The sequence below is a fragment of the Roseixanthobacter pseudopolyaromaticivorans genome (assembly GCF_043195145.2).
Lineage (GTDB): Bacteria > Pseudomonadota > Alphaproteobacteria > Rhizobiales > Xanthobacteraceae > NCEH01.
In genome coordinates this window covers 171,950-222,500 of sequence record NZ_CM195539.1, presented here as the reverse complement: position 1 = coordinate 222,500, position 50,551 = coordinate 171,950, and the positions used below count along the sequence as shown (strand labels likewise).

Annotated in this window: 43 protein-coding genes (2 of these 43 cut by a window edge); 32 read left to right on the top strand and 11 right to left on the bottom strand. The window is 67.4% G+C overall.

Annotated elements, in window-relative coordinates:
- From V5F68_RS00980 to V5F68_RS00970, 3 genes are all read left to right on the top strand, one after another.
- Positions 1-1,704 carry the 3' portion of a peptidoglycan DD-metalloendopeptidase family protein gene (locus V5F68_RS00980; protein ID WP_394016421.1) on the top strand. The gene continues 300 nt to the left of window position 1, outside the view, so only the last 1,704 of its 2,004 coding nucleotides appear in the window; the start codon falls outside the window, past its left edge; it ends in the stop codon at positions 1,702-1,704.
- A 95-nt stretch (positions 1,705-1,799) separates the two neighbouring features.
- Complete coding sequence (locus tag V5F68_RS00975) at positions 1,800-2,720, top strand: hypothetical protein (protein ID WP_394016422.1); 921 nt, start codon at positions 1,800-1,802, stop codon at positions 2,718-2,720.
- Between the two features lie 89 nt (positions 2,721-2,809).
- Positions 2,810-4,180 (top strand): IS1182 family transposase, encoded by a 1,371-nt coding sequence (locus tag V5F68_RS00970; RefSeq protein ID WP_394016434.1) that lies wholly within the window; start codon positions 2,810-2,812, stop codon positions 4,178-4,180.
- A gap of 152 nt (positions 4,181-4,332) precedes the next feature.
- Here the strand turns inward: V5F68_RS00970 and clpB are convergent, their stop codons facing one another.
- Positions 4,333-6,969, bottom strand: a complete 2,637-nt coding sequence (clpB, locus tag V5F68_RS00965; protein WP_394012611.1) for an ATP-dependent chaperone ClpB — start codon at positions 6,967-6,969, stop codon at positions 4,333-4,335.
- A gap of 312 nt (positions 6,970-7,281) precedes the next feature.
- Between clpB and V5F68_RS00960 the strand changes: the two genes are divergently transcribed.
- From V5F68_RS00960 to V5F68_RS00940, 5 genes are all read left to right on the top strand, one after another.
- The gene (locus V5F68_RS00960; protein ID WP_394012612.1) at positions 7,282-8,079 is read left to right on the top strand and encodes an MOSC domain-containing protein; all 798 of its coding nucleotides are present in this window, start codon (positions 7,282-7,284) and stop codon (positions 8,077-8,079) included.
- Positions 8,076-9,395 (top strand): cobyrinic acid a,c-diamide synthase CobB, encoded by a 1,320-nt coding sequence (locus V5F68_RS00955; protein WP_394012613.1) that lies wholly within the window; start codon positions 8,076-8,078, stop codon positions 9,393-9,395. Before V5F68_RS00960 ends, V5F68_RS00955 begins: the two co-directional genes overlap by 4 nt.
- A gap of 138 nt (positions 9,396-9,533) precedes the next feature.
- A complete protein-coding gene (locus V5F68_RS00950) occupies positions 9,534-9,755 on the top strand; it encodes a hypothetical protein (RefSeq protein WP_348847460.1) in 222 nt (73 codons plus the stop codon).
- A 156-nt stretch (positions 9,756-9,911) separates the two neighbouring features.
- Positions 9,912-11,339 (top strand): NAD-dependent succinate-semialdehyde dehydrogenase, encoded by a 1,428-nt coding sequence (locus V5F68_RS00945; protein ID WP_394013037.1) that lies wholly within the window; start codon positions 9,912-9,914, stop codon positions 11,337-11,339.
- A gap of 128 nt (positions 11,340-11,467) precedes the next feature.
- Entirely contained in the window at positions 11,468-12,412 is a 945-nt protein-coding gene (locus V5F68_RS00940; RefSeq protein WP_394012615.1) for a hypothetical protein, read from the top strand.
- A gap of 73 nt (positions 12,413-12,485) precedes the next feature.
- Here V5F68_RS00940 and V5F68_RS00935 read toward each other — a convergent pair whose 3' ends face one another.
- Entirely contained in the window at positions 12,486-14,267 is a 1,782-nt protein-coding gene (locus V5F68_RS00935; protein ID WP_394012616.1) for an alpha-amylase family protein, read from the bottom strand.
- A 294-nt stretch (positions 14,268-14,561) separates the two neighbouring features.
- Between V5F68_RS00935 and ffh the strand changes: the two genes are divergently transcribed.
- The 6 genes from ffh (at position 14,562) to V5F68_RS00905 (ending at position 19,535) form a co-directional block, all read left to right on the top strand.
- On the top strand, positions 14,562-16,097 hold the full coding sequence (gene ffh, locus V5F68_RS00930; protein WP_394012617.1) for a signal recognition particle protein: 1,536 nt from the start codon (positions 14,562-14,564) through the stop codon (positions 16,095-16,097).
- 108 nt (positions 16,098-16,205) lie between these two features.
- A complete protein-coding gene (rpsP, locus tag V5F68_RS00925; RefSeq protein WP_394012618.1) occupies positions 16,206-16,589 on the top strand; it encodes a 30S ribosomal protein S16 in 384 nt (127 codons plus the stop codon).
- A gap of 118 nt (positions 16,590-16,707) precedes the next feature.
- Entirely contained in the window at positions 16,708-17,250 is a 543-nt protein-coding gene (gene rimM / locus V5F68_RS00920) for a ribosome maturation factor RimM (RefSeq protein ID WP_394012619.1), read from the top strand.
- A gap of 45 nt (positions 17,251-17,295) precedes the next feature.
- The gene (gene trmD / locus V5F68_RS00915) at positions 17,296-17,997 is read left to right on the top strand and encodes a tRNA (guanosine(37)-N1)-methyltransferase TrmD (RefSeq protein WP_394012620.1); all 702 of its coding nucleotides are present in this window, start codon (positions 17,296-17,298) and stop codon (positions 17,995-17,997) included.
- A 177-nt stretch (positions 17,998-18,174) separates the two neighbouring features.
- Positions 18,175-18,576 (top strand): 50S ribosomal protein L19, encoded by a 402-nt coding sequence (rplS, locus tag V5F68_RS00910; protein WP_348847469.1) that lies wholly within the window; start codon positions 18,175-18,177, stop codon positions 18,574-18,576.
- A gap of 131 nt (positions 18,577-18,707) precedes the next feature.
- The gene (locus V5F68_RS00905; RefSeq protein ID WP_394012621.1) at positions 18,708-19,535 is read left to right on the top strand and encodes an alpha/beta hydrolase; all 828 of its coding nucleotides are present in this window, start codon (positions 18,708-18,710) and stop codon (positions 19,533-19,535) included.
- A gap of 7 nt (positions 19,536-19,542) precedes the next feature.
- Here V5F68_RS00905 and V5F68_RS00900 read toward each other — a convergent pair whose 3' ends face one another.
- Complete coding sequence (locus V5F68_RS00900) at positions 19,543-20,412, bottom strand: hypothetical protein (protein ID WP_509274626.1); 870 nt, start codon at positions 20,410-20,412, stop codon at positions 19,543-19,545.
- A 101-nt stretch (positions 20,413-20,513) separates the two neighbouring features.
- On the bottom strand, positions 20,514-22,115 hold the full coding sequence (locus V5F68_RS00895; protein WP_394012623.1) for a hypothetical protein: 1,602 nt from the start codon (positions 22,113-22,115) through the stop codon (positions 20,514-20,516).
- A 134-nt stretch (positions 22,116-22,249) separates the two neighbouring features.
- Between V5F68_RS00895 and V5F68_RS00890 the strand changes: the two genes are divergently transcribed.
- The 12 genes from V5F68_RS00890 to V5F68_RS00835 all read left to right on the top strand — a co-directional run bounded on the left by V5F68_RS00890 (position 22,250) and on the right by V5F68_RS00835 (position 39,465).
- Positions 22,250-23,269 carry a hypothetical protein gene (locus tag V5F68_RS00890; protein ID WP_394012624.1) on the top strand — a complete coding sequence of 340 codons (1,020 nt, stop codon included), beginning with the start codon at positions 22,250-22,252 and terminating at the stop codon, positions 23,267-23,269.
- A 78-nt stretch (positions 23,270-23,347) separates the two neighbouring features.
- Entirely contained in the window at positions 23,348-26,323 is a 2,976-nt protein-coding gene (locus tag V5F68_RS00885) for a hypothetical protein (protein ID WP_394012625.1), read from the top strand.
- Positions 26,324-26,389: 66 nt separating this feature from the next.
- Complete coding sequence (locus V5F68_RS00880) at positions 26,390-26,980, top strand: ANTAR domain-containing response regulator (RefSeq protein ID WP_394012626.1); 591 nt, start codon at positions 26,390-26,392, stop codon at positions 26,978-26,980.
- The gene (locus V5F68_RS00875; protein ID WP_394012627.1) at positions 26,977-28,131 is read left to right on the top strand and encodes a CmpA/NrtA family ABC transporter substrate-binding protein; all 1,155 of its coding nucleotides are present in this window, start codon (positions 26,977-26,979) and stop codon (positions 28,129-28,131) included. The genes V5F68_RS00880 and V5F68_RS00875 overlap by 4 nt, the downstream gene beginning before the upstream one ends.
- A gap of 339 nt (positions 28,132-28,470) precedes the next feature.
- Entirely contained in the window at positions 28,471-29,829 is a 1,359-nt protein-coding gene (locus V5F68_RS00870; RefSeq protein ID WP_394012628.1) for a CmpA/NrtA family ABC transporter substrate-binding protein, read from the top strand.
- Between the two features lie 195 nt (positions 29,830-30,024).
- Complete coding sequence (gene ntrB / locus V5F68_RS00865; RefSeq protein WP_394012629.1) at positions 30,025-30,915, top strand: nitrate ABC transporter permease; 891 nt, start codon at positions 30,025-30,027, stop codon at positions 30,913-30,915.
- An 11-nt stretch (positions 30,916-30,926) separates the two neighbouring features.
- Positions 30,927-31,721 carry an ABC transporter ATP-binding protein gene (locus tag V5F68_RS00860; protein ID WP_394012630.1) on the top strand — a complete coding sequence of 265 codons (795 nt, stop codon included), beginning with the start codon at positions 30,927-30,929 and terminating at the stop codon, positions 31,719-31,721.
- Between the two features lie 15 nt (positions 31,722-31,736).
- Positions 31,737-32,168 carry a globin family protein gene (locus V5F68_RS00855; protein ID WP_394012631.1) on the top strand — a complete coding sequence of 144 codons (432 nt, stop codon included), beginning with the start codon at positions 31,737-31,739 and terminating at the stop codon, positions 32,166-32,168.
- A gap of 5 nt (positions 32,169-32,173) precedes the next feature.
- Positions 32,174-33,385: an NAD(P)/FAD-dependent oxidoreductase gene (locus tag V5F68_RS00850; protein WP_394012632.1), complete on the top strand. Its 1,212-nt coding sequence runs from the start codon at positions 32,174-32,176 to the stop codon at positions 33,383-33,385.
- Positions 33,386-33,396: 11 nt separating this feature from the next.
- The gene (locus V5F68_RS00845) at positions 33,397-35,157 is read left to right on the top strand and encodes a NirA family protein (protein WP_394012633.1); all 1,761 of its coding nucleotides are present in this window, start codon (positions 33,397-33,399) and stop codon (positions 35,155-35,157) included.
- Positions 35,154-36,761, top strand: a complete 1,608-nt coding sequence (locus V5F68_RS00840; RefSeq protein WP_394012634.1) for a sulfite reductase subunit alpha — start codon at positions 35,154-35,156, stop codon at positions 36,759-36,761. Before V5F68_RS00845 ends, V5F68_RS00840 begins: the two co-directional genes overlap by 4 nt.
- Before the next feature lie 13 nt (positions 36,762-36,774).
- Positions 36,775-39,465 carry a nitrate reductase gene (locus V5F68_RS00835; protein WP_394012635.1) on the top strand — a complete coding sequence of 897 codons (2,691 nt, stop codon included), beginning with the start codon at positions 36,775-36,777 and terminating at the stop codon, positions 39,463-39,465.
- A gap of 76 nt (positions 39,466-39,541) precedes the next feature.
- On the opposite strand, the gene ppa is transcribed toward V5F68_RS00835, so the two are convergent.
- Both ppa and V5F68_RS00825 read right to left on the bottom strand, forming a co-directional pair.
- The gene (gene ppa / locus V5F68_RS00830) at positions 39,542-40,090 is read right to left on the bottom strand and encodes an inorganic diphosphatase (protein WP_394012636.1); all 549 of its coding nucleotides are present in this window, start codon (positions 40,088-40,090) and stop codon (positions 39,542-39,544) included.
- A 51-nt stretch (positions 40,091-40,141) separates the two neighbouring features.
- Positions 40,142-40,651 carry a GNAT family N-acetyltransferase gene (locus tag V5F68_RS00825; protein ID WP_348847490.1) on the bottom strand — a complete coding sequence of 170 codons (510 nt, stop codon included), beginning with the start codon at positions 40,649-40,651 and terminating at the stop codon, positions 40,142-40,144.
- A 357-nt stretch (positions 40,652-41,008) separates the two neighbouring features.
- Here V5F68_RS00825 and V5F68_RS00820 point away from each other — a divergent pair, with 357 nt between their 5' ends.
- From V5F68_RS00820 to V5F68_RS00810, 3 genes are all read left to right on the top strand, one after another.
- Positions 41,009-41,323, top strand: coding sequence for a hypothetical protein (locus V5F68_RS00820; RefSeq protein WP_394012637.1), 315 nt, complete (start codon positions 41,009-41,011; stop codon positions 41,321-41,323).
- A gap of 207 nt (positions 41,324-41,530) precedes the next feature.
- Positions 41,531-42,187 carry a peptide-methionine (S)-S-oxide reductase MsrA gene (msrA, locus tag V5F68_RS00815; RefSeq protein ID WP_394012638.1) on the top strand — a complete coding sequence of 219 codons (657 nt, stop codon included), beginning with the start codon at positions 41,531-41,533 and terminating at the stop codon, positions 42,185-42,187.
- Between the two features lie 111 nt (positions 42,188-42,298).
- A complete protein-coding gene (locus tag V5F68_RS00810; protein ID WP_348847493.1) occupies positions 42,299-42,985 on the top strand; it encodes a fumarylacetoacetate hydrolase family protein in 687 nt (228 codons plus the stop codon).
- A gap of 195 nt (positions 42,986-43,180) precedes the next feature.
- Here V5F68_RS00810 and V5F68_RS00805 read toward each other — a convergent pair whose 3' ends face one another.
- Positions 43,181-43,939, bottom strand: a complete 759-nt coding sequence (locus tag V5F68_RS00805) for a hypothetical protein (protein ID WP_394012639.1) — start codon at positions 43,937-43,939, stop codon at positions 43,181-43,183.
- A gap of 70 nt (positions 43,940-44,009) precedes the next feature.
- Here V5F68_RS00805 and V5F68_RS00800 point away from each other — a divergent pair, with 70 nt between their 5' ends.
- Together V5F68_RS00800 and V5F68_RS00795 are read left to right on the top strand one after the other, a co-directional pair.
- On the top strand, positions 44,010-44,432 hold the full coding sequence (locus V5F68_RS00800) for a hypothetical protein (protein WP_394012640.1): 423 nt from the start codon (positions 44,010-44,012) through the stop codon (positions 44,430-44,432).
- A 177-nt stretch (positions 44,433-44,609) separates the two neighbouring features.
- Positions 44,610-45,758 (top strand): zinc-binding metallopeptidase family protein, encoded by a 1,149-nt coding sequence (locus V5F68_RS00795; RefSeq protein ID WP_394012641.1) that lies wholly within the window; start codon positions 44,610-44,612, stop codon positions 45,756-45,758.
- A gap of 149 nt (positions 45,759-45,907) precedes the next feature.
- On the opposite strand, the gene V5F68_RS00790 is transcribed toward V5F68_RS00795, so the two are convergent.
- Positions 45,908-46,300 (bottom strand): hypothetical protein, encoded by a 393-nt coding sequence (locus tag V5F68_RS00790; RefSeq protein ID WP_394012642.1) that lies wholly within the window; start codon positions 46,298-46,300, stop codon positions 45,908-45,910.
- Between the two features lie 215 nt (positions 46,301-46,515).
- On the opposite strand from V5F68_RS00790, the gene V5F68_RS00785 reads away from it, so the two are divergent.
- A complete protein-coding gene (locus tag V5F68_RS00785; RefSeq protein ID WP_394012643.1) occupies positions 46,516-47,457 on the top strand; it encodes a 2-hydroxyacid dehydrogenase in 942 nt (313 codons plus the stop codon).
- Between the two features lie 76 nt (positions 47,458-47,533).
- Here the strand turns inward: V5F68_RS00785 and fghA are convergent, their stop codons facing one another.
- From fghA to mgtA, 3 genes are all read right to left on the bottom strand, one after another.
- Positions 47,534-48,370, bottom strand: a complete 837-nt coding sequence (gene fghA / locus V5F68_RS00780; RefSeq protein WP_394012644.1) for an S-formylglutathione hydrolase — start codon at positions 48,368-48,370, stop codon at positions 47,534-47,536.
- A complete protein-coding gene (locus V5F68_RS00775; RefSeq protein WP_394012645.1) occupies positions 48,370-49,482 on the bottom strand; it encodes an S-(hydroxymethyl)glutathione dehydrogenase/class III alcohol dehydrogenase in 1,113 nt (370 codons plus the stop codon). The genes fghA and V5F68_RS00775 overlap by 1 nt, the downstream gene beginning before the upstream one ends.
- A 116-nt stretch (positions 49,483-49,598) precedes the next feature.
- A protein-coding gene (mgtA, locus tag V5F68_RS00770) for a magnesium-translocating P-type ATPase (protein ID WP_394012646.1) crosses the window boundary here: on the bottom strand, positions 49,599-50,551 show its final stretch. Its footprint extends 1,552 nt past the window's final position; the window shows 953 of its 2,505 coding nt (coding positions 1,553-2,505); the start codon falls outside the window, past its right edge — the gene reads right to left on this strand; it ends in the stop codon at positions 49,599-49,601.

Here is a 50,551-nt window from a genome sequence, read left to right as displayed (position 1 = left end):
GATCGCATGTCGCTGCTGGCGGAAGCCTCCACCGCACGCCAGACGTTCCGCCTGTCGGTCACCACGAAGGTGGGCGACAAGGAGATCATCAAGGTTCGGCCCTTCACCCGCGTGACGGCCAACCTCGCCATGTCGACGACCAGCGTCTCCACGAACATTCCGCGCTTCAATCCTGCGCAGATCGTCTCGCAGTCCGTGGACAAGGAAGAGGCCGCACCGCAGGCCGAACCCACGGGAGAAGTCACCGTCGTTATGCGCGACCTCTCCAATGCGCCGCCCAACCTCAAATATGGCGCAGCGGTTGCGATGGAGGACGTTCTGGTAAAGGTGCGCGAGGTGGCGGAGCTCGCCCGCGCGCAACCGGTGCTTGCCGCAAGCCTACCGCCCGCCTTCACAGGCCTCGGCGGAAAGCCCGGCGCCCCCGGAGCATCCGCGCCCTATCTCGCCTATGCGACCGACGGCAATTATCCCACCGCAGCCGGCATCGCCCCGAAGGTGGACATACCGGAGAACGTCAGCTTCCTGGGCAAGACCTCCGACGAGACCTCGGGCGGCAACGCATGGTCTGATCAGACGGTGCTGGTGAAGAAGGGTGACACCATCGTCTCGATCCTCGTCGACAATGGCGTCAGCCAGGATGAGGCACGCCAAGCCGCCGCCGTATTCGGCCGTGGCCGGGACGGCACGGTGAAGGACGGGCTCCGCCTGCGGCTGCTCACCCAAGAAGGCACCGACAAGAAGACCCATCCGCTGCGCATCTCCCTCTTCAGCGACGCCGGCCACGAGGGCACGGTGGCGAAGGCGGACAACGACAAGTTCGTGCAGGTGGCCGAGCCGACCGAAACCGACGTGGGCGGCATTTCCGAAGACGTGGACGACGATGACGACGGTCCCGGCATCCGCCTCTATGACAGCCTCTATGAAACGGCGCTGCGCAATGAAGTGCCGCGCAATATCATCGCCGATCTGGTGCGCGTCTATTCCTTCGACGTGGACTTCCAGCGCCGGGTGAAGCCAGGCGACAATTTCGAGGTGCTCTACACCGAGGATGGCGGCGACGAGGAAGTGCTGTTCGCCGCGCTCAGCACCAATGGCGAGACGCGCCGCTATTACCGTTTCCAGACCTCTGACGACGGGCTGGTCGATTATTACGACGAGGACGGCAAGAGCGCGAAGAAGTTCCTGGTGCGCAAACCCATGGCTGGCGGCATCATGCGCTCGCCGTTCGGATATCGCCGCCATCCCATTCTCGGTTATTCCAAGCTGCATACGGGGGTCGATTGGGCGGACGCGGTGGGCACGCCCATCTATGCGGCCGGCAACGGCACGATCATCTACGCCAATTGGAAATCCGGCTACGGGCGCCACACGGAAATCCAGCACGCCAACGGCTATGTCACCACCTATTCCCACCAATCCGGCTTCGCGAAGGGCATTCGCGAAGGGGTGCAGGTGCGCCAAGGCCAGGTGATCGGCTATCTCGGCTCGTCCGGCCTCTCCACCGGCCCGCACCTGCATTATGAGGTGAAGATCAACGGCTCGTTCGTGGATCCCATGCGCGTGAAGCTGCCGCGCGGGCGGGCGCTCGACGGGCGGTTCCTGGCCGAGTTCCGCAAGGAGCGCGAGCGCATCGAGCTGCTGCTCAGCCATGCCCCGGTGCCGCCGAAGGTGGCCTCTGCCGCGAGCACCAGCCGTTCCAAATAAGCCGGTAACACGGAGCGCCCTCGCCCTCCTGTGTTCCCGTCCGGCATCTTCGGATAAGCTCGCGGTCTGCCCAGGCGCGAACCGCGAGCTTATTCATGAAAACCCGTATGCCCCGTGCCGGCCGGCGGATCGCCTGCGTTCTGGTGCTGGCCGCTGCGCTGCCCGCAGCAAGCTTTGGCGGACCGGCCGACGACGCCTACATCGCATCGCGCGACAAATATGTCGCCGCCATCGCCGCCGCGGAAAAGGCGGGAGCGGACAATGATGCCGTCGTCAAGCAGGACGAGCGCGCCCGCGCCGATCTTCTGAAGCAGATGACGGTGCTGCTCGGTCCGCTCGCCTTCAAGGGGCTGGAAAAGAAACCCACCTTTTCGCCGGGCGCGTTGTACGACGGTGATCTGGAAAGCGGGCGCCCGGACGGGCTGCTGTTCCATGACGCAAAATATGAGACGCGCATCTTCGTCTCGCCAGAGCCCGTGCTCGCCAATTGGGTGGGCCATGAGGCGGAGAACCTTGGCCTGCGGGCGGGCGAAGGGCTGGACAGTGCACTCAAGTGGGATCCCTTCTATACCCAGGCCACCGGCAGCGATGCCGCCTTTGAGGGATATGTGGCTCTGCCCCTGACCGCGCAGGACGGCGAAGCACTCCATGCCGCACTCGGGTTGTTCGCCCAGGGCGATATCGGCAACGTGCCCCCCGATGTGATCGTGATCGGCCGTCGTTCCGGCGGCCGGGTGAGCGTCGGCACGACCCCTGTTCCGGAGGCGTCCAAGCTCATCCCCGTCTGCACCAAGGTGTGGAAGGACTTCGAATCCAGGGCGAACGCTTTGTTTGCCGCGGTCCAGAAAGGTGGGAAAGGGACGGACGATCCACGGTGGGACAAGGCCAACGCCTTGAGGGACGAGGGGGCCACCGCGGTGCGCGCATGCTATACGCGGGAGATCGTGGCCCAGCCGCAGTTTGCCGCAGTTCGCAGGAAAGCCGAGGCGCTGTTGCAGATGATGCGCGGAAACTGACCGGCGACAAAAAAGGGCCCTCCCGGTGGGAGGGCCCAGACCGCTGACAAACCCCTGGCGTGAGCCGGGGGTTTTTGATTGACTGGGACATGCTGCGCCGTCCTGCTCCCGCCCAGACCGCCCTTGAGATCGTGACGCTGGACGAGTTGGTCCCGAAGGATCACCTCCTGAGGCGGATCGATGCGGCGGTGGACTTTACCTTCATCCACGATCTGACGGCGCCGCTCTACTGCGCCGACAATGGCCGGCCGCCGCTCGATCCCACCTTGATGTTCAAGGCGCTGTTCCTCGGTTACCTGTTCGGCATCCGCTCGGAGCGCCAGTTGGTGCGGGAGATCGAGGTGAACGTCGCCTATCGCTGGTTCCTGCGGCTGTCGCTGCGGGAGAAGGTGTTCGACGCCTCGACGCTGTCGCAGAACCGCCGCCGGCGCTATCAGGACGAGCGGGTGGCGCAGGCGATCTTCGACCGCATCGTCGAGCAGGCCATGGGGCTGGGGCTGGTGGAGGGGCGCACGCTCTATACCGATTCCACCCACCTGAAGGCCAGCGCCAACAAGAACCGCCACGACATCGTCCCGGCGGCCAAGTCCCGCGCGGCCTACTGGGCCGAGCTGGACGCGGCGGTGGAAGACGATCGCGCCGCCCATGGCCAGCCGCCTTTGCCGCCCGCCCCGCCGCGCGAACCGCCGGTGAAGCCCACCAAGGTCAGCCGCACCGATCCCGACAGCGGCTACATGGTGCGGGAGGGCAAGCCCAAGGGCTTCTTCTATCTCGACCACCGCACGGTGGACGGTCGGCTCGGCATCATCACCGATAGCTTCGCCACGCCGGCCAATGTGCATGACAGCATCCCCTATCTGGAGCGCCTGGACCGCCAGCGCGCCCGTTTCGGCCTGCCGGTCGCCACCGTCGGCCTGGATGCGGGCTATGCCAGCGCGGCGATCGCCCATGGGCTTGAGGCGCGCGGCATCGCCGGGGTGACGGGCTATCGCACCCCGACCCCGCCGCGGCCAGGCATGATGCGGACCTCCCGCTTCACCTATGAGGCCGGCACCGACAGCTATCGCTGCCCGCAGGGCCAGAGCCTCACCTACGCCACCACCGACCGGACCGGCTATCGCCACTATCGCTCGGATCCGAAGCTGTGCCGCGCCTGCCCGCTGCTGGCCTCCTGCACCAGCAATGCCAAGGCCGAGCGCACCCTCACCCGCCATGTCTGGCAGGACGCCCGCGAGCGGGTGGACGCCCACCGCCTGACCGCCTGGGGCAAGCTCGTCTATGCCCGGCGCAAGGAGACCGTGGAGCGCTCCTTCGCCGATGCCAAGCAGCTCTTCGGCCACCGCTATGCCCGCTTCCGCGGTCTGGTGCGGGTCCAGGTCCAGTGTCTGCTGGCAGCCGCCGCCCAGAACATCAAGAAGATCGCAATCGCCACCGATCCAGCAAAGGCCAACCCAGCCTGACCCCCGCTTCCCCTTCAAAATCCCCCCACGCCCGAGCCAAACCGGCCCGACGCCAACAAAACAAAACCCCGCCGAAAAATCGACGGGGTTTGTCAGCGGTCTGGGCCCTCCCGGTGGGAGGGCCCTCAATGGTGCGAAGCAAACCTGCTGCGTCAGGCAGCCTGTTCGACCGGCCCCTCGTTGGCGAAGGTCAGGCGGCCACCCTCCAGGCCGACCCGCACGCGCGTGCCGTCCAGGATGTCGCCGGCCAGGATCTTCTCGGCCATCGGGTCCTGCACCAGCTTCTGGATGATCCGCTTCAGCGGACGCGCGCCATAGGCTGGGTCGTACCCCTTGTCGGCGAGGAAAGTCCGGGCCTCGGGGGTGAGGTCGAGGACGATCTTGCGATCCTCCAGCAGCTTGGCGAGCCGGCCCATCTGGATATCGACGATGCCCGCCATCTGGTCCCGCTTCAGGCGGTGGAACATGACGATCTCATCGATGCGGTTGATGAATTCCGGGCGGAAGTGGCGCCGCACCGCTCCCATCACCAGCTCATACGCCTCGTCGTCGGAGACCACCTTCTCGCCCTCGTGGCCGGGAATCCCGAAGCCCACCGGCTGGCGGGGATCGGAGAGATATTCCGCCCCGAGGTTCGAGGTCATCACCAGCAACGTGTTGCGGAAGTCCACCGTGCGTCCCTGCCCGTCCGTCAGGCGCCCGTCGTCGAGCACCTGGAGCAGAACGTTGAAGACGTCCGGATGGGCCTTCTCCACCTCGTCGAACAGCACCACCTGGTAAGGCCGGCGCCGCACGGCTTCGGTCAGGGCGCCGCCCTCCTCATAGCCGACATAGCCCGGAGGCGCGCCGATCAACCGGCTCACGGAATGCTTCTCCATGTATTCCGACATGTCGATGCGCACCATGGCAGTGTCGTCGTCGAACAGATAGTTCGCCAGCGCCTTGGTCAGTTCGGTCTTGCCGACACCGGTCGGGCCGAGGAACAGGAACGAGCCGATGGGCCGGTTCGGGTCCTGCAGTCCGGCACGCGAGCGGCGCACGGCGGTGGACACGGCGGTAACCGCCTCGTCCTGGCCGATGACGCGCTTGGCCAGCTCAAGTTCCATCTTGAGCAGCTTCTCGCGCTCGCCCTCCAGCATCTTGTCCACCGGCACGCCGGTCCAGCGGGAGACGACGCCGGCGATATGGTCGGGCGTCACCGCCTCTTCCATGGTGCCGCCCTTGTCGCCTGCGGCTTCCACGGCAGCCAGCTTCTTCTCCAGATCCGGGATCACCGAATAGGTCAGCTCACCCGCCTTCTGGTATTCGCCCTGACGCTGCGCGGTCGCGAGATCGGCGCGCGCCTGGTCCAGCTTGGCCTTGAGCGTGGTCGCCGTGCCAAGCTTCTCCTTCTCCGCCTTCCATTTGGAGGTCAGAACGGAGGCGCGCTCCTCAAGATCCGCCAGTTCCTTTTCGAGCCGCTTCAGGCGGTCTTTCGACGCCTGGTCGGTCTCCTTCTTCAGAGCCTCCTGCTCGATCTTCAGACGCACGATCTCGCGGTCGAGATTGTCCAGCGCCTCCGGCTTGCTATCCACCTGCATGCGCAGGCGTGAGGAGGCCTCGTCCACCAGGTCGATGGCCTTGTCGGGCAGGAACCGATCGGTGATGTAGCGGTTGGAAAGCGTTGCCGCCGCCACGAGCGCGCTGTCGGTGATGCGCACGCCGTGATGCAGCTCATACTTCTCCTTCAAGCCGCGCAGGATGGAGACGGTATCCTCCACCGTGGGCTCGGAGACGAAGACGGGCTGGAAGCGGCGGGCAAGCGCCGCGTCCTTCTCCACATGCTTGCGGTATTCGTCGAGCGTGGTCGCGCCGACGCAATGCAGCTCGCCGCGCGCCAAGGCGGGCTTGAGCAGATTGGAGGCGTCCATCGCGCCGTCGGTCTTGCCGGCGCCGACAAGCGTGTGCATCTCGTCGATGAACAGGATGATCCCGCCCTCGGCCGACTGCACTTCGTTCAGAACGCCCTTCAGGCGCTCCTCGAACTCGCCGCGATATTTCGCGCCGGCGATGAGCGAGCCCATGTCGAGCGCGAGCAGGCTCTTGTTCTTCAGGCTTTCCGGCACGTCGCCATCGACGATGCGGCGGGCGAGGCCCTCCACGATCGCGGTCTTGCCAACGCCCGGCTCGCCGATGAGCACGGGATTGTTCTTGGTGCGGCGCGCCAGCACCTGGATGGTGCGGCGAATCTCCTCGTCGCGGCCGATGACCGGGTCGAGCTTGCCGTCGCGCGCCGCCTGGGTGAGGTCGCGGGCATATTTCTTCAGCGCGTCATAGGCGTTCTCGGCGGTCGCCGTATCGGCGGTCCGGCCCTTGCGCAGCGCTTCGATGGCGGCATTCAGATTCTGGGGCGTCACGCCGGTGCGAGCGAGAATCTTGCCGGCCTCGGTCTCCTTCTCGATGGAGAGGGCAAGCAAAAGCCGCTCGACGGTAACATAACCGTCGCCCGCCTTCTTGGCCGCCTGCTCGGCCGCCTCGAATACGCGCGCCAACGGCTGGCTGAGATAGACTTGGCCGGAGCCGCCCTGGACCTTGGGCAGCTTGCGCAGGGCCGCTTCCACCTCGTCGCGCACCTGGGTCGGGTTGCCGCCGGCCCGCTGGATGAGACCGGAGCATAGGCCCTCGGGATCATCGAGCAGCACTTTCAGCAGATGCTCGGGCGCGAATTGCTGATTGCCCTCGCGCACCGCGAGCGACTGGGCCGACTGGACGAAACCGCGCGCGCGTTCGGTGTAGATTTCGAAATTCATATCGTTCCTCCTCGGCGCCCCCGTCGCCTCGAAAAAGCACGACGGAGAACGATCGGATGCGGCTCCGGTATCCCCGGCCGCCGCAGCGGTCGCGCTTGGCGCGCCGCCGTAAGGGGATGTGGGGATGCCGGATGCACAGCGGAAGGGGGTGATACCCCTCCGTCGGCGGGAATTTTCTACCGCGGGCGCAGGGACGCCTTGATGCGGATCACACGCTTGCGCATCGGCGGACGGCGCCGTGCCGAACCACCCTTGACCCGACCGCACCGCAATGCGAGCCATAGACATTGCGCCAGTCGAGGACCCCTATCCATGAGCGCGCCGGCCGCGACCCTCATCGCCATCAACCGGTATCCGGTGAAGGGCTTTTCTCCCGAACCGATGGAGTCCGTGCAACTGCAGGCCGGCCATTTCTTTCCCGGCGACCGACTCTATGCGGTGGAGAACGGCCCGAGCGGCTTCGATCCCGCCGCGCCCGCCTATAAGGAAAAGACCGCCTTCGTGGTGCTCATGCGCAATGCCCGCATCGCCGCCCTGCGCACGCGCTACGATCCCGCCAGCAAGGTGTTCACCCTCTCGAGGGATGGTGCGGAACTCGCGCGGGGCGATCTCTCCACCGACGCCGGGCGGGCGGCTATCGAGAATTTCCTCACGCGCTTCATGGACAGCGAGGCCCGCGGCCCGCTGAAGCTGCTCACCGCTCCGGACGGCCACCGCTTCATGGATTCCCTCCGCGCGGGCTTCGTCTCGCTGCTTAATCTCGCCAGTGTGCGCGACCTGGAGGCGAAGATGGGCGCTGAGATCGATCCCATCCGCTTCCGCATGAACCTGCATCTGGACGGTCTGCCGGCCGGCGCCGAGCTGGAGCTTGCGGGCCACACCCTGGCTATCGGCGATCAGGTGCGCCTGGAAGTGCTCAAGCGCACCGAGCGCTGTGCCGCCACCAGCGTCAATCCCACCACCGCCGAGCGCGACCTCAATATCGTGAAGGGCCTCGCCAAGAGCTACGGCCACACCGATTGCGGCATCTATGCCAAGGTGGTGGCCGGTGGGCGCATCGCGCCGGGCGACGCCATTCGCTTGGTGCAACCGCGCCTCGACCTCGCATGAGCGCCCACGGCCTGCTCATCGCCGCTCCGCGATCGGGCTCGGGAAAGACCACGGTCACGCTCGGCTTGCTCGCCGCCTTCGCGCGACGCGGGGTGAAGGTGCGCGCCGCAAAATCGGGGCCTGACTATATCGACCCCGCCTTCCATGCCGCCGCCACCGGCCGGCCCGGCCTCAATCTCGACAGCTGGGCCATGCCGCCCACACTGCTGGAGACCCTCGCGGCGGACGCGGCGGCGGGCGGCGAACTGCTGGTGGTGGAAGGGGCCATGGGCCTGTTCGACGGCGTGCCCGGCATGGAGGGCCGCTCCGGCGCAGGCGCGGATGTGGCCGCGCTCCTGAATATCCCGGTGCTGCTGGTGCTCGATGTCTCCGGCCAGTCGCAAACCGCCGCCGCCGTGGCGCGCGGCTTTGCCACCCATGATCCGCGCGTGCGGATCGGCGGGCTGATCCTCAACCGGGTCGGCAGCGAACGGCATACCCGCCTCGTCACCCAATCCATGGCGCCGCTCGGCCTGCCGGTGCTCGGCGCCATTCCCCGCACCGACACCCTGGTGCTGCCCGAGCGCCATCTCGGCCTCGTCCAGGCGGGGGAGCATGCGGACCTTGCCGCCCGCTATGCGGCGCTCGCGGACATGGCGGAAGCCCATTGCGACCTCGACGCCATCCGCACCCTCGCCGCGCCGCTCGCCGCCCTGCCCGCGCACGACGGGGCGCCGAACCTGCCGCCGCCCGGCCAGCGGATCGCGCTCGCGCAGGACGCGGCCTTCAGCTTCGTCTATGCGCACCTGCTGCAATCCTGGCGGCAGAGGGGCGCGGAGATCCTGCCCTTCTCGCCCCTCGCCGACGAAGCGCCGGACCCGAGCTGCGATGTCTGCTGGCTGCCGGGCGGCTATCCCGAGCTCCACGCCGGCACGCTGGCGGCGGCGGCACGCTTCAAGGCCGGCGTGCGGGCATTCGCGCGGGCAAAGCCGGTGCATGGGGAATGCGGAGGCTACATGGCCCTCGGCGCGGCGCTCACCGACGCCTCGGGCACCGCGCATGAGATGCTCGGCCTGCTCGGCCTCGAGACCAGCTTCGCCAAGCGCAAGATGAACCTCGGCTATCGCGAGGCGCGCCTGATCGCCCCCTCCCCGCTGGGCGCCGCGGGCGGGCGCGTGCGCGGGCACGAATTCCATTATGCCACCATCCTCACGCGCGGCGCCGACGCCCCCCTGGCGGAGCTGAGCGATTCCCAGGACCAGCCGCTCGGCCCCTCCGGCAGCCGGCGGGGAACGGTGACAGGCGCCTTCTTCCACGCCATCGCCCCCACGGCATAGGCGCACGCGCCGCACAGACCTCTTTGTGAAGATTTGCGCTTACCGCATGTCTAGCCGACGGTATCGGCGCTATACTTCGCGTCGTGAGAGAGCCGGAACGGCCAACCGAGGAAACGCAGACCCGAAGGGGAGCGCCACATGCGGTGTCAGATGAAGGACGACGATTTTCGCGAGGCCATCCTGGAAATTGCGGGGGCCAAAGCCGGACAGGCGATCATCATTCAGGTGGTCGGCGGCACGACCATCACCGGCTATGCCCCGCTAAGCGTCGGCCGTGATTATCTGCGGTGCCAGATCGCCGGCGGCGAGAATCAGAAGGAACAGATCGTCCCGCTGCATTCGATCACCTGCGTTCGCTGACCGGCGGTACGCAACCTCACATCCGCCTTGCCCGAGGCCGCCCCGCACACGGTGCGGCTGTTCGGACACTTTTGCTTGTTCAAAGACCCGTATCCTCAGGAGCACCCAATGCCCGCTCTCGCCCCCATCCCCGGCAATGCGCCCGCCTTCCCCCTGATGCGCGAACAGATCCTCGTGGCCGGACAATGGATCGACGCCGACAGCGGCAGCACGATCACCGTATCGAACCCGGCCACCGGCGACCTGCTGGGGACGGTGCCGGACGCAGGCGCAGCGGAAACGCGGCGGGCCATTGAAGCCGCCGCGAAGGCGCTGCCCGCCTGGCGCGCCAAGACCGCCGCGGAGCGCGCCACCCTGCTGCACAAGCTGGCAGACCTGATCCTCGCCAACCAGGAAGAGCTTGCCTCCATCCTGACCAGCGAGCAGGGCAAGCCGCTCGCCGAGGCCCGTGGCGAAATCGGCGCTTCGGCCGCTTACGTGCGGTGGTTCGCGGAGGAAGCCCGGCGCCTGTATGGCGACGTGATCCCCTCCCCCTGGGCCGGCCGCCGCATCCTCGTCACGAAGGAGCCCGTGGGCGTGGTCGCGGCGATCACCCCGTGGAACTTCCCCTCCTCCATGCTGTCGCGCAAGATCGGCGCGGCGCTGGCGGCGGGCTGCACCGTGGTGTGCAAGCCCTCCGAGCTCACCCCCTATTCGGGCCTCGCCTGGGGCGTGCTGGCGGAGAAGGCCGGCATTCCGGCGGGCGTCATCAACATCATCATCGGCGACGCGAAGGCCATCGGCGGCGAGATGACCTCGAACCCGATCGTCAAGAAGGTGACCTTCACCGGCTCCACGCCCGTTGGCAAGCTGCTCATGAAGCAGTCCGCCGACACGATGAAGAAGATCTCCATGGAACTCGGCGGCAACGCGCCCTTCCTGGTGTTCGACGATGCCGACGTGGACCTGGCCGTGGAGCAGGGCATCGCCTCCAAATACCGCAATTCCGGCCAGACCTGCGTGTGTACCAACCGCTTCTATGTCCAGGCCGGCGTCTATGACGCATTCGTCGAAAAATTCGCCGCCGCCTCCAAGAAGCTGAAGATCGGCAACGGCTTCGACGACGGCGTGGTGGCAGGTCCCCTGATTGAGGAGAAGGCGGTCGCCAAGGTGGAGCGCCTGCTGAAAGATGCGGTGGACAAGGGCGGCAAGGTCGTCACCGGCGGAAAGCGCAGCCAGCTCGGCGGCACCTTCTTCGAGCCGACCGTGATCGCCAACGCCACCGCCGACATGGCGTTCGCTCGCGAGGAAATCTTCGGCCCCATGGCCCCGGTGTTCAAGTTCGAGACCGAGGAAGAGGCTGTCCGGCTCGCCAATGCCACCGAATATGGCCTGGCCTGCTATTTCTTCACCAAGGATCTCGGCCGTGCGTTCCGGGTGGCCGAGGCGCTGGAATATGGCCAGGTGGGCGTCAATGCCGGCGTCATCACCTCCGAAGTCGCGCCGTTCGGCGGATATAAGGAGAGCGGCGTCGGCCGCGAGGGCTCCAAATACGGCTGCGACGAGTATCTGAACATCAAGTACATGTGCATCGCCGGCCTCTGAGCCAGCAGGCACCCTACGGAATGAGGCGGGGCGCTACGGCGCCCCTTTTCGTTGGAGATGGCGCCCGCGCGACGGGACGTGCTTTTCTGATCCCGTCCGATGCCGACCGCTCATTCCCGGAAACCGCCATGCCGCTTCTCCCCTTGCGCGCCTGCGCCGCACTTCTTCTGATCGTGATGAGTGCCACCGCTTGGCCCGCCCATGCTGAGCCGCTGGCGGTTAAGGTGCGCAACGAGAGCGAGCCGGTGCTGTGCGCGGAGAAGGATAATGTGGCGCTGACCTTCTCCTCCCCCGAGGTGCGCCGGTTCCGCATCCAGGCGGTGCATCCGGCCTATCTCGGCGCCCTCGTCGCCGACCGCACCGAACCCAATTGGACTGCCTGCGACATGAGCGGCGACCCCGCCTTCCCGGCCGCGCCGAAGCGGGTCACCTTCTTCGAGACGCCGGACCTCTGGCTCACCGGCTACACCTTTCCGGCCTTCTGGCGTCCCGCCGACGTTCCTGTGCGGGTGGGAGACACGGTCACGCAGGGCCTGCACATGGTGCAGCTCTGGGTGCGCAGGGACGAGCGCGCCGAAGAGGTGCTGGTGGTCTATCCGCCCGATGGCTATTGGCGCGCCCGCCCGCTGACCCCCGCCCATCTCGCCAACACCGCCTATGGCACCTCCTTCCTGCTCGGCCCGGTGGAGACCGAGGGACGGCCCCTGGTGAAGCTGAAGGAGATCGCCTTCGATCCGGCGACGCGCACCTTCACCCTTGCGTTCGCAGGCGGCGGATCGGCACGGCTTTCCGTAAAGGGTCTCGACCGTGACGAGATGGTGCTGGATGTGGTCTTCGACGCCGCGGTGGAAGGGAAGCCGTTCGCGGCGCTGCGCTCCATGTACGTCACCGCCTTCAACGCCGACGTGGCGCGGGTCGCCTGGCGCGCACCCGGCATGAAGGGCTGGGGCGAAGGCGACATTTTGGATTTCAAGGGCGGCCCGGTGCTGGACCTATGGGCGGGCCGCCTCGTGCCGTCGCGCCACAATACCAGCGCCCCGGATATGGTCTTCGGCCCGTTCTCCGGAAAATGACCCCGCGCGCCGCGGCGCACGGCGATGCGCGCGCCAAATCACGAGCGACGCGCGATTACCGTCTGCGGCGTTCTCACTTCCCCTTTTTGCTGGCCTTCGCTTTTCCGTTCCGCGCTTTCGGCGCTTTCCTTGGCTTGCCCCGCGCGGCGCTTTTCGTCTCATCTGACGCGCGGGCCCAGTTGCGCTCGGGAATGCCGATATCGCTGCGCTTCAAGAGATAATCGAGCCCGCCGACGCGGTACCAGCGATAGCCGTAGCCCTCGAGATAAACGCAATGCCGCCCGCTCCTGTCGGCCTCGCTGTGGCTGTTGGCGAGCACGTCCACCAACGAATTGCCCTCCTCGCCCATCTCCACATCCAGCTCGATCTCCAGCGGCGAGGGGCACAGGTTGAGGATGGTCACGACCGAATTGTTGCGCCAGTCGTAGCGGACGGCGAGGACGGCGGGATTTCCCGTTTCCAGCAGTTTGAAATCGCCCCAGCCGATTTCCGGCATCTCCGTCCGCATGCGGATCATGCGTTCCATCCAGTTGAGGAAGGAATTGGGATCGCGCCGCTGCGCCGCGACATTCACGTGGGAATAGCCGTAGGGCCCCTCGCTGATCACCGGAAGCACCGGCGTCTGGCCCTTGGTGAACCCGCCGTTCGGCTCGGTGGACCATTGCATGGGCGTGCGGGCGCAATTGCGCTCCGGGAGGGAAAGGTCGTCCCCCATGGCGATCTCGTCGCCATAGCGCAGCACCGGCGTTCCCGGCAGCGAGAACATGAGGCAATAGGCCAGTTCCAGCCGCGAGCGGTCGCCCTCGAGCATGGGCGCCAGCCGCCGGCGAATGCCGCGGTCGTAGAGTTGCATGTTCTTTTCGGGACCGAAGGCCGCGAAGACCTCCGCCTGCTCCGCCTTGCCCAGGCGGCCGAGGTCCAGCTCGTCGTGATTGCGCAGGAATTGGCCCCATTGAGCGGTCGCCGGACGGCCCTTGGTGGCCAGCATGGCCTTTTTCAGCGGCGCCGCGTCCGCCGCCGCCAGGGCATAGAAGGAGGCCTGGTTGACCTGGAAATTGAACATCATGTGCATGCGGTCGCCGTCGCGGCCGAAATAGTCGAAATTCACCTCGGGGAGCACATTCGCCTCCGCCAGCACGATGCAATCGCCCTGGCGCCATTGCAGGAACTCGCGGAAGGTGCGCAGCAGCTCGAAGCGCTCCTTCGGCTTGGTCACGCTGGGCCCCTTCTCCGCGATGACGAACGGCACCGCGTCCATGCGAAAGCCGCTGACCCCGAGTTCGATCCAAAAGCCCATTACCTTCAGGATTTCCGCCACCACCTGCGGATTCTGCGTGTTGAGATCCGGCTGGAAATCGTAGAAGCGATGGAAATAATAGGCACCGGCCTCGGCGTTCCGGGTCCAGGTGCTTTTTTGCACGCCGGGAAAAACCATGCCTTCGTTGGCATTCTTTGGCTTGGTCTTCGACCAGACATACCAGTCGCGATACATGGAATGGGGATCGGCGCACGCCTCCTTGAACCAGGGGTGCTGGTCCGAGGTGTGGTTGACGACGAGATCGATCAGCACCCGCATGCCGCGCTGCTTGGCGGCATGGGTGAATTCCACAAAGTCGCCCAAGGTGCCGTAGCGCTCATCGACGCTATAATAATCGGAGATGTCGTAGCCGTCGTCGCGGCCGGGGGATTTCTGGAACGGCGCCAGCCACACCGCCGTCACGCCGAGGCCGTGGAGATAATCCAGGCGCCGCATCAGGCCGGGAAAATCCCCGACCCCGTCGCCGTTGGAATCCATGAAGGTGCTGACGTTGAGGGAATAAAGAACCGCGTTTTTATACCACAAGTCGTTGATCATGGGCGCGCACCCCGGCGCCCGATGCGCCACACGGGCAACCGCTTGCGGTGGCGATGGTTCCCGTGGATCTTCCTGGGGCGGCTGGAAGCCAGTGCGCCGCCCGCCATTGCCCTTCCGCCGTGTCGGTGCTAAGAACGCGCCCTTCTCAAGGACGGCAACGCCGATCCAGCCGACCGGGCCGAGAGCCCGGAGGTCCCCGCCCGACAGCGCTGTGCGCCCTCGGGCGTGATCTGCGTTGCGCCCGTGCTTGGGGAAAGCCCTTCGGCGATGAGCCGGAGATCACCGGACGGACCCATGTTCGACAGCCTTTCCGACCGCCTCGGCGGTATACTCGACAAGCTCAAGCGTCGCGGCTCACTCACCGAGGCCGACGTCGCCGAAGCCATGCGCGAGGTTCGGCGCGCCCTGCTCGAAGCGGACGTGGCGCTCGATGTGGTGCGCGAATTCACCGACAAGGTGCGCGCCCGCGCTGTCGGTGCGGAAGTCATCAAGTCGGTGACGCCCGGCCAGATGGTGGTCAAGATCGTCCATGACGAGCTGGTGGCCGTGCTGGGTTCGGACGCCGATCCGATCGACCTGCACGCCGCCGCGCCCGTGCCCATGCTGATGGTCGGCCTCCAGGGCTCGGGCAAGACCACCACCACCGCCAAGATCGCCAAGCGCCTCACCGAGCGCGGCAAGCGGCGCGTGCTGATGGCCTCGCTCGACACCCGCCGCCCCGCCGCCATGGAGCAGCTCGCCACCCTCGGCACGCAGGTCGGCGTCGCCACCTTGCCGATCGTTCCGGGCCAGAGCGCGGTGCAGATCGCCAAGCGCGCCATCGAGGCGGCGAAGTTCGGCAATTACGACGTCGTCATGCTCGACACCGCGGGCCGCGTCACGCTCGACGAAGCGCTGATGGCGGAGGTGGCCGAGGTGAAGGCCGCCACCAACCCGCACGAAATCCTGCTGGTGGCCGACAGCCTCACCGGCCAGGACGCGGTGAACACCGCCAAGGCCTTCGACGGCCGGGTCGGCATCACCGGCATCGTCCTGACGCGCGCGGACGGCGACGGGCGCGGCGGCGCGGCGCTCTCCATGCGCGCGGTCACCGGCAAGCCCATCAAGCTGCTCGGCACTGGCGAAAAGATGGACGCGCTGGAGGATTTCGATCCCCGCCGCGTGGCCGGACGCATCCTCGGCATGGGCGACGTGGTCGCCCTGGTCGAGAAAGCCGCCGAGAATATCGACATCGAGAAGGCGAAGGCGGTCGCCGAGAAGATGCGCAAGGGCGCATTCGACCTCGAGGACCTGCGCGACCAGCTGGCCCAGATGCAGAAGATGGGCGGCATGACTGGCGTGCTCGGCATGCTGCCTGGCATCGCCAAGGTGAAGAACCAGATCGCCTCGGCCAATCTGGACGACAAGGTCTTCAAGCGGCAGACCGCCATCATCAATTCCATGACCCGCCAGGAGCGGCGCAACCCGAAGGTGCTCGATGCCTCGCGCAAGCGCCGGGTCGCGGCCGGTTCCGGCACCAAGGTGGAGGAGATCAACCGCCTGCTGAAGATGCACCGCCAGATGGCCGACATGATGAAGGCTATGGGCGGCGCGGCCGGAAAGCGCGGCCCCATGGCGGGCCTCGCTAGCATGTTCGGCATCGGCGCCGGCGGCCCCTCGCCGGAAATGCTTCAGCAGATGGCGGAAAAGATGCCGGGCGGCATGCCCGGCGCCGGCAGCGGCGGTCTCCCGCCGAATTTTCCGGGCCTGGGCGGCGGCCTTCCGGCCAAATTCCCCGGCCTGCCCAAGGGCCCCGGTCTCCCCGGGCTCGGGGGGCCGAAGAAGAAATAGCGTTTCACTCCATTCTCGCCGCCGCCCGCCCCGGATGCTCGGGGCACGGCGCGCGGCGCTGGAAAATACCGACGAACCTAAAGACAGAGTTTTGAAAGGAAGACCAAAATGTCCCTGAAGATCCGGCTCGCCCGCGGCGGCGCCAAGAAGCGGCCCTATTATCGCATCGTGATCGCCGACGCCCGTTCGCCGCGTGATGGCCGCTTCATCGAGAAGATCGGCACCTTCAACCCGCTTCTCGCCAAGGATTCGGCCGAACGTGTCGTGCTCGACGTGGAGAAGGCCAAGGCCTGGCTCGAAAAGGGCGCCCAGCCCACCGACCGCGTGGCCCGCTTCCTCGATGCCCAGGGCCTGCTCAAGCGCGACGCCCGCTCCAACCCCAAGAAGGGCGAGCCCGGCAAGAAGGCCCAGGAGCGCGCCGCCGAGCGTGCCAAGGCCGCGGAAGCTGCGGCTGCTGCCGCTGCCGCCGGCACGGAAGCCTCCGCCGAGTGAGGCTTTGCGCCGGGCCTTGCGTCCGACGCCCTGACGACCCGGCAGGGCGCTTCCACCTTTTGGAAGCGCCCCCGCCTTTCTTCGCCCGGACCGCCCGGCGATCTGGCAGAAGCATTCCATGACAGACCAAATCCTGATCGCCCGTATCGGCGCGCCCCACGGCGTGAGGGGCGAGGTGCGCCTGTTCGCGTTCGGCGAGGACCCCCTCGCGCTACGGCGCTACAAGCTTTCCACCGCCGGCGGCAAGCGCATCCGCATCCTCTCCCTGCGTGAGGCGAAGGATCATTTCGTCGCCCGCATCGACGGCGTGGCTGACCGGACCGCCGCCGAGGCCCTGACCAATACCGACCTGTTCGTGGCCCGCGCCGACCTGCCGCCACCGGAAGAGGACGCCTTCTATCATGCTGACCTCATCGGCCTCGCGGTGGAAGACGAGGCCGGCACGCGCCTCGGCGCGGTGACCGCGCTGCACGATTTTGGCGCCGGAGACATTCTCGAATATTTGCCCGAGGGCGGCGGCAAGACCCGCCTCGTGCCCTTCACCAAAGCCGCCGTGCCGGTGGTGGACCTTGCCGCCCGGCGGGTCGTGGTGGTGGAGGACACCGAGGAGGAAGCGCCGCCGGAAGGCGCCAGCGACGATGTCGAGGAAGGCGAGGAATAGGCAGCGCCATTTGACGCCGCGGCCGCCTTCCCCCATCACAGCGCCATGATGTTTCGCGCCTCCGTTCTCACCCTCTATCCCGAGATGTTTCCGGGCCCCCTCGGCCATGCGCTGGCCGGAAAGGCGCTGGCGGCGGGCCTGTGGGCGATGGAGGCGGTGCAGATCCGCGACCATGCCCACGACAGGCACCGCTCCGTTGACGATACCCCGGCCGGCGGCGGCCCCGGCATGGTGATGCGCGCCGACGTGCTCGCGGCTGCCATCGATGCGGTCTCCCCCGAAGGCGATCCCCGCCCGCGCCTGCTCATGACCCCGCGCGGCCGCCCGCTGACCCAGGCCCGGGTGCGCGACCTCTCGGCGGGCCCTGGCGCGGTGATCCTGTGCGGCCGGTTTGAGGGCGTGGACGAGCGCGTGATCGCCGCGCGCCAGCTGGAGGAAATCTGTGTCGGCGACGTGGTGCTCTCCGGCGGGGAAAGCGCGGCGCTGCTTCTGCTCGATGCCTGCGTGCGGCTCATTCCCGGCGTCATGGGCAGGATCGAGAGCGGAACGGACGAGAGCTTCTCCGCCGGCCTGCTGGAATATCCCCAATACACCCGCCCGCAGCTGTTCGAGGGCACGCCGATCCCCGACGTGCTCACCAGCGGCGATCACGCCCGTATCCGCGCCTGGCGCCGGTCGGAAGCGGTGAAGGCGACGCGCGCGCGTCGGCCCGACCTGCTCGGCCCGGACGATCAGGACGGGATGTGACGGCGCGGCGCGCGCCCGATGCGCGTGTGACGCCTGCATGAACAAAGGGCATGACAGGCGCAGCGTTCTGCGGTATAGCCGCGCCGTCCCCCTAATTTAAAACGACACGATGTGGCGCCGGGGCAACCCAGTCCTCGGGCTGGCGGCGTATGGCGACCGCATGAAAGTTGGTGACACATGAACATCATTCAGACCCTCGAAGCAGAACAGGCCGCCCGCCTCGCTGAAAAGCGGCCCACCCCGGACTTCCAGCCCGGCGATACCGTGATCGTCAATGTGAAGGTCGTGGAAGGCGAGCGCACCCGCGTGCAGGCCTATGAAGGCGTCGTGATCGCCCGCAACGGCGGCGGCCTCAACGAGAGCTTCACCGTCCGCAAGATTTCCTACGGCGAAGGCGTGGAACGCGTGTTCCCGGTCTATTCGCCGCTGATCGATTCCATCAAGCTGGTGCGCCGGGGCAAGGTGCGCCGCGCGAAGCTCTATTATCTGCGCGACCGCCGCGGCAAGTCCGCCCGTATCGCCGAGCGCACCGATCGCCGCGACGAGAGCGGCAAGAAGATCAAGTCCGCTTCGAAGTGAGACCTCGCCGAGCCTGAAGGTTCGGCGCGCTTTTCACGCCGTCGGGTTCGCCCGGCGGCGTTTTTTATTGCCGCCGTGCCGGCACCGCGGAGCGATGCCGCGCGGCGTGCTTCTGCGCTAGGATCGCCGGCATGAAATGCTTGGCGCTCATCCCGCTTGCCCTTGCCCTGGCTTCGCTCGCCACGCCGCTGGCGGCGCAGCCGCAGGGCCGGTGCGGCGGGGATATCGCGACACGCCAGGACGGTGCCGCCCGCGTGACCGTGGGCGATCTGGCGGTGAACGGCGAAGCGCAGCGCCTCGTCCTACTGTCGCCGCCCACACCCCGCGCCACCCTTTTGATGCTGCCCGGAGGCGCCGGCAAGGTCGGCATCCGGTGCGACGGCACTTTGGCGCATCCGGCCAACTTCCTCGTGCGCACCCGCGCGCTGTGGCTCGCGCGCGGATATGCCGTGCTCATTCCGGACGCCGCCGGCGACCGCACCCTGCGCGGCCGGCGCAGCACTCCGGCCTATGCGCAGACCGTCCGCGCGCTGGTCGCCTTCGCCAAGGGGCATGCCGGCGGGCCGGTGATCCTCATGGGAACGAGCCAGGGCTCCATCGCCGCGATGAATGCGGCAGCCGATCTGCGAGAGGGGGAAATCGCCGGGCTGGTGCTCACGGAATCGGTCTCGCGCCTCGGCGGCAGCGGGGAAACCGTGTTCGACGCCCATCCTGAGCAAGTCAATGTGCCCGTTCTGGTGGTCGCCAACACCGACGATGCCTGTTTCGTCGCTCCGCCGCAGGACGCCCCGAAGATCGTGGCGCAGCTCACGCACGCGCCATCCGTGCGCTTGCTGAGCGTCTCCGGCGGGGTGCTGAAGAGCAAACCCTGCGGCTCGCTCTCCCCACACGGCTATTACCGGATCGAGGACACCACGGTCGCGGCGATCGCGGCGTGGATCGATGCCCATCTGAAATAAAGCGGCCTCAAGTGGCGGCGCTTTCCAGCAGGCGCGCAAGAAGGCCGTCGGGGTCTGCCTCGAAGGCACCGCGCACGCGGGCGAGGGCCGCAGCGCCGCCGCCGCGATGGCCCGCGCCGCCCACGTGCAGCCATGTGTCGGTCAGCAGATATGGCTCGCGGCCGCCCACCTCGTTCGGGAGATACACCTCGCGCGTCTGCGCGTGGCGGATGCTCTCCAGCGGCATCCGCCGATACAGGCGATGCCAGTTCTGCCCGCCGGTATCGAGGGTCAGAGGCGTGTCGGTGCCGAAATCCAGCGCCATTGCGGCGGTGGCGGCATAATCGAACACGCTGTAGCCGGGCCAAAGGAACCAGCAGCCGAACCGCTCCCCGTGCCGCACCATGCCGTAGGCCGGCTGGGCGGTGACGCGGGTTTCGAAATCATCCATGGCGAGCGGCACGAGGTCATGGTCCAGCAGCGCGAACACCTTGGGCGCGGCGGGCCGGATGAGGTTGTGATAGATCCAGTTCAAAGCCACCGCGTGGCTGCGCGAGCCGTTCGAGCTGAATTGCCCGAGAGGGGCGCGCGGCAGCGGGCAATAGATGTGGCCGCGGCGGGCGCACAAGGCGGCGATGCGCGCGCGGGCCTGCGCATTGTTGGAATTGTCGCACACCACCAGCGGCGTGCCCGGCAGGAAATGGGCCATCGCCTCGGACAGCAGCGCGATGGCTTCCGGCAGGTTGAAGGCGATGGTGAAGGCCAGCGTGCCGCCGCGATACGCGGCAAGGGCGCGCTGCACCTCGTCCTGGCCGGGCGCGCGGAACCGGCGATAGACGAGATCCACGAGAATGTTGCGCCCCCGCCGGGCGCCATGCGCCAGCGGTGCGGCCCGCATCCATTCCTGTGGTGAATAATGCCTTAACGCGCGCATGGGATCGCGTTTTCGCGGGCGAGCCGCCCGCCGTCAAGGCGCCGTTTGTAAGCAAATGTCACTGGTCATCCGCCGGCCCTCGGCAATAGCAGGTGCCGCAGGCCCGCGGGGTCCACCCCCCGGCCCTCGTTCTGCGCGACGCCGTAAAGGCGCACCTCGCCCTTGCCGTCGGCGCGCGGATAGGTGCCGATGAGCTTGAACGCCTCCGCCGCCCCCTCCAGCGCGGCGCGCACCTGCGCGGTCTGCGGCACCGCCGCCGCGGCAGGGGTCGTCTCCAGGACCAGGAAGGCCACTCCGCTGTCGCTCAGCATGCGGGCAGTCGCCTGGCCGTCGGTGCCCGGCGCGGGCATCGAGGCCAGAAGGCGCCGGACGGGCACCACGAAAGCGGTGCGGGCCGTATCCTGCTGGGCGACGGCGGCGATCAACGCGCCTTCCCCCTTCTCGTCCGCGGCGACCAGGATCAGTGGGGCCGCGGCGCCCCGCTCCAGAATCGCGCGGGCCGCGGGGATCATGCCGATCGGCGCTTTCGATAGGGGCGTGAGGAGCGCCGGCAATGCCGCGAGCAGCATCACCATGGACACCATCAGCCCGGACAAGGTCGGCCATCCGGTGGTTACGAGGCCGATCAGGCGCATGCCGCCATAGGCCGCGAGCATCACCAGGGGCACCACTGCCGGCAGGAGATGGCGGGCGTCGGGGGTGAGCGGCACCAGGACGCAGCCGAGCAACACCGTTCCAGCGAACGCGGTCAGGGCCGCGAACAGGTTGGCGGGTGCGGCCCCGTCCCGCCAGCCGGAGAGGAGGGCCGACAGCGCGCCGAACCCAGCCAGGGCGAGGATGAGCGAGGTCAGGCCCGCCGTCAGCGCCGTGCCATAGAAGGGCGCGGCGATTCGCGCGAAGCCGAGCCCCCATCCGCCGGCAAAATGCCCCGCCACCAGGGGATAGGTGCCGACGATCCAAGGACCCGCCAGCACCAGCATGAGCGCGTAAGGCAGATAAAATCCGGCGCGGCGCATCAGGCGCAGGCGCCGGGCGACCAACACGCCGAGCGGTGGCAGGAGAACCAGCACGATCATGCCGAAATCGGTGAGCATGGCCGCGCTCGCCAGCAGGCCGAAACCCGCCGCAGCGCCCCATCCGCCGGTCTCCAGATAGCGCCAGAAGGCCAGCGCCGCGAGAAAGGCGAGCAGCGCCGCCGGCATATCCAGCGAAACGACGAGAATCGCCTCCCGCAGCGGCGTCAAGGCGAGCAGCACCGCGCAGACCGCCACCCCGGGCAGCGGGCCGAGCCGGCCTGCGGTGACGAAACCGGCGCTCACCACCAGAATCGCGGCCATGAGGCAGGGCAGCACCAGGGCGGCGGGCGTCGAAGGCGAAACCGCCAGAAACCACGCGCCTTCCAGCAGATAATAAAGCGGCGGGTTCAGCCCCAGTGCGACCCGCGGATACTGCAGGAAGAAGGTCTCGATGAAGGCGAACAAAGGCGGAAAGTGCGCGCGCACATAATCCGCGAAAAGAAGGCCGGTGACATAATGCCCCGCCTCCTGCGCCTCGGTCGCGGAAAATTCTGCGAAATAGGCGCCGGACGCACGTTGCTGGAGCGCCAGCAGCACCATGACGAAGGCCGCGAAAATGGCGAACAGCAGCGCTTGGAGGGCGGAGCCCACAAGCGCCCTGATCCGGTCGTCCCCGCCCTTGTGCGCCACAAACACCCCCGCGTCACGAAGCCCCTTGCCAGAAGGCCGCGAGGGCTTTCTAAAGTCCGGCAAGGGCGCCGTCCATGCCCGCGCGGAGCAAAGCCATGAGCGCGATCCAAACCTGGTTTGGCGGTTTCGCCTGGGGCGCCGTGTTCGGCATCGTCGGCGCCACGACAGCAGGGATCGTGCTGTTCCGCCCCGACATCGTCGAGCGCATCACCATGGAACGCCCGGCCCCGCCCGCTCCGCAGGCCGTGGCATCAGCCCCGCAGGCACCGGCGCCTACCCGTCCGTCCGAGATCCGCCCGACCTCCACCGCCCCGAAACCCGCTGCGCCGGTGGCACCGCAGGCCGCCCCGCTGGCCGCGCCGGCCCCCGCCCCGGCTGCCGCCGCGCCAGCAGCGAAGGCGCCGCCCTTTATCGTCAATTCACGCACCACAGCGGCGCTGGAGCAGGCGTTCGCGCCGCCGCGCGCCTTTGCCCGCAATGACGAACTGGTGGTGCGCGGGCGCAACATGAACGCCGAGCCGGTGGACTTCAACCTGCGCATCGACGATGCCAAGTCGAGCAATTGGAACAGCCGCTACAACCGGACCGATGCGGTGGCGCCCGGGCCGTTCGAGGTGCGGGTGCCGTTCGACGGCATCACCACCTCCGGCAAGGCAGAACTGGACATCAATTCCATCGTCCGCATCGTCGTGTTCTCGCAGAAAGGCGTGCTCGATATCGACAGCGTGCAGATCGAGACGCAAAAGCCTGCGCCCACGGCCGGCCAATCCTGGCTGCGCGGCGCGAAGACCACGGCCGAGCAGGAATTTAGCCCCGCTCTTTCGGTCGCCGCGAACCAGGGCTTCATCCTCTCCGGCACCAACCCTTCGGACAAGCCGCTGACCGTGAACCTGCGGGTGGACGATGCCGCCTCCAAGGATTGGAACTCGCGGGCCCAGACCAGCCTCAGCGTGCCGCCGGGCCCATTCGTGCTGCGCGCGCCCGCCTCGTCCTGGATCACGCCCGCCAAGACCCCGCTCGACCGCACGAAGATCCGCCGCGTGGTGGTGTTTGTCACCGACGGCGAGGGCCCGGTGATGCTGAGCGAACTGCGGCTCGATACCCTCACGCCCTGAGCATCGCCCACGACCGGGCTCAGAACCAAACCCCAAGCCTCAATTCGAGACGCGCGCTTGAGCGCCAGGAGCTGTGCGATGGGCAGGCTGCATGTGTGGGCGGGGGGCTTCGGATGGGGCGTCCTGCTCGGCCTCGTCGGCAGCGCGGCCGTCGGCCTGCTGGTGTTCCGCGCGGATCTCATGAGCGGGTCACGCACCGCCGCACAGGTCCAGACCTTAGCGGACGCCGGCGCGCCCGCCGCGGACCCGTCAGCCCCCTTCCTCACGAGCGCCACCACCACCGCTCAGCCGCTGGAGCTGCGGTTCGATCCGGCCCGCGCGGTGCCGCCGGAGCAGGATCTGGTGATCCACGGCAGCAACGCGACCGGCCGCACGCTGCAACTGGTGCTGTGGATCGAGGACGGCCAGTCCGTGGACGGCCTGTCGCGCTTCGATGACGAACGCGATCTTGCCCTCGGCGCGTTCGAATGGCGTGTGCCGCTCGGCGCGCTGGAGACGCCCGGCGGCCGGCGCCTGGACCCGGCGGCGCTGACCCGCCTGCTGCTGTTCACGCCCGAGGGTGAACCCGCCGCCACGCTCGCCTCCCTCACCATCGCGCCGCCGGTGCCTGCCGCACGGCCGGAACCGCCGCCGCCACCGTCGGCGATCGCGAGCGTACCGGATGGGCGCAGCTGGCTGGCTGGCGCGCGCACCACGGCGGTGCAGGAATTCGCTACCCCAGTCGCGTTCGACGCCGAGCAGGAAGTGGTGGTGCAGGGCGACAACACCACGGGTAAGCCGCTCACGGTCAATCTGCGCATCGACGACGTCTCTTCGACCGACTGGCATTCGCGCGGCTCGGCGGTGCAGACGGTGCCGCCCGGCCCGTTCGTGCTGCGCTCGCCGGTCTCCTCCTGGGTAACGCCCTCGAAGCGCCGGCTCGACCGCACGCAGATCAAACGGCTGATCGTGTTCGTGAACCCGCCCCAGCCGGGCATCGCGCTGGGCGACGTGCATGTGGAGAACGCCAATCCCCTGCCCGCAGGCGCGCTCGGCCTCAGGTTCGCGCCAACGCCCGACATCGCGGTGCCGGGCTTTGAAACCGTGCTGCCCAACGATCCGCGCCTCAGCCCCGGTGCCGGCGCGCTGGTGCGCACCCAGAATGATCCCTTGCTGTCGAGCGGCCTCAATGGCATCCGCACCATCACCGTGCCGTGGACCCGCAGCACCACCGCCACCGTATCGCTCTGGACCGAGGACCAGGGCGAATGGGAATATTTCCCCCATTCTCTGAACCGCACCATCACCATCGACGGGCAAGTGGTGCTCGACCAGCACTACACGCCCGAGGAATGGATCGACCAAGTGTATCGGCGCGGCCTGTGGAAGGAAGCGATGATCGACGGCGATCCCTGGTCGGTCTATGCGCGCGACCGCGGCGGGCTGGTGACCGCCACCGTGCCCGTGGTGGACGGCAAGATCGTAGTGGAGCTGGCCTCCGACCAGCCGCCGAACAATGGCTATATCGCCGCCATGGTGATCGCGCCCGGCGCCAGCACGGCCGCCGTGGACGCGGTGGAGGCCTGGCGGCGCCAGCGCTATGGCGAGCGCTGGCCGGTGCTCGACAAGCCGGTGGACCCGGCGCTTGCCAAGGGCGTAACCCTGCGCGCTTTGCCGGCGGGGACGCCGCGCAGCCAGCATCCCTTCTGGCGCGCCGACCTGCCGGTGGAAACCCGCGTGCGCGCGGCGCGCGGCAGCCTCGTGTCGGTGGATTTCCTCGCATTTTCCAACGTGGACGACCTCTCGGCCAATGTGTCCGTTTCCGCGCCGAACGGCATCACGCCACAGGTGCGCTGGGGGAAATGGACGTATATGCGGCGCGGTGTCGGTGAGAATGCCCTGGCCATCACCTCCGACGTGCTGGAGGGCGACCTCTCCTTGCTGCGCATCGCCAGCGGCATCCCGCGCCGGCTGAATGTGACGCTCACCGTGCCGGCCGACGCGCCCGCCGGCCCGCTGCCGGTGACGCTGACCCTGGATATCGCCGGCACCCAGGTCTCGGCGACGGCGGTGGTGGACGTGCTGCCCCTCACCCTGCCGCAGATCACCGAGCCGATCGGCTATTATCTCAACACGCCGCCCTATGAAGCCTGGTTCCGCCCCACTCCCGACCAGGCGGACCGGGAAATGGCCTGCGACTATGCCGCCTTGCGCAGCTTCGGCATGACCGGCATCTCGCCAGATCTGGTGACGCCCACGCCGGCGCAGCTGCCGCGCTACCTCCAGCAGACGCGCCTCGCGCGCGACGCCGGCTTCCGGCCGCCCTTTCTCGACTATACCTCGGTCAAGCGCCTGGACGCGACCGCCGGCACCACAGCGATGGCTGGCGAAGTCGCGGCGGCAGAGAAACAGCTTGCCGCCGCCGGCCTCCCCGCGCCGCTGTGGGCGATCACCGACGAGCCGGCGGACGAGCCGGCCGGCATTGCCGCTTTGCAACGGGTGCACGATGCCCTGAAGGCCCAGGCGCCCCAGGCGCAGCTCGCCGGCCAGCTCAACAATCCCAGCAATCGCAAGCTGCTGGGCCTATTCGACACGGTGCTGGTGAATTTCGGCTATGGGGTGAGCGCCGCCGGCTTTGCGGAACTGCAGGGCCGCGGTGTTACCCCTTGGCTTTACAACATGCTGGATTATCGCGCCGCCGCCGGTTTCCAGTTCTGGCGGATCGGCGCGCGCGGCTATCTGCAATGGCATGCGCGCGCGTTCACCGCCGATCCGCGCGACCCCACCGATGGGCGCGAGAGCGAATATGCCATCCTCCCGCTCAGTGCGAGCCGCTGCCAGCCGGTGCCCACGGTGGATGCGCGGCTGATCGAGACCGCCGACGGCATGGGCGACCTTCAGTGGCTGCACTGGCTGGAGGCGCAGGCCGCCAGCGACCCGGCCGCCAAGGCGTTGCGCGACGAGCTGTTCGCCGCCATTCCCGCGGACTGGCGCGACTATGCCAAGACCCCCCTGGAACTTTTTGCACTGCGCAAAAGGATCATGGACTTCGCCGCGGCCAGGGTTGAAAAATAGCGCGAGAGCGGCGCCTTGGCTTCAAGCCGGCCCGGCTTTTCCAAATGGCCCCAGCCCGCGGATCCCATGTCCAGCGATTTGACCCTGCGTATCGTGATCGTCGACGAAAGCCCGGTGCGCGCCGCCATCCTCAGCGAGGGGCTGCGCGAGGCAGGCTACGTCAACGTGCTGCGCGTCGAGGGCCACAAGAACCTGCTGGAGCGCATCTATGCCATCGATCCGGACGTGATCCTGATCGACCTGGAGGACCCGAGCCGCGACACCATCGAGCAGATGTTCCAGATGAGCCGCGAGGTGAAACGCCCCGTCGCCATGTTCGTGGACCAGTCCGACGGGAAGACCATCGAGGCAGCGATCGCCGCCGGCGTCGCCTCCTACGTGGTGGATGGGCTGCGCAAGGACCGCGTGAAGCCGATCCTGGAAACCACCATCTCCCGCTTCCGCGCCTTCGCCCGCCTCAAGGCGGAGCTGGAGGAGGCGAAGAGCCAGCTCGAGGAACGCAAGCTGGTGGACCGCGCCAAGCTGATCCTCATGAAGATGAAGAATATCGACGAGCAGGAGGCCTACGGCCTCATGCGCCGCACCGCCATGAACGAAAAGAAGCGGATGGTGGACATCGCCCAATCCGTCATCACCGCCGCGGAGATGTTGCGATGAGACGCCTCGCCATGGGGTTCATTCCCCTTACCGATGCCGCCGTGCTGATCGCCGCCGCCGAGCGCGGCTTCTCCATGGCCGAGGGGCTTGAGATCGATCTCCACAAGGAGGTCTCCTGGGCCAATATCCGCGACAAGGTGAATGTTGGCCTGCTGGACGGCGCCCACATGCTGGGTCCGCTGGCGATCGCCTCCTCGCTCGGGCTCGGCCATGTGCGGGTGCCGCTGGTGGTGCCGTTCGCGCTCAATCTCAACGGCAGCGCCCTCACCATCGCCAAGGACGTCTATGCCGAGATGGCCGACACCGGCATCGATCTGTCCACCGCGCCGGCAGCGGCACGTGCGCTCGGCCAGGTGGTGGCGCAGCGCCGCGCCGCCGGGCGTGATCCCCTGATCTTCGCCTCGGTCTACAGCTTCTCCACCCATACCTATCTGGTGCGCAATTTCCTAAAAGCCGGCGGCGTCGATCCGGATCGCGACGTGCGCCTCGTGGTGATCCCGCCGCCCTTCATGGCCGAGAGCCTGCGTAACGGGCTGGTGCACGGCTTCTGCGTCGGCAGCCCCTGGAACAGCGTCGCCGTGGATGCCGACGTGGGCCGCATCGCCGTGCTGGGCGCGGAAATTTTCGGCTGGGTGCCGGAAAAGGTGCTGGGCGTGCACGCCCGCTTCGCCAATGCGGAATCCGACGTGCTGCACCGTCTGGTGCGGGCGCTCTACGCCGCCGCGCGCTGGTGCGAGGACCCCACCAACCATGAGGATCTCGCCCGCCTGCTAGGCGAGCCACGCCATCTCTCCCTGCCCGCCGACGTGCTGCGCCGGACCCTGGACGGGCGGCTCCATACCGCACCGGGAGGGCCTCTGCGGGCACATGAGGATTATCTCGTCCTACATCGCGACGGCGCCAACCGGCCCGAGCCGGACCATGCGCTGTGGATGTACAGCCAGATCGTCGAGGCCCATCAGGGGGAATGGGCCCCCGACGCGGCGCGCGAGGCGATCTCGGTCTACCGGCCGGATATTTTCGACCAGGCGGTGGGCCACGCGCCGGTGCATCACACGGCCGAGCCGGACTGCGTGGCGACCCGGCTCGGGGCGCCGTTCAATGCCGCGCGCTTTCTCAAATCGGGGCCGGACGACTCCTCGAAAGGGTAGCGATGGCAGGGTTCGGCGGACCTTGCGCATCCAAGCCGCGCGCTCAATCGCGCATCATCTGCCCGTAAATTTTGCATCGCACTGGCGCGGATCGCGCCTGCACAAAATATTGGCATACAAAATCCAAAGCAAATTCAAGACTCTTCCCGACATGTGCATCTGGCATGCATCTTGAATGGATAAATTCCAGATGCGGACAATGATGTCCGTGTCGCAAAATTCGTCCCACTGAAGGGACCTTCAGCAAAGCCGCTGACACCGATGGCGCCACGCCATCGTGTTGTCTGCGGCTTTTTTCGTTTCTGCGCCTTGTCCGATGCCGACCAGAGGGGAACAAGAATGACCGAGTTTTCGACCACCCGGCCCGGCCAGCCCGCCGCCCGACAGGACGACCAGCCCGCCTCTCCGGCGCGCCGCTCGCTGCTGAAGAGCAGCGCGGCCGCCCTGGGTGCGGCGGCGCTGTTCGACGCGGTGCGCATGACCTTCCCGGGCGGCGTTCCCTCCGCGCATGCGGCGGCGCCGGAGACCACCAAGGCGGTGCTCGGCTATATCGCGCTGATGGATGCCTCGCCTTTGGTGATCGCCAAGGAGAAGGGGCTGTTCGCGAAATATGGCGTGCCCGATGTCGACGTGGTCAAGCAGGCCTCCTGGGGCGCGACCCGCGACAATCTCGTGCTCGGCGGAGCAGCCAACGGCATCGACGGCGCGCACATCCTCTCGCCCATGCCCTATCTCATCTCCACCGGCAAGGTGACGCAGAACAACGCGCCCACCCCCATGTACATCCTGGCGCGCCTCAATCTGGATGCGCAGGCGATCTCGGTCTCAAACGAATACAAGGACCTCGCGGTCACTGCCGATGCTTCTGCGCTGAAGGCGGTATTCGCCAAGAAGAAAGCCGAGGGCAAGGAAGTAAAGATCGCCATGACCTTCCCCGGCGGCACCCACGATCTGTGGATCCGCTATTGGCTGGCCTCCGCCGGCATCGACCCGGACAAGGACGTTTCCACCATCGTCGTGCCGCCGCCCCAGATGGTGGCGAACATGAAGGTGGGCAACATGGACGCCTTCTGCGTCGGCGAGCCCTGGAACGAGCAGCTGGTCAACCAGGGCATCGGGTTCACCGCGTGCACCACGGGCGAGATCTGGAAGGAGCACCCCGAGAAGGCGCTCGGCATGCGCGCCGATTTCGTGGACAAGAATCCAAACACCACCAAGGCCATCGTGATGGCTGTGCTGGAAGCCCAGCAATGGTGCGACAAGATGGAGAACAAGCAGGAGCTGGCCGAGATCGTCGGCAAGCGCCAGTGGTTCAACGTCCCCGTCGCCGACATCATCGGCCGCCTGAAGGGCGACATCAATTACGGCAACGGCCGGGTCGTAAAGGGCTCCGACCAATACATGAAGTTCTGGAAGGACCACGCGTCCTATCCCTTCAAGAGCCACGACGCCTGGTTCATCACCGAGGACATCCGCTGGGGCAAGTTCGAGCCCTCGACCAACATCTCGGCGCTCGTGGACAAGGTGAACCGCGAGGACATCTGGCGCGCGGCCGCCAAGGAGCTGTCCGTCGCCTCGGCCGACATCCCCACCTCGACCTCGCGCGGCGTCGAAACCTTCTTCGACGGCAAGAGCTTCGATCCGGCGAACCCGACCGCCTATCTCAAAAGCCTCGGCATCAAGCGCGTCGAGGTTTGAGGTGGGCGATACGCACACAATCGCTCTGCGTGGCGTGCCCGGGCGTGTCCCGGGCACGCATGGGGTTCAGCCTGAGGGGCACAGCCGAGGTGCGCGGGGCCGGGCGCGGGTGGCCGGCTCCCGCCCGGCCATGACGACATTCACAGGGCGCACCACCGGCGCCCTTTCACCGACCGCCTAATGGAGCCTTCGCCCATGTCCGTCACCGCTCTGAAAGAGGCCCCGAAAACGCCCCGACGCCCGCCCGCGACCGTGGTGCACCTCGCAAGGCCCAAGACCCACGCCGCCGATCGCGCCCGCGCGGTGTTGCACGGGTTCGCCGTGAACGTCCTTCCGCCGCTGGTGATGACCGGGCTGCTGCTGCTCCTGTGGGAGATGCTGTGCTCCGGACCCGGCGCCACCTTGCCGCCGCCGAGCCGCATCTGGGCGGACAGCAAGGACCTGATCCTCGATCCGTTCTTCGTCGCCGGGCCGCAGGATATCGGCCTTGGCCTGCGGGTGCTGGTGTCGCTCCAGCGGGTGGCCGTGGGCTTCGGCCTCGCCGCCGTGGTGGGCGTGCTGATCGGCGCGGTGATCGGCCAGTCGATCTGGGCGATGCGCGGCCTCGACCCGATCTTCCAGATGCTGCGCACGGTGCCGCCTCTGGCCTGGCTGCCGCTGGCGCTGGCCGCCTTCCGCGACAGCAACCCCTCCGCCATCTTCGTGATCTTCATTACCGCGATCTGGCCGATCATCATCAATACAGCGGTGGGCATCCGCAATATCCCGCAGGATTATCGCAACGTGGCGCAAGTCCTGCGGCTGAACCAGATCGAATTCTTCTGGAAGATCATGCTGCCGTCGGCGGCGCCCTATATCTTCACCGGCCTGCGCATCGGCATCGGCCTGTCCTGGCTCGCCATCGTGGCGGCGGAAATGCTCACCGGCGGCGTCGGCATCGGCTTCTTCATCTGGGATGCGTGGAACTCCTCCCGCCTGCCCGACATCATCGTCGCCCTGGTCTACATCGGCGTCGTGGGTTTCGCCCTCGATCGCCTCGTCGCCGGCATCGCCGCTTTCGTCACCCGCGGCACCGCATCCGCCTGAGGAGGCTTCCCATGACCGCCTATCTCGAACTCAGCCAGGTCGGCAAGACCTTCACCCGCGGCGCGGCGACCACGGAAGTTCTGCGGGACGTCTCGCTGGAAATCGCCAAGGGCGAATACATCTCCATCATCGGCCATTCGGGCTGCGGCAAGTCCACCTTGCTCAACATTGTCGCCGGCCTCACCGGTGCCACCTCCGGCGGGGTCATCCTCGACGGGCGGGAGGTGAATGCGCCGGGGCCTGACCGCGCGGTCGTGTTCCAGAACCATTCCCTGCTGCCCTGGCTCACGGTCTACGACAATGTGCGGCTCGCCGTGGACAAAGTGTTCTCCGGCACCAAGTCGCGCGCCGAACGAGACGAATGGACCCTGCACAATCTCGAACTGGTGCAGATGGCCCATGCCAAGGACAAGCGCCCGGCCGAGGTCTCCGGCGGTATGAAGCAGCGCGTCGGCATCGCCCGTGCGCTCTCCATGCAGCCCAAGGTGCTGCTGCTGGACGAGCCGTTCGGCGCGCTCGATGCGCTGACCCGCGCCCATCTGCAGGACAGCGTGATGCAGATCCATGCGGCACTGGGCAACACCATCCTCATGATCACCCACGACGTGGACGAGGCGGTGCTGCTGTCCGACCGCATCGTGATGATGACCAACGGCCCGTCCGCCCGCATCGGCGAGGTGCTCACGGTCGATCTCGCCCGTCCGCGCCGGCGGCTCGAGCTGGTGGCCAACCCCATCTATCTCAAGGCCCGCGAGGCGGTGCTGAAATTCCTCCACGAGCGGCATCGCTTCGTGGAAGCGGCCTGAGCGGAGGACGCACCCATGACCCCGATGCAGATCGAGCTGATCCAGTCCTCCTTCGCCAAGGTGGCGCCCATCTCCGAGCAGGCGGCCGCGCTGTTCTACGCCCGCCTGTTCGAAACCACCCCGCAGGTGAAGCCCTTGTTCAAGGGCGACATGACCGAGCAGGGCCGCAAGCTGATGGCAACGCTCGCCATCGTGGTGAAAGGCCTGACGAACCTGGAGGCGGTGGTGCCGGCGGCCCAGGCGCTGGCCAAGCGCCACGTCGCCTACGGAGTCGAGGCGGCGCATTATCCTCCCGTCGGCGCGGCTTTGCTGTGGACGTTGGAACAGGGCCTCGGCCCCGATTTCACGCCGCAGGTGAAGGACGCCTGGAGCGAGGCCTATGGCCTGCTCTCCTCGGTCATGATCGCGGCTGCGGCAGACGCACCGACACCGGCTGCGGCCGAGTGACGATCATGTCCGAGCAATTGGTGATCGTCGGAAACGGCATGGCGGCCGCCAAGCTCTGCGAGGAGCTGGCGCAGCGGGCGCTCGGCCGGTACGCGGTCGCGGTGATCGGAGCCGAGCCGCAGCTGGCCTATAATCGGGTCCTTCTGTCCGACGTGCTCGCGGGGAAGATTGATGTCGCCGATGCGCAGCTGAAGCCGGCCGCCTGGTGGCGCGATCGCGGCGTCACGCTGCTCTACGGCAATCCCGCGACCGCCATCGACCGGCGCGAGAAAACCGTCGCCCTCGCGGACGGCAGCCGCCTGCCCTACCAGCATCTGGTGCTCGCCACGGGGTCCCATCCCATCCGCCTGCCGGTGCCGGGCATGGACCTGCCGGGCGTGCGCACCTTTCGCGACCTCGCCGACGTGGCGGCCCTGATGGATGCGGCGAAGCCCGGCACGCGGGCCGTGGTCATCGGCGGCGGCCTGCTGGGCTTGGAGGCGGCGGCCGGCATCGCCGGCGCGGGCGCCAAGACCACCCTTGTCCATCTGATGGACCGCCTCATGGAGCGCCAGCTCGACGCCCGCGCCGCCGCCCTTCTGCGGCAGGCCGTGGAAGCACGCGGCATCGAAGTGCTGCTCAGCGCCTCGACCGCACAGGTGGAGGGCACCGACCATGTCACCGGCCTGCGGCTCGCCGACGGCCGGCTGATCCCCGCCGATCTCGTCGTCGTCTCCTGCGGCGTCAGGCCGAATGCCGATCTCGCCCGCGCCGCCGGGCTCGCCTGCAATCGCGGCGTGCTGGTGGACGATACCCTCACCACGGACGATCCCGCGATCCACGCCATGGGCGAATGCGCCGAGCATCGCGCCGCCGTCTACGGCCTGGTGGCGCCGGCCTATGAGCAGGCGCGGGTGCTCGCCTGCCGCTTCGCCGGAGAGGATGCGCTTTATGAAGGCAGCGCGGTCTCCACCAATCTGAAGGTCTCGGGCGTGCATGTCTTCTCGGCAGGCGACGTCACCGGCGGCCCCGGCACGGAAGACATCGTGCTCACCGACCGCGCCCTCGGCGTCTACCGGCGGCTGATCATTAAGGACGGGCTGCTGATCGGCGCCGTCCTCTACGGCGATACGGCCGACGGCCTGTTCTATCTCGACCTCATCACGAACCGCACCCCCATCGCGGCCCTGCGCGCGGACCTCGCCTTCGGGCCGGCCCCGCGCGATGCCGCGGCTTGAGGAGAACAAACATGGGCGGCGATTTCACCATCGACCAGAAGCGCTATCTCGAAGGCTTCGTCTCCGGCGCCCAGGTCGCGCGCGTGGCTCGTGTCCCCGGCGGGGCCGCGCCCGCTGCCGAACCCACCGGCCCGGATGCCGCAAGCCTCGCGGCCATGGCCCGCACTGAGGCGGAGGGCAGGAAGCTCAGCCCGGAGGAGAAGGCCAAGCGCGAGGAAATGGGCCTCGACAGCTACGCCCGCATGAAGGACGCCGCCCAGGCGGGCGAATTCCCCAAAGGGCAGGATATCCTGCGCTGGAAATACAATGGCCTGTTCTATGTCACCCCGGCGCAAGACAGCTTCATGTGCCGCCTGCGCATGCCCAACGGCATCCTCACCCATTGGCAGTTCCGCGGCATCGCCGATATCGCCCGCGACCATGGCGGCGGCTATTGCGACGTCACCACCCGCGCCAACCTGCAGATCCGGGAGATCCCGGCCGCCGACGGCATCATCCTGCTGGAGAAGGTGGTGGACCTTGGCCTCACGGCGCGCGGCACCGGCGGCGACAACATCCGCAACGTCACGGGCACCCCCACTGCCGGTATCGACCCGCAGGAATTGCTGGACACCCGCCCCTATGCGCGGGAATGGCACCACTACATCCTCAACACCCGCGCCATGTATGGCCTGCCGCGCAAGTTCAACGTGGCGTTCGACGGGGCCGGGCGCATCGGCGCGCTGGAGGACACCAACGACATCGGCTTCCAGGCGGTGGAGGTGCGCGCAGGCTTCGGCGTGGAGCCGGGCGTGTGGTTCCGCCTCGCGCTCGGCGGCATCACCGGCCATAAGGATTTCGCTCGCGACACCGGGGTGATCCTGGCGCCCAAGGACGCCACCCGGATCGCGGACGCCATCGTGCGCGTGTTCATCGACAGCGGCGACCGCACCGACCGCAAGAAGGCGCGTCTCAAATATGTGCTCGACGCCTGGGGCTTCGAGAAATTCCTTCTCGCCGTTGAGGAAAAGCTCGGCCACACGCTGCAGCGCATCCCCGCCGAAGCCGTTCTGCCGCGCCCGGAGGCCGACCGCATGGCCCATCTCGGGGTGCATCCGCAGAAGCAGCCGGGGCTGAACTGGATCGGCGTCGGCCTGCCCGTCGGACGCATCGAGGTGGCTCAGATGCACGCCCTCGCCGATATCGCCATGCGCCTGGGCGATGGCGATATACGCCTCACGGTGTGGCAAAATCTGCTGCTGTCCGGCATTCCCGACGCCCGCGTGGACGAGGCGAAGGCCGCCATCGCGGCGATCGGCCTCACCGCCGAGGCGAGCGCGCTGCAGGCCGGCATCGTCGCCTGCACCGGCTCGAAGGGGTGCCGCTTCGCCGCCGCCGACACCAAGGGCACCGCGCGCGCCATCGGTGCCCATTGCGGCCCGCGCGTCGCCTTGAGCGAACCGGTCAACATCCATGTCACCGGCTGCCACAACAGCTGCGCCCAGCATTATATCGGCGACATCGGCCTCATCGGCGCGCGCGTCGCCCTGAATGACGAGGGCGACACGGTGGACGGCTATCACTTGCTGGTGGGCGGCGGGTTCGGCACCAAGGCCGCCATCGCAGAGGAATTGTTCCACGACGTGAAGGCGGAAGACGCGCCGCTCCTGGTCGAGAAGCTTCTCAAGACCTGGCTCGCCCATCGCGAGGCGGGCGAGCCGTTCGCGGCCTTCACCCGCCGCATGGATGCGGAACAGCTGAAATCCCTCGTCGCTGCGGAGCCCGCGGAATGACTCTCCAGACCCGCCCGCCTGTGGTGCCCTTCCTGCCGGAGAGCGCCCCCTTCACCGCCGAGCAGCGCTCCTGGCTCAACGGCTTCTTCGCCGGTGTCTTCTCCTCCGACGTCGGTGCGACCAGCCTCTCCCCGTCCGAAAGCGCGGCCCTGCTCGGCGGCGCTCCGGCCGGCGAAGAGGACGACGGCGCGCCCTGGCACGATGCCTCCATGCCGCTCGACGAGCGCATGAAGCTCGCCGAGGGAAAAGCCTTGCCCCGCCGCATGATGGCGGCCATGGCCCAGCAGGATTGCGGCCAGTGCGGCTATCTGTGCGAAACCTATTCCAAGGCGATCGCTGACGGCACCGAGACCAAGCTCAATCTGTGCGCGCCGGGCGGCAAGGAAACCTTGCGCATGCTCAAGCAATTGGCGGCGGAGATGGACGGCGCCCCAGCCGCCCCGGCGGCGGATGCCGCGCCGGCGCAGCCCGCCGCCGCGCCGCGCTCGGCGCCCCTCGGGACGCGGGAAAATCCGGGCGAGGTGGTCTTCCTCGGCCGCTCGCGCCTGAACAAGGCCGGCTCGGAAAAGGAAACCTGGCACGTCGATTTCGACCTGACGGGCTCGGGGATCGAGTATCGCGTCGGCGACAGCTTCGGCCTGTTCCCTGTGAACGATCCCGATCTCGTGGACGCGGTGCTGGCGGCGCTTCATGCGCCCGCCGATTTCCCCATCAATGAGAAGACCCTGCACGATGTGCTGGCGCGCGAAGTGTGCCTTGGCGCGGCACCCGACGCGCTGTTCCACCTGATTTCCTACATCACCGGCGGCGCGCGCAAAGCCAAAGCGAAGGCGCTCGCGGCGGGCGAGGATCCGGACGGCGATGCCGCGACCCTTGACGTGCTGGCGGCGCTGGAGAAATTCCCCGGCATCCGGCCCGACCCGGAAGCCTTCATCGAATGCCTGGAGCCGCTCCAGCCGCGCCTGTATTCCATCTCGTCGAGCCCGCTGGCGACCCCCGGCCGGCTCTCCCTGACGGTGGATGCGGTGCGCTACGCCATCGGCTCGCGCACGCGCCACGGGGTCGCCTCCACCTTCCTCGGAGGCCGGGTGCCGGAGGGCACGCGGCTGAAGGCCTATATCCAGAAGGCGCACGGCTTCGCCTTGCCCGGAGATGCCTCCCGGAGCGTCATCATGGTGGGGCCCGGCACCGGCATCGCGCCGTTCCGCGCCTTCCTCCACGAGCGCATGGCGGCGAAGGCGCCAGGCAAGAACTGGCTGTTCTTCGGCCACCAGCGGCGCGACAGCGATTTCTTCTATGAAGACGAATTGCAGGGCATGCAGGCGCACGGCTGCCTGACACGGCTGGAGACCGCATGGTCGCGCGACGGCGCCGAGAAGGTCTATGTGCAGGACCGCATCCGCGAACATGGAGCGGAGCTTTGGGCGTGGCTCCAGGAGGGTGCGCATTTCTATATCTGCGGCGATGCCAAGCGCATGGCGAAGGATGTGGAACTGGCGGTGGCCGATGTGGCGGCGCTCCACGGCGGCATGGATCTCGACAAGGCCCGCGCCTTCATCGCCGACCTGAAAAAGGCCGGCCGCTATCAGGCTGACGTTTACTGAGAAGGCGCCGGCCATGAACGCACTTCCCCCCGCCCCCGCCGTCGCAACCACCTGTCCCTATTGCGGCGTCGGCTGCGGCGTGAAGGCAACGCCGGACGGACGCGGCGGCGCCCTGATCGCCGGCGACGCGGTGCATCCCGCCAATCTCGGCCGGCTGTGCTCGAAGGGCTCGGCCCTGGGCGAGACGCTCGCGCTGGACGCGCGCCTGCTTCGTCCCATGGTCCGCGCCGGCGACGGCGCATTGGCGGAAGCATCCTGGGATGCGGCGCTCGACCGTGTGGCCGCAGGCTTTCGCGATATCGTCGAACGCCACGGGCCGCAGGCGGTGGCCTTCTATCTCTCCGGCCAGTTGCTGACCGAGGATTATTACGTCGCCAACAAGCTCGCCAAGGGCTTCCTCGGCACGGCAAACGTGGACACCAATTCGCGCCTGTGCATGGCCTCCTCCGTGGCCGGCCACAAGCGCGCCTTCGGCTCCGACACCGTGCCGGGTGCCTATGAGGATCTCGACCAGGCGGACCTGATCGTCCTCACCGGCTCCAACACCGCCTGGTGCCACCCGGTGCTGTTCCGCCGCATGGTTGCGGCACGCGCGGCCCGCGGCACCAAGCTCGTGGTCATCGACCCGCGCCGCACCGCAACGGCTGAGGAAGCCGACCTGTTTCTGCCGATCGCGCACGGCGCCGACGCGGCTTTGTTTTCCGGCCTGCTGGTGCATCTGGAAAAGAGCGGCGCGCTCGATGCCGCCTTCATCGAAGCCCACACCGAGGGCTTCGCGGCGACCCTCAAGGAGGCCCGCGCCTTCACCCCGGACATTGCCGCCACGGCCGCCGCGACGGGCCTGTTCGACGATGAGGTCGCCCGCTTTTTCGAGATGTTCCGGTCTACGCGGCGGGTGGTGACCTGCTATTCGCAAGGGGTAAACCAGTCGGCGGTGGGCACCGACAAGGTCAACGCCATCCTCAATTGCCACTTGGCCACCGGGCGGATCGGCAAGCCCGGCATGGGGCCGTTCTCGCTGACCGGCCAGCCCAATGCCATGGGCGGGCGGGAGGTGGGCGGGCTCGCCAACCAGCTCGCCGCCCACATGGGCTTTTCTCCCGCCGAGGTGGACCTTGTGCGCCGGTTCTGGGACGCGCCCGCCATCGCCACCGCCGAGGGACACAAGGCGGTGCAGATGTTCGACGCCATCGCGCGCGGCGAGATCAAAGCGCTCTGGGTCATGGGCACCAATCCCGCCGTGAGCCTGCCGCAGGCGCGCGAGGTGCGTGCGGCGCTCGGCAAGCTGGACCTGTTCGTGCTGTCGGAGAACACGCGCGACAACGACACCGTCGCCTGCGCCCCCCATGTGCTGCTGCCAACGGCCGCCTGGGGTGAGAAGGACGGGACCGTCACCAATTCCGAGCGGCGCATCTCCCGCCAGCGACCCTTTCTGCCCTTGCCGGACAAGGTACGGCCCGATTGGTGGGCCATGGCGCAGGTGGCCGCACGGCTCGGCCACGGCGGCGCCTTCGCCTGGCGCGGCCCGGCCGATATCTTCCGCGAACATGCGGCCCTTTCCGGCTTCGAGAATGGCGGCACGCGCGATTTCGACATCTCCGGCCTCGCGACGCTTTCGGACGCCGAATACGAGAGCCTGGCGCCGGTGCAATGGCCGGTGCCGGAAGCTACGCGGGAGGGGCGCGCGCGCCTGTTCGCCGATGGCGGCTTCTTCACCCCGAGCGGCCGGGCCCGCTTCGTGGCGCCGGCGCGCGTCGAGGCGGCGCGCAGCGGCGGCTTCCCCTTCCTGCTCAACACCGGGCGGGTGCGCGACCACTGGCACACCATGACCCGCACTGGCCTCAGCCCGCGCCTCGCCGGCCATATCCGCGCGCCGTTCGTCGCCATCCATCCAGAGGACGCAGCCCCGCTCGGCCTTGGGGACGGCACGCTCGCGCGCATCACGTCCGCCCACGGCACCGCCGTCCTGGAAGTGCGGATCGATGCCGGGCAGCAGATCGGCACGCTGTTCGCGCCGATCCACTGGAGCGATGCGAATGCATCCGACGGCGCAGTCGGCGCCCTGGTGCACAAGCGCACCGACCCCCATTCCGGCCAGCCGGATCTCAAGGCAACGCCGGCGGCGCTCGCGCCGGCGCCCATGCGCAGCCGCGGTTTCCTGCTGGCCCGGCGGCGCCTCGATTTTTCGGCCGCGCCCCTTCCGGCCGGTTCGTGGTGGGCGCGTGCGGCTCTGGAAGGCGGCTTCGGCTGGCGCCTCGCGGCCCAGGGCGGTCCGCAGGAATGGGCCGATTGGGCGGGGGGTCTCGACCTGCCGGGGGATCGCACGGAATTGATGGACCTGCCGGGCGGTCATTACCGCACCGCCGCGTTCGATGCCCGTGGCCGGCTGGTGTTTGCGCTGCTGATGGGTCCGGCCGACGCGCCCCAGGCGTGGGATGGCCTGGCCGGCCTGCTGGCGGAGGAGACGGTCTCCCCCGAGGATCGGCGCGTGCTGCTCTCTGGCCGGCGGGCCGGGGCGCGAGGCCCGTGCGGACCACTGGTCTGCGCCTGCTTCGGCGTGCCGCGCGGTGCCATCACGGACGCCATCGCGGCCGGCGACCGGGATGCCGCCGCGATCGGCGCGCGCCTCAAGGCGGGGACCAATTGCGGCTCCTGCCTGCCGGAGATCCGGCAGATCCTTCTGGACGCGCGCGTGCCGGCCTGACCAGACGCGGGCTCTGAAACGAAAAGGCCGGGCAGATGCCCGGCCTCCTGAACTCTCACACCTGGAGCGCGCCGGATCAGTCCGCCGTCGGCTCCTTCTCGCCCTTGGCGCGCTCGATGCCTTCAAGGATCAGCGCCTTGGCTTCGCTCACATCGCCCCAGCGCACGATCTTGACCCATTTGTTGGGTTCGAGATCCTTGTAATGGGTGAAGAAGTGCTCGATCTGCTGGAGCGTGATGTCCGGCAGGTCGGAATAATTGATCACCTTGTCGTAGCGCTTGGTGAGCTTGGGTGCGGGAACGGCGATGATCTTCTCGTCGAAGCCGCCCTCGTCCTCCATCAGCAGCACGCCGACCGGGCGCACGCCGATGACGGCGCCGGGCACGATGGCGCGCGTATTGGCAATGAGAACGTCGCAGGGATCACCGTCGCCGGAGAGGGTGTGCGGAATGAAGCCGTAGTTTCCCGGGTACCGCATGGCGGTATAGAGGAAGCGATCAACGAACAGCGTACCGGCGTCCTTGTCCATCTCATACTTGATGGGCTCTCCGCCGATCGGCACCTCGATCACAACATTGACTTCGTCAGGCGGATTCTTGCCGATCTTGATGGCGTCGATGCGCATGGGGCCACTCACTTGAAGCTATGGATCTCGCGCCCTGTACGGACGGCGCGGCTACCGCTGCCAAGCGAAGGCGACTTTGTCCAGGGTTTTCGTGCCGAAGCGCTCGATGGAGGCTGCGACCGGTTGCCCTCCTAGCGATTCGTAGAAGCCCACGGCGCCGGCATTGTCCTTCAGCGCCCAGACCACCAGGCCGTTCAGGCCGGCGAGGGCGAGATCGCGCCGGGCGGCGGAAAACAGGCGCTGCCCGAAGCCCAGGCCCTGATAGACCGGCTTGAGATAGATTTCGTAGATCTCGCCGCCATAGGGCAGGTTCTTGGCGCGGTTGCCGCCGTAATTGGTGTAGCCGACCACCCCTTCGCCCGCGATCAGCACCGAAAGGCGACTGCCGCGCCCGATGGCCTGTTCCCACCAGGCCGGGCCGCGACGCTCCACCATCCGCTCCAGCTCCAGGCCGGGGATGAGGCCGCGATAGACTGAACGCCAAGCGCTGTCATGAACGTCCGCGATGGCGGGGGCGTCCTGGGGCTTCGCGCGACGTATCTCGATGAGGCCCGTACTCATGCCCCAATAGGAGCAAACCTGAGCCTCCGCATCAAGTGGCCTTATGTCACGAATGCGCGCCATCCCCTTTTGGGGAGCGCGGACCGGCGAAAGCTTGGCCGAAATGCCGGGGAAAGCCCCCCACGGATGGGAAATGTTTCACGTGAAACATACACTTAGCACAGACGAACAGGGGTTTCGTGACTCTTCTCCGTGGCTTTTCGGCCCACGACACCCCCTTTTCGGGCGAAGTTTCGCCCAAGATGAATCCAGCGCGGCCATTTTGCACGGGTCGTGGTTCAACCCCGTCGCCGAGTGCGCTAGGAAGGGGCATCGAACCGCGCGCGTCCCGCGCCGGGCGTGCCAGCGCGAGGCGCGATGTTCCGCTTCCTGTTCCGCTTCTTCGGCTTCTGGATCCTGGCCGGCGGTTTCGTCGCCCTGGTGGTGGATGGAACGCGCTCCATCGCCTCGAGCCGGCTGATCCTCACCTCCGCCCAGGACGCCTGGACCGCGCTCTCCCCCTCCACCTTCGCGGCCGCCCAGGCCAAGGTTACGGCGCTTTCGCCCCTCGCCTGGAGCGATGCCGCGATACCCGTGCTCGGCCTGCCGCTGTTCCTGCTGCTGGCGATCGTCGGCTTTCTCTTCCTCGCCATCGGCCGGGTGCGCCAGCGCTCGCGCTTCCTCGCCAACTGACCGACAACCGCCGGCGCAGCTGCGCCCCTCGCGCAATCGCCGGTCGATCCCCATATTGGGACACGAGACGTTCGAGCCCATGCCGGACGAGCGGCGGGCGCACGGTCAGCCCGGCTCGCTCCAGGCGGTCGCGACGGCCTCCCTCACCGAATGCGCGCCCGACGCCCGCCGCTTGCGGCGGTGCGCGGCGCAGAAGAGGAGCCCGCCATGTTCTGGTCGAAGAAGTCCCTGGACCTGCCCACCACCGCCGATGCCCTGCCCGGCCGCGCCGACGCGCTCAAGACCGCGCGTGCCCATTTCGTCAATCACAAGCCCTTGAAGGGTCCGTTCCCCGAGGGCATCGAAACCGCGGTGTTCGCGCTCGGCTGCTTCTGGGGTGCGGAGCGCAAGTTCTGGCAGGTGCCGGGCATCTATGTCACCGCCGTCGGCTATGTGGCGGGGCATACGCCCAACGCGACCTATCAGGAAGTCTGCTCCGGCCGCACCGGCCACACCGAGGGCGTGCTGGTGGCCTACGATCCCGCGCAGGTGAGCTTCGCCCAATTGCTGAAGGTGTTCTGGGAAAGCCACGACCCCACCCAGGGCATGCGGCAGGGCAATGACATCGGCACGCAATATCGCTCCGGCATCTATGCGCCCGACGCGGCGCGCCGGGCCGAGGCCGAAGCGTCCAAGGCCGCCTATCAGGCGGCGCTGAAGGCGAAGGGCTACGGCGCCATCACCACCGAGATCCGTGACGGCGGCCCGTTCTATTACGCCGAGGAAGACCACCAGCAGTATCTGGCCAAGAATCCGGCCGGCTATTGCGGGCTCGGCGGCACCGGGGTCTCCTGCCCCGTCGGCCTCGCGGCAGCCGCCGAATAGCACCCCATAACAATCGTGCGCGGCGCCCCGGATCTCCATCACCGGGGCGCCGCGCCTCTTTCCAAACGCCGAAGCCGCGTTTAAGCCGGGGTGCCTCTGAAGGAGCGTCCCATGGCCTTCGTCATTCCCGCCCCCGCCGTTCCGAGCCTTCCCGTCGAAGGCTCGCAAGATCGTTTCCCGGTTCACCGCATCTATTGCGTCGGGCGCAATTTCGCCGACCACGCCATCGAAATGGGGCACGACCCCGATCGCGAGCCGCCCTTCTTCTTCCAGAAGAACCCGGACAATCTGGTTCCGAGCGGCTCCACCATCCCCTATCCCAAGGGCACTTCGGACCTGCATTTCGAGGTGGAGATGGTGGTCGCGCTGAAGGCCGGCGGCGAGGATGTGCCGGTCGAGAAGGCGCTCGACCTGGTCTATGGCTATGGCGTCGGCCTCGATCTGACGCGCCGTGACCTCCAGGGCCAAGCGAAGAAGATGGGCCGCCCGTGGGAAGTGGGCAAGGCGTTCGAGCAGTCCGCCCCCTGCTCCGCTTTGGTGCCGGCCGACCGCATCGGCAATCCCCACACCGGCCGGGTCTGGCTGAGCGTCAACGGCCAATTGCGCCAGGATGGCGACCTCAACCAGATGATCTGGAAGGTGCCGGAAATGATCGCCACCCTCTCCACCCTGTTCCGCCTTGAGCCGGGCGACCTGATCTTCGCCGGCACCCCGGCCGGCGTCGGCGCGACGGTCGCCGGCGATTTCCTGGAAGGCGGCGTCGAGGGCGTGGCGAGCATCACCCTCACCATCGCCTGAAACGGCGGGCGTCCCTCACCTCAGCCCTCTCCCCTCGGGGAGAGGGGGAACTCCCCCACCCTTCCCGAGCGGACATAGGGAGGATTTCCTCTGTCCCACCTCTCCCCGCCGGGGAGAGGTCTCCCGCCGCGCGGGCGGGCGAGGGGTGGACGCTACGGTGTCCGGCGCTGGCGTCGGGGCGCGCTGCCGAGCCGCTCAGCTCTTCTTGGTGAGCAGTTTCTTGGGCCGGCGCTGGCGCGCCACGTCGAACAGCGAGAAGGTGCGGTTCACATAATTGGTGACGCCCGACATGCCGTCGATATGGCGCCGCAGGTCCGGCGTCATCTCCGCCTCCACCATGCGGATGGGGCGCGAGGGGTCCATGGTCTCGAAGCGCGCGTAGAACAGCGGCTCGCCCCGCTTGATGACGATGTCCTTCTTCGGCTCGTGCCACTCGAACGCCCACATGAGCTGGCGCGGCCAGTTCTCGATCGGGAACCGACCACCGATCAGCAGCCCGGGCAGCGGATTCGCCCGGTAATGATTGAAGGGCGGCAGCTGGTTGATATAGATCGGCTCGTCCGCCACGAACACGTAGGGCGTGATGAGCTGGAGGATCGGCCGCTCGGGATGGCGCCATTCCTTCGCCGAGACCAGGCTGATCATCTGCCCGAGATGCTTGGCGCGGATATTCGACTGGTCGCCCGCGGCGTTCACCAGGCTCGGCACGCGGGTCTTCTCGTCCACATGGAAGCGCAGATGCATGTCGATGGGCGAGACCACCTCGAACAGGCGGGCATCGTGGTCGATCACCGCCGGGCAATAGCGCACGGATTTGGGATGGCGCGCGGCCGGCTCCTCACGGACCACCTTGCGCGGGGCGTCCCAGATGAAGGTGCCCTTCTCCTGGTCGAACAGCCAGCCGACTTCCGCCACCCGGCTTGGAAGCCGTACCGCATGCCCAAACAGCTTCATTTTCGAGCGTCCCGACTCCCCTGACCCCGCCTTTGGGTCTAAGCATAATTCCCGCGCTTGAAAAGCCGGCGTGAGCGCGCGGGCGCGCGGATGGCCTTATTCGCGCCACGCTGCGCGCCACATAAGAAGCGGCAAACACCCGCGCGACGCGCCGGGTGCGGGAGAGCTGTGGATGGGCACGACCAGGGCGAAGGAGAGCCGCAGCAAGGGGCGCGACGCCTTTTTCCAGCGGGTCAAATTCCTAACGGCCTTGCTCGGATTTCTATCCGCACCGGCCGCGATCGGCATGGCGCTACGCCTGTTGGGTCATCTGACGCTGCGTTCCTCCCTGGTGTGGGCCATTCTAGCCTATCCCGTGATCATCGTGATTGCGGCCATCGTCGGCGTTTCGATGCTCTTCAGCTCGCCCTCCGCCGAGCTCTCCGGAGAGGGGACGCAGGTCGCGACGCTGGAGTCGGACGCGGACCGCCAGCAGGACCCATTTGCGGGCTGAAACCGCGACGCCGCGGGTCTAGAGCCGTCTCACATCCGATTTGCCGGCCTTTCCGCACGGAAATGCACCCAAGGACGCTTGCGGTGGGAACAGAAGCATGGCTGCGTCGTCCTCTGCCTGAGCGCCGGTAGCGGTTCTGGCGCCGATATCATCGCCTGACCGTTCGAGACCCCTGCCATGAAGCTTTTCGAATGCCAGAATTGCCGCAATCCCGTGCATTTCGACAACCGGTTCTGCGTGAATTGCGGCTATCGGCTGGGTTACCTGCCCGATAAGAATACCATCTCCGCGGTGGAGCCCGACGACGCCACCTGGACTGCGCTTGCGGATCGCACCCGCCCCTATCTGTTCTGCGACAATGCGCAATATGACGCCTGCAACTGGCTGATCCCGGCCGACGCCGGCCGCACCACGTGCGAGGCCTGCCGCCACAATCGCACGGTGCCGGACCTTTCAATCGAAGAGAACCTGACCCGCTGGCGCAAGATGGAGCTGGCCAAGCACCATCTGTTCTATTCCCTGCTGCGGTGGCGCCTGCCCATGCCCGACCGGACGGAGGAGCCGGAGAGCGGGCTCGCCTTCGACTTTCTCGCGGATGTCACCACGCCGAGCGGGGATTCCGAACGTGTGCTCACGGGCCATGACAACGGCATCATCACCATCAACATCGCCGAGGCGGACGATGCGGAACGGGAGGCGCGGCGGACCAGCATGAAGGAGCCGTACCGCACGCTCCTCGGCCATTTCCGCCATGAGGTGGGCCATTATTATTGGGATCGCCTGGTGCGCGACGGCAACAAGCTGGACGGCTTCCGCACCGTGTTCGGCGACGAGCGGGCGGATTATGGCGAGGCGCTCCAGCGCCATTACGACAATGGTCCGCCCGCCGGCTGGCAGGACGCCTTCATCAGCTCCTATGCCACCGCCCATCCCTGGGAGGATTTCGCGGAAACCTGGGCCCATTACCTCCACATGGTGGACGCGCTCGAAACCGCGGGAGCGTTCGGCATCAAGCTGCGGCCGAAGATCCGCAAGGCGGCGGAGCTGGCGCTGGAGGTGGACTTCAAGCCCTACCAGGCCACAAGCGCGGAGGAATTGGTGGAGGCGTTCGTGCCCCTGACGGTGGCGGTGAATTCCATCAACCGCTCCATGGGGCAACCGGATCTCTATCCGTTCGTGCTGTCCCTGCCCGTCACGCAGAAGCTCCAGTTCATCCACGACCTGCTGGTGCACAGCGAGGACGTGACCGCGCCGGCGCCGTCCGACACCAAGGTGGACCGGCCGATCGAGGGCCGCACGCCGAAAATGGAAACCCAGGCCGGGTGAAGCCCGGCACATAAAGAAATGCCCCGCTCTCCGGGGGGAAGAGAGCGGGGCCTTGGAGGTCACCGTTGGGGGCCGGTGACACCCTAAGAACGCGCAAGCTGGGGGCGGGTTCCCGCCTGCGCAAAAATTCTTGTCCCTCGCCGCGCGGCTCAGTTCATGCTGGCGCGCTTGGTGCGCGCGGCGCGGGCGGACGACAGTTTCGGGCGTCCCGCCTTTGCGGCCGGCATCGTTGCCGCCGCCGCGACGGCGGCTTCCATGGGGACCACCTGCGGCCCGGAATTCACCATATGGGCCTGGGCGCGGATCTGGCGCAGCACGGGCGTCAGCAACTGATGCGCGAGGGCAATGCCGGCTTCGGCATCGGTCTTGTCGACGCCTTCCCTTACGAAATTCAACTTCGCCCGCAACGCGAGCTCCAGATGATCGACATCGTCGCGGTGCTTGCCGGCCACGAGTTCCGCACCGAGCAGGCGGATCAGATTGAGCAAGGCGGCGAGGGTGACCTTTGTGACGGCGTCGATATCGGTGGTCTGATTAGGCATATGCCTCTCCACGAGAAGACCCTTGTTCTTTACGTACTGGCTCACCTGCATTGGTCGGCGTCATTATCCTCCCATACCGCCGAGGGTGCAGCCAAAATTGAAACGAATGCCGTCTATGACGCACCTTGCGGGAGCAAGCTTGCGCGAAGCTGCCTTAAGGTACGTGGCGGGTCACCCTCCATCAGGCTATTTTCCGGCAATACACGGGGGTGACCATGAGCGGTGTCGAACGGGCGTTGGTGTTCTATAGCCGAGTGGATGTGGCCGGCCCCTGGGCACAGGCCCTGCGGGACCAGATGCCGGACCTGGACGTGCGGATCGCGCCCGACACCGGCGACCCCGCGGAGGTAAGATACGCCCTCGTCTGGAAGCCGCCGCACGGGTTTTTCAATGAATTTCAAAATCTTGAGCTTGTCGTTAATTTGGGCGCCGGCGTCGATGCGCTGATGGCGCGGGATGACTTACCCAACGTTCCCATTACCCGCGTCTCGGACCCGGACATGGGCCGCATGATGGCCTCGTTTGTGCTCATGGCGGTGTTACGTCACGCACGAAACATCCCCATTTTCGAGAAGGCCCAACGGGAGCACCGCTGGCACTATGTGCACCCCCGCACAGCGGACGAGATTACCGTCGGCGTGCTGGGACTCGGCGAATTGGGGGCGATGGCGGCGCACGAACTGACCCGACAGGGCTTCAATGTGCGCGGCTGGTCCCGTTCCGCCAAGGATTTACCGGGAATCACCTGCTTCCACGGGCTTGATTCGCTCGAATCTTTCCTTGGGTCATGCGAGATTCTCGTGGTCATGCTGCCCCTGACCGGGGAAACCCACGGCCTGATCGACGCAAAACGCCTCTCCCAGCTGCCGCGCGGCGCCACATTCATCAATGTCGCCCGGGGGCCGATCGTGGACGAGGAGGCGCTGATCGCCGCGCTCCAGTCCGGCCAGATCGGCGAAGCGACGCTGGATGTGTTCGCCCACGAGCCGCTGCCGCCGGAAAGCCCGCTCTGGGCCATGGAGAACGTGCTGATCACCCCGCATCTCGCCTCGGTCGCCATTCCCAAATCGGCGGCGGCGCAGATCGCGGAGAACATCCGCCGGGTGCGCGCGGGGCAAGAGGTGCTGAACCGCGTCGATCCGCACCTCGGCTATTGAGCCTCGCGGATGGGAGAAACGCCCGCTTCGTGGAGGAAACTCCGCGTTGCGGGGGATTCCCCGCATCCCGGGGCCCTCACCCCTTCAGGCATGCCGCGTGGTAAGCGACATGGCCGGCCATGAATGTGGAGATGAAATAATAGGAATGGTCGTAGCCATCCCGTAACGTCAGGGCGAGCGGGATGCCAGCCTTGGCGCAGGCCTCTTCCAGCAGCCAGGGGCGCAGACCGTCCTGCAGGAAGCCGTCCGCCGCCCCCTGGTCCACCAAGAATTCGGGAAAGCGGTGCCCGTCCTCGATGAGGGCGCAGGCATCATAGGCGCGCCATGCCGCAGCGTCGGGGCCGAGATATTTCTCGAACGCCGGGCGCGACCAGCCCGCGTCCATGGGGTGGACGATGGGCGCGAAGGCGGAACAGCTCTTGAAGCGGCCGGGATTTTTCAGCGCCAGAGTCAGGGCGCCGTGCCCGCCCATGGAATGGCCGAAGATGCCCTGGCGCGCCATGTCGCAAGGGAAATGCGCAGCCACCAGGGCCGGCAATTCGTGCCCCACATAGCTCGCCATACGGTAATTTTCGGCATAGGGCGCCTGCGTGGCATCCAGATAGAAGCCGGCGCCGGAGCCGAATTGCCAATTGTCCGGCTCGTCGGGCACCCCCGCGCCGCGCGGCGAGGTATCCGGGCAGACAATCATGATGCCGTGTTCGGCGGCGGCGCGGCGATACTCGCCCTTCTCCATGACGTTCGCATGGGTGCAGGTGAGGCCCGAGAGATACCACAGCACCGGCACCGGCCCGTGCTCCGCCTGGGGCGGAACATAGACCGCGAAGGTCATGGGGCAGCGCGTCTCGCGCGACTCGTGGCGATAGACGCCCTGCACCCCGCCGAACGCCTTCGCCCGCGAGAGGGTCTCCATCAGAACAGGACCACCGAGCGAATCGACTTGCCCTCGTGCATCAGGTCGAAGGCCGTGTTGATCTCTTCGAGCGGCATGGTGTGGGTGATGAGAGGATCGATCTGGATCTTCCCCTCCATGTACCATTCGACGATCTTGGGCACGTCGGTGCGGCCGCGCGCGCCGCCGAAGGCCGAGCCGCGCCAGTTGCGGCCGGTGACCAGCTGGAACGGACGGGTGGAGATTTCCGCCCCCGCCGGCGCCACGCCGATGACGATGGAGGTGCCCCAGCCGCGATGGCAGCATTCCAGCGCTTGGCGCATCACGTCCACATTGCCGGTGCAGTCGAAGGAGAAATCGGCCCCGCCGTCGGTCAGGTCCTGGATCGCCTGCACCACCTTGTCGTTGCCGACCTCGCGCGGGTTGACGAAATCGGTCATGCCGAACCGCTTCGCCATCTCCACCTTGGCGGGGTTGATGTCCACGCCGATGATCTTGTCGGCGCCCACCATCCGCGCGCCCTGGATGACGTTGAGGCCGATGCCCCCTAAGCCGAACACCACCACGTTCGCGCCGGGCCACACCTTGGCGGTGTAGATCACCGCGCCGATGCCTGTGGTCACGCCGCAGCCGATGTAGCAGATCTTGTCGAAGGGGGCGTCCGCCCGCACCTTCGCCAGTGCGATCTCGGGCAGCACGGTGAAATTGGAGAAGGTGGAGCAGCCCATGTAATGGAAGATCTCGCCGCCGTCGCAGGAGAAGCGGCTGGTGCGATCCGGCATCAGGCCCTGGCCCTGGGTGGCACGGATGGAGGTGCACAGGTTCGAGCGCTGGGAGAGGCAGGTCTTGCACTGCCGGCATTCCGGCGTGTAGAGCGGAATCACATGGTCGCCGACCTTCAGCGAGGTCACGCCCGCACCCACCTCGCGCACGATGCCCGCGCCCTCATGGCCGAGGATGGCGGGGAACTTACCCTCCGAATCCAGCCCGTCCAGCGTATAGGCGTCCGTGTGGCACACGCCGGTGGCCATGATCTCCACCAGCACTTCGCCCGCCTTGGGGCCGCCGATTTCGATGGTCTCGATGGTGAGGGGCTTCTTGGCTTCCCAGGCGACCGCAGCGCGCGTCTTCATGGCGTTCTCCGCAGATGTGACCGCCCGCCGCGCGGGCCTGCGCTCCTATAGCTTTGTTCTTTCCGGCAGGGAATCGCGTTTGCGACATGCGGTGCCGGCTGGAGAAAAGCAGCCCCCTAACCCCGCTTCATGGCGAAGCGCTTCAGCCCCTCGGCCATGGCGAGATAGGCGACGACCAGCAGCGCCAATGCCCCGAGCAGGGCGGGCGGCAGCAAGGCGAAGCCGAACCAGGCGCCGAATGGCGTGAACGGCAGCACCATCGCCACCAGCAACGCGCCGAGCGAGGAGGCGGCAAGCAGCGGATGGGGCAGGTCCGCCCACGGCCGCGCGCGGGTGCGGATGATGAAGATGACGAGGATCTGCGTCGCCATGGATTCCAGGAACCAGGCGGTGCGGAAGGCATCCGGCGTCACGTGGAACAGGAAGATCAGGCCGCCGAAGGTGAGCAGGTCGAACACCGAGGAGAGCGGGCCCATGATGGCCGCGAACCGCACCAGCCCGGACATATCCCACACCTGCGGGCGTGCCAGCGCCTCAGCGCGCACCCGGTCGAACGGGATGCCGATTTCCGAGAGGTCGTAGAGCAGGTTGTTGAGCAGGATCTGGGTCGGCAGCATGGGCAGGAACGGCAGGAACAGGGAGGCCGCCGCCATGGAGAGCATGTTGCCGAAATTGGAGCTGGCGGCCATGCGCACATATTTGAGGATGTTGACGAAGGTGCGCCGCCCTTCCTCCACCCCGTCCGCCACCACGCCGAGATCGCTTTCCAGCAGGATCATGTCCGCCGCCGCCTGGGCGACGCCGGTGGCGCCGTCCACGGACAGGCCGATATCGGCGGCTTTGAGCCCCGGCGCGTCGTTGATGCCGTCGCCGAGAAACCCCACCACCGCGCCCCGCGCCTGGAGCGCTTTGACGATGCGCGACTTCTGGTCCGGCGCGAGGCGGCCGTAGGCATCCACCTCGCGCACCCGCACCGCCAGCGCATCGTCGCTCAGGGCCGCCACGTCGGCCCCGGAGAGCACCTCGTCCGCCTTCAGCCCAACGAGGCCGGCGAGGCGCCGCACCACCA

Bases quoted from the DNA above. Each gene is read 5' to 3' on its own strand.
- V5F68_RS00935 (WP_394012616.1), bottom strand. From the start codon at position 14,267: ATGATCAACGACTTGTGGTATAAAAACGCGGTTCTTTATTCCCTCAAC.
- V5F68_RS00860 (WP_394012630.1), top strand. From the start codon at position 30,927: ATGACCGCCTATCTCGAACTCAGCCAGGTCGGCAAGACCTTCACCCGC.
- V5F68_RS00785 (WP_394012643.1), top strand. From the start codon at position 46,516: ATGAGCGGTGTCGAACGGGCGTTGGTGTTCTATAGCCGAGTGGATGTG.
- ntrB (WP_394012629.1), top strand. From the start codon at position 30,025: ATGTCCGTCACCGCTCTGAAAGAGGCCCCGAAAACGCCCCGACGCCCG.
- rplS (WP_348847469.1), top strand. From the start codon at position 18,175: ATGAACATCATTCAGACCCTCGAAGCAGAACAGGCCGCCCGCCTCGCT.
- V5F68_RS00885 (WP_394012625.1), top strand. From the start codon at position 23,348: ATGGGCAGGCTGCATGTGTGGGCGGGGGGCTTCGGATGGGGCGTCCTG.
- rpsP (WP_394012618.1), top strand. From the start codon at position 16,206: ATGTCCCTGAAGATCCGGCTCGCCCGCGGCGGCGCCAAGAAGCGGCCC.
- fghA (WP_394012644.1), bottom strand. From the start codon at position 48,370: ATGGAGACCCTCTCGCGGGCGAAGGCGTTCGGCGGGGTGCAGGGCGTC.
- V5F68_RS00810 (WP_348847493.1), top strand. From the start codon at position 42,299: ATGGCCTTCGTCATTCCCGCCCCCGCCGTTCCGAGCCTTCCCGTCGAA.
- V5F68_RS00960 (WP_394012612.1), top strand. From the start codon at position 7,282: ATGAGCGCGCCGGCCGCGACCCTCATCGCCATCAACCGGTATCCGGTG.
- V5F68_RS00840 (WP_394012634.1), top strand. From the start codon at position 35,154: ATGACTCTCCAGACCCGCCCGCCTGTGGTGCCCTTCCTGCCGGAGAGC.
- V5F68_RS00820 (WP_394012637.1), top strand. From the start codon at position 41,009: ATGTTCCGCTTCCTGTTCCGCTTCTTCGGCTTCTGGATCCTGGCCGGC.
- ppa (WP_394012636.1), bottom strand. From the start codon at position 40,090: ATGCGCATCGACGCCATCAAGATCGGCAAGAATCCGCCTGACGAAGTC.
- rimM (WP_394012619.1), top strand. From the start codon at position 16,708: ATGACAGACCAAATCCTGATCGCCCGTATCGGCGCGCCCCACGGCGTG.
- V5F68_RS00905 (WP_394012621.1), top strand. From the start codon at position 18,708: ATGAAATGCTTGGCGCTCATCCCGCTTGCCCTTGCCCTGGCTTCGCTC.
- V5F68_RS00855 (WP_394012631.1), top strand. From the start codon at position 31,737: ATGACCCCGATGCAGATCGAGCTGATCCAGTCCTCCTTCGCCAAGGTG.
- V5F68_RS00900 (WP_509274626.1), bottom strand. From the start codon at position 20,412: ATGCGGGCCGCACCGCTGGCGCATGGCGCCCGGCGGGGGCGCAACATT.
- V5F68_RS00845 (WP_394012633.1), top strand. From the start codon at position 33,397: ATGGGCGGCGATTTCACCATCGACCAGAAGCGCTATCTCGAAGGCTTC.
- V5F68_RS00805 (WP_394012639.1), bottom strand. From the start codon at position 43,939: ATGAAGCTGTTTGGGCATGCGGTACGGCTTCCAAGCCGGGTGGCGGAA.
- V5F68_RS00795 (WP_394012641.1), top strand. From the start codon at position 44,610: ATGAAGCTTTTCGAATGCCAGAATTGCCGCAATCCCGTGCATTTCGAC.
- V5F68_RS00870 (WP_394012628.1), top strand. From the start codon at position 28,471: ATGACCGAGTTTTCGACCACCCGGCCCGGCCAGCCCGCCGCCCGACAG.
- V5F68_RS00970 (WP_394016434.1), top strand. From the start codon at position 2,810: ATGCTGCGCCGTCCTGCTCCCGCCCAGACCGCCCTTGAGATCGTGACG.
- V5F68_RS00875 (WP_394012627.1), top strand. From the start codon at position 26,977: ATGAGACGCCTCGCCATGGGGTTCATTCCCCTTACCGATGCCGCCGTG.
- clpB (WP_394012611.1), bottom strand. From the start codon at position 6,969: ATGAATTTCGAAATCTACACCGAACGCGCGCGCGGTTTCGTCCAGTCG.
- V5F68_RS00890 (WP_394012624.1), top strand. From the start codon at position 22,250: ATGAGCGCGATCCAAACCTGGTTTGGCGGTTTCGCCTGGGGCGCCGTG.
- V5F68_RS00825 (WP_348847490.1), bottom strand. From the start codon at position 40,651: ATGAGTACGGGCCTCATCGAGATACGTCGCGCGAAGCCCCAGGACGCC.
- ffh (WP_394012617.1), top strand. From the start codon at position 14,562: ATGTTCGACAGCCTTTCCGACCGCCTCGGCGGTATACTCGACAAGCTC.
- V5F68_RS00850 (WP_394012632.1), top strand. From the start codon at position 32,174: ATGTCCGAGCAATTGGTGATCGTCGGAAACGGCATGGCGGCCGCCAAG.
- V5F68_RS00955 (WP_394012613.1), top strand. From the start codon at position 8,076: ATGAGCGCCCACGGCCTGCTCATCGCCGCTCCGCGATCGGGCTCGGGA.
- V5F68_RS00940 (WP_394012615.1), top strand. From the start codon at position 11,468: ATGCCGCTTCTCCCCTTGCGCGCCTGCGCCGCACTTCTTCTGATCGTG.
- V5F68_RS00835 (WP_394012635.1), top strand. From the start codon at position 36,775: ATGAACGCACTTCCCCCCGCCCCCGCCGTCGCAACCACCTGTCCCTAT.
- V5F68_RS00880 (WP_394012626.1), top strand. From the start codon at position 26,390: ATGTCCAGCGATTTGACCCTGCGTATCGTGATCGTCGACGAAAGCCCG.
- V5F68_RS00775 (WP_394012645.1), bottom strand. From the start codon at position 49,482: ATGAAGACGCGCGCTGCGGTCGCCTGGGAAGCCAAGAAGCCCCTCACC.
- V5F68_RS00790 (WP_394012642.1), bottom strand. From the start codon at position 46,300: ATGCCTAATCAGACCACCGATATCGACGCCGTCACAAAGGTCACCCTC.
- V5F68_RS00945 (WP_394013037.1), top strand. From the start codon at position 9,912: ATGCGCGAACAGATCCTCGTGGCCGGACAATGGATCGACGCCGACAGC.
- V5F68_RS00975 (WP_394016422.1), top strand. From the start codon at position 1,800: ATGAAAACCCGTATGCCCCGTGCCGGCCGGCGGATCGCCTGCGTTCTG.
- V5F68_RS00950 (WP_348847460.1), top strand. From the start codon at position 9,534: ATGCGGTGTCAGATGAAGGACGACGATTTTCGCGAGGCCATCCTGGAA.
- msrA (WP_394012638.1), top strand. From the start codon at position 41,531: ATGTTCTGGTCGAAGAAGTCCCTGGACCTGCCCACCACCGCCGATGCC.
- trmD (WP_394012620.1), top strand. From the start codon at position 17,296: ATGATGTTTCGCGCCTCCGTTCTCACCCTCTATCCCGAGATGTTTCCG.